Source organism: Mesobacillus zeae, assembly GCF_003570705.1.
Lineage (GTDB): Bacteria > Bacillota > Bacilli > Bacillales > Cytobacillaceae > Mesobacillus_C > Mesobacillus_C zeae.
Genome location: NZ_QWVT01000045.1, coordinates 1 through 47471 on the forward strand (window position 1 = coordinate 1; position 47471 = coordinate 47471).

Consider the following 47471-nt stretch of genomic DNA (forward strand, 5'->3'; position numbering starts at 1 on the left):
GGGATATCATTCGCTGCTGCGAACCGCTGGATTTCCGAGACCGCCTCGTTGTACGGTCCCATCGGCTTGGTAGTGATGGGCATATTATGGAGCTGGGGCATGATGTTATCTGTAAACTGCCTGCCTTTGTCTTCGAGCTGGCTCAATTCATATTCTACCGCAGAAAGATCTTCCACACCAATCGAAGAGCGAATGTTTTGCAGAATATTTATGTGGTTGCGAATAATCTCTTCCTGCTCGGTATATCGAGCATAGCTGGTCCTAATATGACTGGAGATATCGTCCGTATGTATTGTGAGCTTCCCCACTGGGCACCTCCTGGTTAAAATGTTAGTTCATACCAGCTAATTGTATGGAACCAGAGGCATATCCTTCAAGTTTAATAGGACAATTTTGGAAAAAATAAGAGAAAAGGCCTACAAAAGCCATAGGAAGCCATGCGCCGATTGGAGAAATCCACTCTTGTTTTACATAAATGGTCTAATGGGGAGAATCAAAGTCCTTTTGGGGAGAATGGAGCGTATTTGGGAAGAATGACAAGGATCTTGGGGAGAATGGAATATTTCCCGAACCTGTCAGTTCTCTTCCACTGATAATAATGTTAGTTCACACTGGCTTATTGTATTGAACCAAGCGCGAATCCTTCCTATATAGAAAAAATAAGAGAAAAGCTCTTAAAAAGCCTTCCCCATCAAACAGAGCCATTCAAAACGAATACCCCAATATCTAATCAGCTCTCGCCCTTAGTACTAGCACAACGTTGAAAGCATAGAAGCAAATTGCGTTCACAGTCGCTGCAGCCATAATGCTGAGCACCCAAAACAGTGCGCTTACCATACCTACCTGGGAAAATAATTTGACATTCAAAAGAATGGTTAATAAAGTGACCGCAGCGCCGCCCAAGAGGAAACAGGATATATTCAGGCGAAAAAGGCCTTTATCCTTCTTCCATAGTTTTGGAATGAAAAATTTCAAGTAAAAAAACATCGCTACGTCAAGTAAGGCTACCAGCGCAACAAGCCAAAGGAAGCCCACTGGCGGTGGCTTGTCTGCTCCTGCCAGGAAAATCAGAACCCAGATGGAGAAAAAAGTGGCTGTGTTTACCGTTACGATCCGATTTATCTTCTTTTTGTCCATTATTTCTGCCTCTCTGCTTCACTCGCATCATAAAAAGTTACAAACGCATCGAAACTGCGAAGATAACTGCCATGCAGATTGCGGAGCAACCCTTTAAGTGTCTTTCTTGATTCCGATTCGGAATTCATGATTTCCACAAGGATAACTTCAATCTCGATGCAGCTTTCAATGGCTGTGTTCAAAAACATTCTTGTTTCCATTGAGAACTTTTCATACGAAGAAAATTCCATGAGGATGTGCCTTGTCTCTTTTACTCCCACCAACATTCCCTCGAGCTCAAACATTTTTATTTTCGCACGCTTTGTACTCAACAGCCAATCCTGTTCGAAAGTTTGCAGGATATACTCCGTCTTTATTGCAACTCTCTCCTTTTTCGGCTGCTTATTATGATGTTGTTTGAATTTCTTCAAGTTTTTTTTATAATCCGCAATCAAATAACGGTCCCCTGAGTAGGACACAGATTTATTCATGCTAAAAATTGAATACGGGTAAAAAAAATTCACCCCGGCCAATAGGAGCAGCGCCCCAATCGCCACAATCTTAATCGTTTTCTTCAATCATACTCCCCCGCTTAAATACTCTCTTCCTTCTATTATAGCATTCTCTAATCACTCAGAATTTGCAAGAGCCGGGTTAGCATTTATCCAAATTTAATATTTTATGGTGTTACCATGAATGTATGAAATATCATATCAATTTCACCTATCATTCTCACCAGTATTTTATCCACCTGTGTTCAGCCGGCCCTGGACTGCCAGCGCAACACCGATGAAATACTTCCTGCTTGAAGACGTTTATCTCTTTCCGGAACAGCTTTCAGATTCACAGTATTCGCCGATCTCATTTATTGGTGGATGTGGATTTAGCGGCCCTAAGCCCCCTTGCCTTACTTTTTCGCACATGAAAATGCAAGGATGACGGGGATCCGCTTCCTTCGCGTAAACTCTTCCTCGCTGCTGAAGTGCTCCCTCTTCGGATTTCCTTCCCGCAAATCAGTGACGGAAAACCCTGCACTTACCAGAGCCCTGAAGTATTGTTCGATGGTTCGGTGATACTTCACCACCACTTCTTCCATCCATGGCTCTTTTCTTTCACCTTCATGAAAATAATCATCGACAATCCAGTTTCCGCGCTTTTCTCCAGTTTGCTTGCTCAGAAATGAAGATGTAGTAAGAGGATGTTGAACGCTAAAGACAAATCTGCCGTGTTCTTTTAAGGTTTTATGAACATTAAGAAATAAGGACTGTATGTCTGTAAGATAGTGAATGGCCAACCGGGATGCCACGATATCAAATTGTCCTGATGGATAAATGTATTTTTCCATAGTATTGTGGGAGATGGCACAATTTTCACCCGATAAATTCCCATTTGCAGCGGCAGCCATTTTTGCTGAACCTTCCACGCCTGTGTAAAACCCTGCACCTCTTTGCAGCAATTCTTTGCCAAACATACCATCACCGCAGCCCAGGTCTAAAATGCTTTTGCCTTGTACATCACCTAATAGTTCATCAATGATTGGCCCTTCTATTGCATTGTTAGGACTGTCCTGTCTGCCCCTCCGCTTCATAAAACGATCAAAAAAGTCTTCCTGATCGTATGCACTCGATCCTCTAAACTCCATTCTAACTACCCCTATCTAATGGCCCTTCAATATTCTAGCAGAAAAGAAAATAAATTCCTATGAAAATTTAGAATATTCTATCGTTAACAAGGACAGTAAAAAAACAGGAACGATTAGTCCCTGTTTTCATCATTCAAATGCTGATCGATTACATGCAATGTTTGTCCAATCGGTTCCTGGATAACGTATGTATTAAGCTCGTTGTCATATGGGGTATCTCCGATATTGACGATGACAAGCGGAACGCCTGGCTTTCGGGCTTGCGGGAACAGAGAAAATGGCGTGACTTTCAGGCTTGTACCAAGCACGAGGAGGCAGTCTGCCTGTGAGACGGTGTTCAAAATACTTTCGAAGCCTTCCTCGGTAAACCATTCTCCAGCACCGCCAAACAGCACGACATCCGGTTTAATGTAACGCCCTTCTTTATAGCTGGTGGAGCATTGGTCACAAACATAATACTCAGCACTCACTGCCATCCGTTTTTTCATTTCTTCTGCCGTATAGACTGCACCGCAGTGGACGCAAGAGGCCGTTTTCATTGTACCGTGAAATTCAATAACATTGTTGCTGCCGGCCTTTTCATGCAGCGCGTCGATATTTTGGGTGATGATCCGGCTGATGCGGCCTTCCTTCTCCCACTTCACAAGTATCTTGTGGCCGTCATTTGGAAGCGCGTCAGGATGATATAGATTTTTCATCGCAAATTCGTAAAACTTCTTTGGATGCTCGAAAAAATAGTCAAGCGAGAGGATATATTCCGGAGATTCAGTATAAATTCCACTCCGTGACCTGAAGTCCTTTATTCCCGATTCCGTGCTGATCCCTGCACCCGTCAGCACGACAATATTTTCAGCACTTTTCAAAATTTGTGCTGCCTTCTTGATGGCGTCATTCACGTTTCCTGCACTCCCCGCTATGATCAGTTGTTGAAATAACCCGTTTCCCTAGCTGCCGGATTTGTCCGAGCTCTCAAAATCTATATCATGGTTCTTTGCTGTCAGAACCTCTATGTTTTTCAGCACTTTCGTTGCATACGTGAAATCCCCATAGCAGTATGGGGAACGGAAATTATTCGTGTCTCCGCCACAATTGTATTTTTCCGGATTTTTCTTAACCTGGAGGGCAGAGAATTCTTTCGCCACATCTTCGCTATGTTTCCCGCCCTTCCCCGCGACATAATCAATATAACCTGTGCCCATATTGTATGCCTGGATGATCGTTGGGAAATCCACTTTTTTCTCGTTTCCATATTTGACGGTCCGTTCAAAATGCTTCACACCGATTTCGATGCTTCTCTCAGGATCCTGGATGGAATTCGGCGGTAGCCCGACAGATTCCGAAGCCTGCATAGGATCTCCACCCTTCCCCCTGGTTTCCTGCTGCATGATCGCTGCAACGACTGCCGTATACTGCCCAAGCTCGACAACATCAAGCTCTTTTTGAATAACTGGAGTATACTCCTCCACTTCGGGTGAAGGATAGGATTGGATGATTGTAATAGCCTGGTCGCGCAATCTATTTTCTGAAATCTGATCTATAACAAATGCTGCAATCACAGCAATAAATAATAATAAAACTAATTTAAAATTCCTTTTAATTCTTCTTTTCTTGTTTTTCTTCCTTTTCATAACAGCTCTCTCCCGAATTTCTTTCTGTCATACATTATAAAGAAATTTCAAAAGAAATGGGCAAGATTTTACTCTTGTAACATAAAAGAAATGAAAGGAAGTCATTTATCGCATTACTTTTTCCAGAGTATTGTAAAAGTACTGCCCTTTGGCGAGCTTTCTTTTAAAAGAAGGTCTGCTCCTAGTGATTTTGCCATCAGTTTGCTGAAAGGCAATCCAAGTCCCAGTCCCCTTACTTTCAGCTTCTTTTTTTCGCCCCGAAAAAAACGCTCGAACACATACGGCTGCTCGCTTTCAGGTATGCCTGTTCCCGTATCAGTTACATCGATTGCCTGGTCAGTGAGTGTGACTGTGATTCTTCCTTCTTCATCAAGAGAATGAAAGGCATTGTTCAAGAGATTGACCATAATCTGTTTCAGCCTGAAAGGATCAGTTTCCCGTAAAATTGCCTGCTCCGGAACGATGACCTCATAATTCAGAGTATCCTGTTGTGATACGACCCATTCGCGGACGATTTCCGGAACAAGCTCAGCCATATTGCCGCGTTCGGGATGAATGGAAACTGCCCCTGCCGCCAGCGAGTTAAAATCAAGCAGATCGCCAATCATGTTTTGGAGGCGCTTGATTTCTTTTAGCGTGATGTCGAGGAACTCTTTTTCTTCTGTTGGTGTAACAACTCCGTCGCGCACTGCCTGTACAAGGCCGCTGATACTAGTCATCGGAGTTTTCAAATCATGCGTTACTCCTGCCAAAAGCTCGGCGCGCAGCTGCTCAAGCTGCATCAGACGGCTTGCCATTTCGCGGAAAGACTCTGTCAGCTCAAAAATCTCCTGCTCCTTCGCCGTTGATTGCAGCTTAATATCGTAGTTTCCTTCTCTAATTTGCGCTGCTGCGTTTGCGACTTCCTGCACAGGCTTCACAATCCGTTTGGAGAGAAGGTAGATCACGAGCCAGCCTAGCAGCCCGAGACCTGCAAGCAAAGTGACAAGCAGCCTGTATTCCTGATTGACCTCCGTCAGTGTATCCTCATCCTGGAGTACAATGGACCATCCCGCCTGCTCACCACTAAAAAAGATAGGGGCCTTGACGGCATAAACTTTTGTTCCCGCATTGTCATTAAAAATCTGTATCTTGTCCTTACTGGTAAGAAACTCTACCGGAATACTGTCGACTATGATACGGGTTTCGGATTCTCTTTCACCACGCATCATGCCATGATGCTCAGGGACTGAAGCAAGATTCCCTTCCAAATCGGCAACAATGACCTGCGGAGGGCGATCCATTTGTAGCACCCGCGTCCGTTGGTCCATGATTTTGCCAAAAGAATTTCCAAACCCGATTTCGCCATTAGACTCGACCACCCTGTCTGCCATTTCCGCCGCAAGGTATTCCAGCAGATTCAGACGGTTCTCAAGCGTTGTCTGTTTGATCATCCATAAAGATCCGGCCCCAAGAATAATTAATCCGAGAAAAAGGGTTAAGACATACCTGGTTGTCCAGTACCTGAGCATTGGGGTCCTTTGTTTATCATTCATGTACATATAATTGATACCCCAATCCTCTCAATGTCCGGATCTCACCCTGCTCTGCCGGCCATTCTTTCAAAGCCTGCCGGATACGTTTGATGGCAAGGTCCACCGCGCGATCACTACCTTCATAGTCGATTCCCCATACGCTCTCAATCAAATCTTCCCTTGTAAAAGTACGATTCGGCCTTTCTACCAGAAAAACGAAGAGACTAAGGTCTTTAGGCGTTAGGGTGACAGCTTCACCATTGATGGTCACAGCATGAGAGTCGAGATTGATCCTGAGGCTGCCAAACTGTCTGATATTGTCTGTTTCAATATAATTGACTGAGCGGCGGAGCACTGCCTGGATTCGGGCTATCACTTCCTCGCCAATGAACGGCTTAGAAATATAATCATCTGCACCATGGTTCAATCCTTTTAACCGATATTCCACTTCTCCAAGTGCCGTCAGCATGATCACGGGACAGGAGCTTGTTTTCCTGATTTCTTTAAGGACACTCCAGCCGTCTCTTATTGGCATCATCACATCAAGGAGCACAAGGTTCGGTGATGTTTCAGCAAAGATCCGCAGCGCTTCTTCCCCGTCGTATGCCTGGACCACCCCGTAACCTTCATGCTTTATGTAAGCAGCCAGGACGCGGGAGATGGTCACTTCGTCCTCTGCAATCAAAATTGTTTTCATTTTCAATCACCCTCTTTCACTATACAAGAAAAATCCCCGTTCTGCCCCCGGGGATTTTGTACTTATTTAAAAAGTTGCCTTGGTTACCTATGCGCCCATTCCGCTTGTATCCTGAACATCAGAGCCGTTCCCCATCATATGTTGTTGCATCCCGCCTCCTATTCCTCCGCCGCGGTTATGATGTCCCTGCTGGACGCCGAATTCCGAGTCCATATACCCTTGTCCTTTCCCCATTCCCATTCCAGAACCCATCTGGCTGAATCCGCCATGGCCTCCCATTCCAGAATGCATACCTCTCATCTCGAAACCTGGCAAATCACCAAACACTTCTTCAAGCTTGTCGGCATCTTTCTTTTCGATTTCCTTAATTAGTTCCATTTGAGTTTTATCTTTTGTGGAGATTTTAAGTTCTTTTGCCAAGTTGTCGATTTTCTTCTCTTTTACTTCAGCCGCGATGGACATGATCGATCTCCCATCAACCTTGATTCCAAGCTTTTTCGCATCATTTTCAATAGCAGTGATGCTTGTCTCGCGGGCAATCTCGCGGATGTCCTTGCCGTCCGTGCTGATATGTAGCCTTTCCGCAGCCTTCTTGACTTCGGCAGCATACACTTCTTCCGCAAGTGTTGGTAAGTCCTTGCCATCAGTCTTGATTCCTAGTTCTTTAGCCTGCTTGCTGATTTCCGCCGTGCGCACGTCATCGATCAAAGACTCGAGGCTTTTACCTTCAGTTTTAACCCCTAGTTCTTTCGCTTCTTTTTGGAGCTTGGCAAGTCTAATTTCATCATGGAGGGTTGCAGCATCCTGGTCATCTATTTTGATGCCATATTCCTTTGCTTCTACCTTCATATGGGCGAATCTTAATTCATCGGCTAGCTCATCCGTACTCTTGTTGGCGGTGGAAATCCCTGCTTCCTTCGCTTCTCTCTTGATGACAGTATCTCTGATTTCCTGTTGAAGTGTGGCAGCATCTTTACCATCTGTTTTGATTCCAAGCTCTTTTGCATTGTCGATTAAGACCTGAGAGTCTTCACCATAAATCCCGCGGGAATTTGCGCACATGCCACCTGTAAAGCCGCTACGGCTGCTCATTACTGGTTCTACAATTTTAGAATTCTTGGCAAATGACGTCGTCGCATATCCCCCTAACAGTAAGCCCCCAGCAACCGTTAACCCTATCACAGCTTTTTTCATATTTCATTCCTCCAGTTTATTTTTCTTTAAGTGTGGAATTGGCCTTACACCCTTATATTAATCGGCCAATATGTCAGGAAAACGTCAGAAAAAAAGAAATGCAGAATTATTTCGGTGAATTTCTTGGAATGTATTCAAGCATCCAGGAGAAAACCGGATGGCAGTCGCTTCCTGCCATTGTGCTGCCGGAAGTTGTGGCCATGCCGGCGATAGACGGAGGATAAGGAGAACTGCGGATGTGCCGGAGAAACTTATGGTATACAGTTTGATAATCCATCTCTTCGCAAAAACCGAGCCACCCCGCTACCGCTTCATCTTTTATGACAAAATACGGATATACCAATTCAATGAGGACTAAAATATTCAAAGCTTCCTGTTTTGTCATGGCATATTCCTCCTCTTGCTATTGTTGACAAGAAGGGAGATTTGCAAAACAGTGGTCTGGGGGTTTCATTCGTAAAGGGTGGTGCGTATCCGATTTACATTAATTGTCTATTTGTCCGAATGACGCTGTTTTTTGTCCTAATAGAGTGTCTTTTTGTCCGAATCATAGGCAAACTTGTCCGAATCATCCTCATTGTTGTCCAAATCATCTCATTTCCCGAGAGAACAAGTTATTTCCCGAATAGCGAGCCAGTATATCTCTCAAAAACAACTCGGCTTTTTAATAAAAGAGCGCTAAATTCTCACTAATAAATGCAAAAAAATAATCCACCCCTCATTTTACAGGGATGGATTACTCTTATTGCTTCTCTTTCATTTGTTCGAACAGCTTTTCGACTGTTCCGACGCCGACATTGTCATACTTCGCGAGAATGACGAGTTCTTTTGGCAGCTGGCCGACGGTTTCTACCTTGTCCTCGTTAAGCTGGCGAAGCAGGCTTGGAATCCCGTTGAATTCCCCCACTGTAAGTGGAATTTTCGCCAATTCTTCTGTCACAACGATATGCTTTTCTTTGTAAAAAAGAAATAGCTCGCCGGGACGCTGAAGTGTCAGCTCTCTCCTGACTTTTTCTTCTTCAATATATATCTTCATTTCCTCAAAGAACGTCGCGTCATTTTTCTCGTTGAACCGCTTTACATGTTTATGAAGATTTTCAAAATCGGACGGCAGCTCGCTCATGATTCTCGCCTGCTGCTCAGCCCCCAGCCTGATCAGGAAGGTCTCGGACTTTGGAAAACGCTGTGGCAAGAGAAAAGCGTCCCGCAGAAAATAAGGGACTTCCAACTTCTCTTCCTTATACGTTATTGTGCGAATCGTAGTGTAGCCAGGCTGTTCCGCAACAAATATAGAAACAGGACTTTCAACCGCCACTGCAGCTTCAGCAGCTGCCGGTTCCTCGGAATTAGGATGAACCGATGCAATCAACAGCTGTTCTAGTGATTTCAGGCGAATTTCTAGCTCGGAAATATCGTAGCTTTGTTCGCTGCGCGGCGCAGGATCTTGATAGTCAGGTACATTCACAGTAACAGGCCCATACACTTCAACGTACCACTTCACGACTCCATACACCGCTTCCCAGGACAGCAACGCCTCCGAATAGCGGAACATGCGGGAATCGTGTGCAGCCTGGTTGCCAATCTGACGGACATGATGCAGCTTGTCCCGTGTCTCTGGCAGCAGTACACCATGGTTGTTAAGCAGATTGATGCGGTCAATCAAACTCGTCCGATCGTCATCAGGCAACTTCTCGGCTTTGATGACTTTTTGAAGTATATTTTCAACAAATATTCTTGCATGTGTCAGCATTGTCCGAGGACTGGAAAAAATGCTGTTCTCAAGCTCCCTGGCAACGGAAGCGAGCTCTTTGGACACAGGTTCAAGGAATTGGTAAAAATAAGGATGGCTTGTCATAGGTTTTTCATTAACTCCCTTAAAAAACGATAATACTTGAATGGTATCATAAAATTTCAACGCCTACACTATGCATTTGGGAAAATACACAGCTCTGTTAGGCGGCTAATGACAACATCAGGAAAAGTTAAATGGATTAAACGGGCAAGAATAGGTATACTTAATGTACCATACAACAATTAGGAGGAAAAATAGATGACAAACACGAATGATTCCCAGCCAGCAAAGAAAATGAGCCTTCAAGAAGCAATCCAAAAACAGCTCGAAAAGAAGAAAGCCCAAAATGCTGCAGGCAATGCTACCGGACACCAATCCAGCTCCACCAAGAAAATGAAAAGCCAACAAACGAAAAAAGTAAGCAACACACGGAGAAAGATGGGCGTATAAGCACAAACATCTCAACCGGGAAAATCCTTCATAAAAAACATTCAATGCGATCAGGCGTTGAGTGCTTTTTTGTGTTGAATAAAAACAACGTTTTGGAGAAGGATGCAGTCTGAAAAGGTATAGAAAAAAGACAGTCTCTGGGACTGTCTTTGTGGAAATCGTTATTTTTTATATCCCGTTGTTTCGATGGCCTTTTGAATCACTGCAGCTTGCTGTGACTTATCGCCAATTCCCTGGAAATGAAGATACATGATTTTTGGCTGCTCGTGAAGATGGTGATTGTGGATGGCTGAGATTTCTAATTTTCCGTTGCGCAGTTCATCGACGACACCACTGACCTCGTCATCAAGTAACGCCATTTCTCCAATTACAGCCGTCCCGCCATCCACATTTTCAAAGGCAAAATGGAAAACAAGCTCCATCGTTTCCGGGGACAGCTTTTTGCCCATATGAATGACATCAAGATCCTTCCGAGTAATCTCTACTTTACAAGTACCATTCTCTGCTTCAACTTTCGTATCAAATACCTTCTCAAGCTCTTTGCAATCAAGATTTTGTTCAGCAAGCATTGGTTTAGGCAATAACATCACGCAAAATAGCAATCCGCTGATTAGTATAATTTTTTTCATATGTCACCTCCGCAGCTTATGTTTCCCTTTCCGCTCCCCGTTATTCTGTGAACCACTCATAATGGGGTACTGCCAACATTTCCGAAATTTTATACGATAAGAAAATTCAAACATAAAAAAAGTCGATTCCTTCCATTTATAAGGAATCGACTTTCATATTTGTCTTACTAAACTCTCGCTTCTGTTACTTACTACGTTCTTTTATTTGTTGTACAATTTTCTTTTTGAAACTTTCAAATGGAACACTTTCCGATTGTTGATCCCCGTATTTTCTAACATTTACTGCATTTTCATTAACTTCATTGTCTCCTAAAACTAGCATATATGGGACTTTTTGCATCTGTGCTTCTCTTATTTTATACCCTAGCTTTTCATTGCTTTTGTCAATTTTCACCCTTACTCCTAATTGTTTCAGTTCCAATTGAATCTGTAAACAATAGTCCAAGTGAACTTGTGAGATAGGGATAATTTGTACTTGTATCGGTGCAAGCCATACAGGAAAAGCACCCGCGAAATGTTCGATTAAAATACCAAAGAAACGATCAATGGATCCAAAAATAGCGCGATGAATAACAACAGGCCTAACCTTTTCGTTATTTTCATTGATATAAATTAAATCAAATTTTTCTGGCATCTGAAAATCAAGTTGGATTGTTGCACATTGATGGCTTCGTTTTAATGCATCTTTAATATGAAAACAATTTTTGGCCCATAAAATGCCCCATCCCCTTCGTTTAAGTGGTATTTAATTTTTAAATTTTCAAGTACATTCTTTAATGCTCCTTCAGAAATTCTCCAAAGGTTGTCATCACCTAATGAATCTTCTGGACGAGTTGAAAGCTCCACCGAATAGTCAAAACCAAAAGTGCGATATACTTGGTCAATTAGATAAAATACCTGTTTAATTTCACTTTCAATTTGATCCTCTCGAACAAAGATGTGGGCATCATCCTGACAAAATGTACGAACCCGAAGCATTCCATTTAAAGCACCACTGTATTCATGACGGTGGACTTGACCAAATTCCGCCATTCGAATCGGTAAATCTCGATAAGAGTAAAGGCTATTTTTATAAATCAGCATATGACCCGGACAATTCATTGGTTTCAAAGCGAATTTTTTATGTTCGACTTCAGTGAAGTACATATTTTCGTGATAATGGTCCCAATGACCCGATTTCTCCCATAATTGTTGATTCATCATAAATGGAGTACGAACCTCATCGTAATAAGCTCTGTTTTGAAGTTCACGAGAGAAATTTTCTAATTCATTTCTAACAATTTGTCCTTTCGGTAAATAAAATGGCATTCCTGGAGCTTCCTCAGAAAACATAAATAACTCCAATTGTTTCCCCAATTTTCGGTGATCGCGTTTTGCTGCTTCTTCTAAGAAATTTAGATATTCATTTAAATCCTTTCTCTTTTTAAATGCTACTCCATACACTCTTTGTAGAACTTCATTTTGACTATCACCTCGCCAATAGGCACCTGATACACGAGTTAATTTGAATGCTTTTATGAAACCAGTGGATGAAAGATGAGGGCCACGACAAAGGTCAATAAATCTCCTTGTTGATAAAGAGTTATTTTTTCATCTTTTGGAATGTCCCTTAATATTTCTAACTTGAATGGCTCACCTTTTTCTTCAAAAAACTGTTCTGCTTCTTCATAAGAAACTTCTATTCGTTTGATTTCTAAATTCTCGTTTATGATATTTTCCATCTCTTTTTCAATGGCAAGTAAGTCCTCAGAAGTCAAACTGTGTTCTAGTTTCAAATCATAGTAGAATCCATCTTCAATGACTGGTCCTATCCCCAATTTTACATTGCCAAAGAGTCTTTTCACGGCTTGTGCCAATACATGCGCTGATGAGTGCCTTAAAACATTCAATCCTTCTTCCGAATCTAGAGTAAAAACAGAGAGTTCCACATCCAGTTCTATCTTGTAGCTTAAATCCACCAATTGTTCATCTACTTTTCCTACAACTGCATTTTTTCTTAGGCTTGAGCTAATGGATTCTGCTACGCTTTCCACTGTAATGCCTTTCGGAAATTCCTTTATTTTTCCGTCTAAAAATTGAACTTTAATTAACTTTTCATTCATAACAGTAAACACTCCTTTAAGTAATAAATTAAAAAACGCACTTCATCCCTATGGCAAGGGACGAGTGCGTTATACCCGTGGTTCCACCCAATTTCCCATAAGCTAAAAAGAATAACTTATGGCTCTGGTGCTGTAACGTAGCATAGACGATATCAGATACTTGTGTTCACTGATATAGCTCAAAGGTGGTAAATTATTTTCCTAAGTTAGGAAGTTCTCAGCTTTCCTTCCCTCTCTGGAAACCGTAAAAATAATTCATGTCCTTTTCATCGCAATAATTTTATATTTATGATTGTAAAATAAAAAAACGCACTCATCCCTTAACAAGGGACGAGTGCGTTTTACTCGTGGTTCCACCCAATTTCCCATAAGCTAAAAAATTAACTTACGGCTCTGGTGCTGTAACGTAGCATAGACGGTATTGGGTACTCAATTCCCCAATACAGCTCAAAGGTGGTAAGATACTTTCCTGCGTTAGGAAGATTTCAGCGTTCCTTCCCTCTCTGGAAACCGTAAAAAGTAACTCATGTCCTTATCATTGCTTTTTAAATTCAAACAATTAATTTGAATTATTTTACATACTACAATAAATTACATTAAATAGCAACAGTTCTGATCAATCAATACAGCCTTCTCTGCCCCTCATCATCTTTTAGCAAACGTTATTCCGGGTCACTGTAAGTCTGATAAGAAGTTACAGTTTTCTCTGCTCCACGTCTTTCAGAAAACCGCCAATAACCTCCAGATACTCCTCGCGCTCCTCAATATACGGCATGTGGGCACTTTTCTCAAATACATGAAAACCTGAGTCAGGAGTGAGGCTGCTGTAATATGCTGTTGTTTCGGGTGTAGCTTCATCAAAGCGTCCGCATGTGTAAAGAGTCGGGCAATTAATTTCCTTTAAACGGGACGTGCAATCAAACGTTTTAAGGTTCCCTTTCACCGAAAATTCGGAAGGGCCCCACATAATCTGGTATACTTCCGGGCTTCGATAGGAAGAGCCTTTATCCAACCAGTCAGTATCAAGTTCTAATCGACAAACAAATTGCTTATTGAACTCACTTATTGCCTCTTTAAACTCTTCGGAATCTGTCGTGCCATATTCTTCGCAGCGTCTAATTGTTTCTTGAACTTCTAATGGCAGTTTTTTAATATTATGCTCCTGGTCTTTAGCCCATAGCGGCGCACTTAGGCATGGGCTGGAAAAAATAACACTTTCAACTCCATCCGGCTTGGTGAGACAATAAGCGGCAGCAAGCGTCGTTCCCCATGAATGACCAAGAAGATGTACTTTATCTAGGCTTAATGCGCTTCTCACCTGAGCCAGTTCCTCAACAAACCGGTCAATTTTCCAAAGCGAAGAGTCATCTGGCCGGTCTGATCTTCCACAGCCCAATTGGTCATAAAGAATGACCGGCCGGTCCTCGGCAAGCTCCTTCAGCCCCTGGAGAGTATAGCAGGATGAACCAGGTCCGCCATGCAAAATGATTACAGGGGTCCCGTTAGCCTCTTTATTATAATATTCGTACCAGACACGCCCACCAGTTACATCAATATATCCTTCTTCGTGCATGTTGTTTCCTCCTTTCCCATAATCCATTGTTTAAAAAAGTCCCTGTCCTTTATCACTCCATCTTCATTTAAAATTCCTAAAACACTCCATCCCCTTTACCGACCTGCCAAATGGCCCTTGCTGAATTTTCCTTGTCCGAAATCCCGTTCTTCAGGATGAATTCATACAATGCCTGCTTGCCCGGTTTATAAGTTTCTGCTGCATACGCCACAAAATATGTATAGTTAAAGTATACCAGTCAAGGGATGGGCATTGTATGGAGTTACTATAGCGAAATTAAAATATTGGGCGTGTGATCTGTAACAAAGTAATCGAAACTTTAAAGGGGATCATAGCTTAGGGGTGAGAGACAGCCCTTTGCTGGGGAAACATGCTCCTTAACCTCTACAACTGCCCTTATAATGGTTCCGCACTCCCTCTGCAAAACTCCATTTCATACAGTTCCTCGAAGTACAATTCCTGGTACTTTTTGTTGAGGATTCCGGTATAGTAGGCAATTGGGTTTTTGACTGCTGCTCTTGATTTCATCTTTCGTACAAACTGCCTGAAGGCGTCGAGCGACACAGATAAAAGCGTTTCTGTCTCTTTCTCTCTGTTGTTACGGTAGGCGGAAATCTTGCTCATTCTCCAGAATTCTTCGATGGACTTTGCCTGCGGGTAAAAATACTTTACTAGTTGCACAAATGCTGTAGGCACACGGTCGCTGACAAACAGATGGTCTTCTGGTGCATTTTCATTATCAGCAACAAATGTATTTTCAGCAGCAGGTTCCTCTTCACGTTTATTATTCTTTTTAATGTTAGTTTTAGAAGGAATGATAGTTTTATTATGGCAGTTCATTTTTTCTTCTTTAGGTGGTTCATTGAGGGCAAAACGATTGAACACATAAAGGTTGCTGGATTGGGAACCGTTTTTCCGCTCTGTTTCGTAGACAGTGAAAATGCCAAAATTCTTTGCCTTGATAATCATGCGCTTGAAGGTAGAACGGGAAATGCCGAGGTCCTGGTATTCCTCGTGGATTGCCTTCAGCACAGTACCGATTTTTGCATTGCATACGCCTGGAATCTTAGCTGCAAACCGAACAAGACGCTTCAACCCAACCAATTCCCCTTTTGTAAACTGATGCTTGTACTCCGCCATCCACATTTCCATATGAGCATTAAATTCTCCAAGCGAGGCAAACTGTGAATACTTTTCAAATCCGTCAATGACACCTGATTTAATCGTCATTTTTTTGCACCACCCTTTCACCCTTTATATAAGGCTGGCGAGCCAAAACGGACAGGGTGGTCAGGGATATATTGTGGCAGAATTGTGAAGAATAATCCTTGTTACAGCAAACAAAAAACGCCAGACTCCCGACAAGCGTTTTTAAAGAAATACTTATGATTTATGACCTGTTTTCCCGATGGCTTTTTGAATAACTGCTGCATGGTCCCTCATGTCACCGATTCCCTGGAAGTGAAGATACATAAGTTTCGGCTGCACGTGAAAGTGGTGATTATGGATCGCGGATACTTCAATATTTCCCTTGCGAAATTAATTAGCAACACCATTAACCTCGTCTTCAATTAAAGCCATCTCTCCCATTACAGCTGTCTTCCCATCGACTTTTTCTAATGAAAAACGAAAGACAATCTCCATTGTCTCAGAAGACAGCTTCTTGTCCATATGCTTCAGCTAAATTGGGAAGGACCTTACCTTCACCTCTGTTTTCTTTGCATTTGTCACATTGTCATGTGCATATATTTCATTATTGGGAGCCACTTGTTTTGCCTTTTGTTAGTTTTTTTACACAAAAAAAGCGCACAGCTCTTGGCTGTTTGCGCTTTTAAATAGCAAACGAATGATTCCCGATTTTTTTGACCACTGTGCGAGAGGAAATCCAGTTGCTTGTTGCCGTATCAGGATTATAAAAATAAAGCAGCTCGTCATCGTTTCCTTGACCTTCTTCCGTCAACGCCTCCTCAACCGCCTTCACAGATTCTTGATCAGCAGGCTTGTTAATGGAGCCGTTTTGAACAGGTTCAAAGGCATTCTTCTGATAAATGACACCTTGTATCGTATCGGGAAACTGTTCATTTTCAACCCGGTTCAGCACTACATTTGCAACTTCCACTTTGCCATCATAAGGCTCCCCTTTTGCCTCAGCATGGACAAGACGGGCCAAAAGGACCCTTTCTTCTTCATCGATAAAACGGTTAGCGGTTGACTCGATTTCTTTCTGGCCGAGGCTGGTCTCCTTTAATTTCAAAGACTCATTCTTCTTTTCTGTTGCAGCCTTCAGGTGCGATGTTGTAAAAACTGTATATGAACCAATTATGAGGATAATGGAACTGATGAAAGAATATAACTTTTTCATTTGTAAAACCTCCTGTTAATTTTTTTAAGAATGAACAGGCCCTATACAACAAGGCTAACAGGTTTACAATGAAATCTCATTAGTGAATAACTGGGTTGGTTACCAGCGACGAAATATAAGAAAAAATCCCCTGACAAGGAAGAAGTGAACAGGTCACTTCTTCCTTGTCAGGGGAACGATGATTGTCCGGCTATTACAAATGATCATTTTCTTTTTATGAATGCGTTTTTGCTTTCCTCTCAAAATGGTAATGCAATCGGTACTCGCAGATTTCTCGAGTCCAACCGCAGAGAGTTTCCCTGTTCTCAGGATGAATTTCCAGGTTAAGTTTAAAGATACCGTTATTAAATGTAACCAATCCATTTGAACTGCCACTCCATTTTGTCATCGGCATCCTAGCAATTAGTTGCCCGACACCTTCCTCGGCATATTCCCACAGTTTCTTTGATGATTTATCAGAGAAATCAATTCGCTTTCGATACTCTGTTTCGGTAAGGTACTGGTGGAAAAACGGTGCCGCTTCCCTTGGGGTTATTGGTGCACTCCAATCGTTAATACCTCTGTTTAACATGGCAAGAAGCACAACCATTTTATAACTTTTTGCCATACTGGTTTTTTCTGCTTCTTCAAGCCAGTCATGATACCGCATGTATACTTCCTGTTCATAAGTAGACAGTTCATCCGCCCACTCCAGAAAACCAATATACGATTTGAATTCCTGCCGATAATGTACCGAATCCGAACCACCCTTCAAATGAAGTTCAAGGTATGTAGGTCTTTGGCCAATTTCTTGTTTCAGCTGCATATAGTCTTCATATAGCTTATCCCGACGAGGCTGTCTTTTCCTGGCCATCTCTTTCAAAAGATCGATGACCTTTATATCCAGGTTCAATTCACAGGTTTGCGGAACTGTCGGTTCAACGATTTGGCCATTTCTCGACCGATTATTCGCGCTATCAAACAGACTCAGTTTAATATCTGCATTGCGGTAATTTCCTATCAAATCGATGATTATGCAATACTCTTTTCCTGGGTACAAACGAAGGCCACGGCCTATCTGTTGTGTGAATACAGTCAGCGATTCTGTCGGACGGACGAATAGAAGAGTATCGACAGGAGGAATATCTACACCTTCATTGAACAGATCCACTGTAAAAATGACATCAAGTTTCCCTTTTTCAAGCATGGCAATTGCATTGCCTCTGACCACGCCTTTTTGCCTTGAATGAAGGCTGACAGTATTAAAACCTTTACTGTTAAAATAATTTGATAGAAAATCCGCCTGTCTTACTGAGGAACAGAAACCAATTGTTCTCGTTTGCTTTTTCTCTTTCCAGGCGTTCAGAATATTCTCCGCCATTCCTTCTCGCAGCTGCACTTGGAGTAGCTGCTCTTCATCATACCTCGTACCTAGCCAACTGATTTGGCTGTAATCCGTGTCATCATATACGCCATAATATTTGAATGGAGAGAGCCAGCGGTTTTCTATTGCCTTAAGGAAGTCAAGACGGAAGGCGACGTTTCCGTCGCAAATAGCGTAAACATCCTTATTGTCATTTCGATCAGGAGTAGCGGTAATCCCAAGCAGAAATTTAGGCGAAAAATATTCCAGCACGCGTTGATATGTATTGGCTGCTGCATGATGGAACTCGTCTATTACAATCAGGTCAAATTCATCAGGAGAAAATCTTTCAATATGGGTATTGATACTGAGAGTGTAAATCGAAGCGAAAATAACATCTGCTTCTCCCTCTTTGATACGGCCGTTATAGATACCAAAATTTCTATCAGGCATAATTCTTTGAAAAGACGCTTTTGCCTGATAAAGGATTTCTTCACGATGCGCGATAAAAAGTACATTATTAAAGTTTTGCGCAAAAAATCCTGCAAGATAAGTCTTGCCGAGACCCGTTGCCATGACAACGAGTGCTTTGCTGTACTCTTCTTCCAGTGTCTTGTTCAGTTCTTCCAATGCATCTATTTGAGCAAACCGTGGTATGATTTTTCCATACTCAGCCTGTTCATCATGAACAAGATCGACCTGTGCCGGAATTTCTTCCTCAGCCGGCAGCATCATCTCAATCTCCTCTGCTTCGGTCCATTCTTTTGCCAAATTAGGATTGGATTCATGAACTTGGTCGTAGACCGTACGATATGCTTTAAGTGTTTCACTGTTCAGCTCAATTGTTTGATCAGCAAGAAAAAGCTTAAGAAACTCCGACAATGCCTTATTGAACAATTCTTTCTCGTCACTCACTGCAATATTCCATTCAACACCAGTATTTAGCGCGGATCTAGATAGATTGGACGAGCCTATAAACAGGCACTCTTCGTTCTCTCCAGAAAAAAGATAGGCCTTTGGGTGAAAAGAAACCCCGTTGCTTCGCCAAAGCCTGATTTGAATGCGATTGTCAATCTTCAGAAGCTCTTGGAGTGCGTCAGGCTGGGTGACATACAAATAATCACCGGTACAAACCTTAATATCCGCACCCCTGTCAGCTGCCTTCTTCAGTCCCTCTTTTAGAAAATCCACCCCTGACTTCATAACAAATGAAGTCAAAATGCAAATCGTCGCCGCCGACTCCATGCGTTGCAAAAGCTGGCGACCCAATCCGCTTGTAACCAAATCAATCTTACTCATCTTCAACCTCAATCAAAAATATCTTTTCCTTAAAGCCCCCACGCTTTGCAGCCTTCATCTTCCGAACTTCTTCTACTTCATCAATCGATGACCCATGATACTCAGCAAGTGCATGCACAATCTCCAAAAGATCCGCAAGCTCCTCCACAGCGTCTTCCTTCGTCTCAGTCTCAACATATTCATTTAACTCTTCAAACGCTTTCTTCCTAAGCTCCACAATGTATTCCTCATTGTTTAATACACTCGTAGAAAAACGTTTCCCAGTTTTTTCAATCACTTCAGGGATTTTGTCACGAACTAGTTTGTTGTATGTTGGCATATTTATCTTCATCTCCGTTAAAATACATTGTAAGTTTGTTTTGTTATTTCAATGATATACTAGGTGTTTTTATAAAAATTTCTTTTTTTTCTATTGCAGTCTTTATGTGTAGCTTGGAGGTTTAAAAATGTATCGCGCCCTCCGACTGACAAAGGTTTGATGTGATCTATTTCAATATCGTCACCATTGAATAATAGACCATTACATAATGGGCAAAGATTTTCCTGTTTTTTTATTAATTTATTTCTTTCTTCATGTGTAAGTATAAGTTTTCGATTTTGAATTTCGTATTTACTCCATATTCCATCTAATTTAATATAAAAATTATCTGTTCCGTTTTGGGCTCCTTCTCTTCCTCCAGTGTTAATGTCATCTTGGATATCTCTAATATAATTAAAAATATCAGATATTCTTAGTTTGAGTTCAACTCTATTTTGTTTTACCATTTCATAATTTATTTTATGAAGTATAAACCATAGCACATAAAAATTCTGTAAAGTTCGCCTAGCTTTATTACCTTTTGGATGGTAAAGATTATCTAGTTCTATTTTTAAGAAACTTGTTATATCATCAGTATCCTTATCAATTAGGAGAGTTTTAACTTTTCTTATAAAAGTTTCAACTCCTTTAATACTTTTGATGAAATCCTCTTTTAAATGGTTATCTAAGGAAACGGAATTTAGTAATTTTGTTATATCTCCTTTATCCTTTATTCTAGAATTAATTTTATTTCCAATCCTATAAATATCCAAATAGTCAGTGATAATAGTGTCTTTTTTTCTATTTTTGTACTCTAAGTAAGCTAAGGTTGTGTATAGCTCCTCATTATTCATTCTATTATTATTGAATCTAACATGGAACCATTGACTATGCTTCATAGTATTCTCTTTAATAATACTTATCACATCTTTATCTACATATGAATTCCACATCTCAAATGTATTTTCTCTAATTGGATACGGTTTATTATTTAACCTAATAAATAAGTCAATAGGATCGAAATTCGGGTTTATTCTCTCGTCAATATTAACAACAGAAAGGTTAAAATCATAAATTTTTTCTCTTAGTTCTTCCGGTAAATCATCAAATTTCTTCCCGTTTAAATTACCGAGTATTGTAAGTTTATTTAACAGAAACTTATCTTTTTCTGATTTAATTTTTTCACCTTCCTCATTATTAAATGGTTCGCCTATAAAACCGAGTATTGAGAGTAATCTTTGTTGTCCATCAACAACCTCTGAAATTCCATCATTTCTTTTATATACAAATATAGGGGGGAGCTTAACACCAAGTAGTATACTTTCTATAATAGCAGAGGACTTCATCTTATTAATAGCCTCCCCCCTTTGATAGGAAGGTCTTAATAAAAACCTTCCTCGCATCATTTGTCTACATATATCTTCGATAGTAGTTGTCGATGCATCTGGTTTATTTAACCTTAGTGATTCAAATTGATGGATCTTGTTAGTGTTGTTTATATCCACGTTTAACTCTTCTAATTTTGCTTTGAATCTTCCCTTATTATTTAGATATAAATCAAAGTTGATACCAAACTCATCTTCAAATAATCCCGCTGTAAAATTATATCTCCCAATAAATTCCTTATAAAAATGACTCTGCTCAATTCTATATTTATCAATATTAGAAGAGATTTTACTTATCAATTTGGCCCTAATTTTTGAGTCATCAAAAAAATCAAGATTTTTATTCTCCACTTCAAGGATAGAAATCATCCAATAAAGGCACTCATAAACCAGACGATTAGTAGGCTTTTTTTCTTCATCAAATTGAAACCTAAACTCATTAAGAACCTCAATTTTTGATACAAAATCAGCATAAAATATATCCAGATCATTGATATTATTTGATATATTTTCAAATATTTTACTGATTATTTCTTTTCTTCCTTTTAATCTAGCATAATAGTTTATAGGAATATGATGTATAACTAATAGAAACCTTATTTTTTCCATTACTTTTTCTATTGTAATAGCTTTATCCATTAGTTCAATTTCTCTCTCTTGAAAAAACAACTCCAATAAACTTTTATAGAAACTCCTATTTTTTTTTAAACTTTTCTTAAAATATGCATTTGTTTCATTATGGGTATATCTAGCATTTTCAATTTCCGCACTCTTTAAAGGCGTTATCCCTGAATTGTATCTTCTAAATATTTCTTTTTTTATTAAATCTTCTTTCCGCTCATCCAACCTAGGTTCATTCACAATACCAAATTCAATAATTCTTAGCTTTGTGTCCCAGAAAATATCCTGAATTTCTATTGGAAAATCGTTAAAACTCTTCTTTTTAAAATCTTTAAGAACTGTTAGACCACTATTTGTTAATGCAAAAAAACCTTCTATAAACCGTTTTATAGTTTCAAATCTCTATCTCCCATCAATTACTTCGATTTGTTTACCCGTGTTAAAAAAAACAAGTGGAGGTATTTCTGTGCCTAACAATATACTTTCTATAAAGTAAGAAGCTTTATCAGCATCCCAAACATAATTTCTTTGATAGTAAGGATCATACACTGTATTTTTTTTCTTCTTGCATTTGCAAATAAAGTTTCAATGGACATGACTTTAGATTCAATTGTTAGGTGGGATTTGAATATTTCTTGAATTTCAACATCCTTCAGAAAAATATCATTCATTTTTTCTTCTCCTATCATTCGGGTATATTTTACTGATTTCTACAAAACACCCATTTCTCCTGCCTAATTTTGTTATATATTGAAATTAATTATTTTGAAAAACAAATCTTTTTTTATGCTTTACAATATATTCTTATTCGCCCCAGCTACCAACCCTGCCGGCATTTCCTCTTTTAGTTTCCAAATAAAGCTCATTGGCTTCGCACCGTTATTGCTGATGTATTCTGCTGTTCCTAGAAATATAAAGGGGGCTGTGTGGCCGTTTTGTTGCCTGTATTCTCGTACGAACAGGGCGATTTTATGATGATTCTTTTTATGGTGTATATACCTTTGGGCAGTTGGGCTGATTTCTGATACTCTGCTTTGTGTTTGCCAGTGAAAAAGTTTTTCGTTGATTGCATAGTCTTCATAGAGCGTTGAAGGTGAAAAGTCTTTTTCTGATTTATTTAATGTGATAAAGAAGATATCTAGATCCTTCTCCGGGAAGTATTTCACTCCTTCTCGAAAGGCTGGTGTTTGATCCTCGTTATAATACCCCATTGCTGCTAAGACTTGTGTCGTTGAGTAGCTGCAGTGAACTTTTAACGGACAAGGGAAGGAGAAGTCATTTCTTATTTCCATTGTTTCGATAGATTGATATTGAAAGCGAAGGATATCTAGCATTTCATTTTTAAACTGTGGGTTGTTAAAGATTTTTTGTATTCCACTTTCAATGGACTCAAGTCCTTCTTTTTCTGGGTACTGCTGATAAAAAGAGTAATAAAGTATATGAAGCATCAATTTTTCTTCTTCGTTCTTTATGATTCCTTCCTCGATATAGCGAATCAAAAACATCAGCAAAGTGCTTGAATTAAGAAAAAATAAGTTTTGAAGCCGTTTGGTAACGAAATCTTCAAGTTCCCAGTGCAAGGCTTCCCTTAAACCTGCTTCAACCTCCATTCGAGTAAAGCTTCGATTGCGGTTTTTTCCGTAAAAGTCGTACAGGGAGAGGTCATAATGGTGCAGAAAGTTTCTCAATGTCAGATCCAGGCCAGTATCTTGGCTAAAGTACTTCATCTTGGCAACAAGATTGCTTCGTGTATAGCTGCTTGTTTTAATATTCCGTAAAATATATTCTTTAGCCTGTTTTTCTAATTGAATAAAGCTTCCCTTCGGAAGGTTGAAGAAGCCATTTTCCATATAGTATTGGACCGAATGTTTTGTTTTTCCAATCAGTGCCCGGAATTTATCTTCAAAATTATAATTCTTATGTGCTTGTCCAACAAAGTCTAAAACAGTGAGGCAGTCTTTATCTTCTGCAAGGCGCAAACCTCTCCCTAATTGTTGAAGGAAGACAGTTAAGCTTTCTGTTGGTCTTAAAAAAAGAATCGTATTTACTTCTGGAATATCAATACCTTCATTATATAAATCCACAACGAAAATGAACTTTAATTCACCATTGACAAGCTTTCCCTGCGCCTCTCTTCTTACCTTGGTATCAACATTTCCATAAAGAGCAACGGATGGAATGCTGGCTTCGTTGAAGTAATCAGCCATATATTTTGCATGATCGATAGACACACAGAAACCGAGTCCTTTTACCTCCTCTATATCCGTTACATACTTATACAGACTGTTAATGATTTGAGTACTCCGTCTCGTATTGGCAGTATAGACGTTTGCTAACTCACGAACTTCATAACCTTTCCTTCCCCACTTTAATTTTGATAAATCAACAGTGTCACTCACACAAAAGTATTGGAAAGGACTGAGCAACTTGCGATTAATTGCTTCAGTTAAACGCATTTCAGCAGAAATTGTATCTTCAAAAAAGGTCAAAACATCTTTACCATCCATTCGTTCAGGTGTCGCTGTTAAACCAAGAAGAATTTTGGGATCATAATGGCTTAACAGCTTTTGATAAGAGTCTGCTGCCGCATGATGGAATTCGTCTACAATGATGAAATCGTAATAATCCGCTGTTGTAAATTTATATAATTCCCTGCTGTTATAGCTCTGTATGCTGACGAATAAATGATCGAGTGATTCTGGCTGATTTGTCCCTACAAGGAGGTCACCAAAGTTCGGGTCCTTTAAAATAACTCGAAATGTATCTAAGCTTTGCTTTAAAATTTCCTCTCTATGTGCCACAAATAGCAGCTTGGCTGAATTTTTATTATCTTTTTTAAATCGCTTGTAATCAAAGGCGGAAATGACAGTCTTCCCAACACCTGTTGCCGCAACAAGCAGGTTTTTCTTTCTACCAAAAACTTCTCTTTCTACCTGAAGTTTTTCAAGAATTTCTTTTTGATAATGAAAGGGCTGAATATCAAAATGAACAGATAAAGCATTTTGATTCTGCTCTTTTTTGTTAGACAAAGCGATCTTTAACTGTTCCCGATCGGAACGTTCGTTGTGATCAAAGCCTTTAAATTCACTATCGTTCCAATAGCTTTCAAATGTGGCCTCAAATTTACGAATTATATCAAACGAATCCTTTTCAGTCACTTTCATATTCCACTCAAGCCCTGCGGTTAAGGCGGGATTAGAAAGATTCGATGAACCAATATAAGCCGTACTAAAGCCTGTGTCTCTTTTAAATAAATAGGCTTTTGCATGAAGACGTGTCCGCTCTACGTCATAGGAAACTTTGATTTCCGTATTCGGCAGCTTGCTCAATTCTTCAATTGCCTTATAATCGGTTGCCTCCATATAAGAGGTAGTAATCACTCTAAGTTTGTTTCCAGGCGCTGCTGTAAAGCTCTTTAACTCCTCAATAAGGCAGCGCAAGCCACTCCATTTAATAAACGAGACAAGCATATCCACAGAATTCGCTGTTAAGATTTCCTTCTTTAACTCACCAAGCATATTGGGCTCATAATTTGAACCAGTAAACAAAGAGCTTTGTGAAAGAGGAGTGATTGGTCGGATCACTTCCCCTTTACGAAAACTTTTTACCGAATTCATTTTTGAATAAATAGAGGTTAGAATTTCTCCTTCCTCTTCAATCTTTAATTTCTCAAATTCTTCCTCATCCAACCGCTCTCCTAGAACAGTAATAATTTCGTTACATGTCTGAATCTGGTCAAGCAATGCCTGCTTACCGTCGCTCTGATTATCGCGAACGAACTTTAAAGCTCTTCTTGTTACAGTGTTTATGTATGATGAAAGTAGTTTCCTAGCCTCTTCAATATCTAGTTGTTCCTTGCCAATCTCATAATGCTCTATATCCAGCGTTTCTAACTCTGATTTTATATGCTGGTTAATAATCTCCTCGTAGATGCCTTCTTTCATATCCGGCTTCTCCCACTCATTTATTATTTTTAAGACTGGTGCCTTTTTTATTCACTTTATACAGAACGCGCCTGTAATTGTTCGGACATATATTCTAGCCATTCTTGTTTCATAGATTGCAAATGTGGATTGGCATGATAATAGTATGGGTAATTAGCGTATGGCTTTCCCATATACTCTATATCGTTCATTTGTAACGTGAATAACGCTTTCTTTGCCAAATCAGAAATGCACGAATTCGTTCCCCATGCTACAATCACAGGGCCTCGATTTTGAAGGAATAAGTTTTGAAGTTCCTTGGCCCGTTCGTCAGAAAATATACTGTGATGGGGAAAAGAATGGCGACAGCTTTTCATCAACTCGCTAAACTTACTTAGATTTCCTTCGCACAGATCTGAAAGGTTAAAAATCGCTGTTTTATTCCATTTTTGTTCTGCCATCACTCTCATCAGTTGCCGTTGAGTAGGGTCAGACTTTGCTTTCACTAAAGGCACACTATCACTTAAAGTTTGAATAACCGGAACATTATATGAGGAATCAAGTGGCTGACAGCTTCCGGGATTCACCATGATAAAAAGAGCATCATAATGTTCTTGATAAGTGGATTCCTTAGCCTGTATTACAGCTAGTCGCCTACACAAATAGCTTTTCCCCTTATTTGTATACTGATAAAAAGCTCCTTCCACTTCATATAGATCCCTTATATGCCCTTCCATACGATCTCTCCCTTTCAGAATTAAAGTATATCTTTATTTTAAGAGAGAATTTAGTATGTTACCATATATTTCATCTAAAAGGATTCAAAAACCAGCTAAATAAAAACTTATATAAATTAAAATTTTGAATCGCTCGTATCCGAATTAACCCTTCGATACCCCGCAAACCAACTGATTGCGATATCATCAAGCGGGCCTGACAATTACTTAAACTTCTGGATTAACACCCAATCAAAAAACCTTAAACGACTAATATCGTTTAAGGTCTGTTAAGAAGTTGGTTACACATTATGAAGGCTATTGGGTGATCCCCACTCCATTCAATCCATCCTCAGTTGCCTTCACTTCTGTACTATTCTCTCCGAATAGGTCGACGGCAGACTGAATCAGTGCGGCTCGCGCCTGGCTGAAGTTTGAGTCTGGTGTTAGGTAAACGGTTAGGGCACGGTAGTAGATTTTTCCTAGCTTTTCTTTTCCGATTTGCGTGCCTGTGAGATAGGCTGCATGGTTGATGATGGATGAGTTGATATGAACGCCGCCATTGTCCAGGTATAACGGAAGCTTGTAGAATTCATTCATATGCTTTGGATATAATCCCCTGCCGTCTCCATAGCGTACATAGGAAGCTCCGACTGGATATTTATTTGGATTGCTGAGGCTTCGTAGTGATTCTCTGCCGGAAGCCAGTGCATCAGGTGCCATGATGTCTTCTCCCATTTCCCAGTCATCACCATCGACCAGTGCTCCGAAAATATCGGAAAAGGCTTCATTTAATGCTCCTGATTCAAAACGGTATTTCAATCCTGCAGAATGAGTGGTAACGCCGTGCGTCATTTCATGTGCTGCAACGTCCAAGCCTGCGGATAGAGGGATGAAGAACTCCCCGTCACCGTCTCCATATGTCATTTGATAGCCATTCCAAAATGCGTTATTGTAATCTTCCCCATAATGGACGGTTGAGACAATTGGCATTCCATTGCCATCAATTGAGTTTCGTCCGTGCTGATCTTTATAGTAGTGGTAAACCTTTTCAGAATTATAATGGGCATCCACACCCGCCCGCTCATAGTCACTCTTCCAGGAAGCATTTTTGGCAGCAAATAATTCTCCAGGAAGCTGTACAGTGGATGACCGCCACTGGTTTTTAAAATCGTATGTTGAAATGCCTTCAAGGTTCTCATGGGAATTATCCTGGAGATAGAACGTAGATCCTTCATTTGATCCAGCAACGTTTTTGTGAGAGATATGAAGTGTTCTATGATCTCCCTTCACCCCAATTCCCGATCCGGTAGCTGGTTTGAATTGATCGGTATGCATAAGGCCGTTGTATTGATCAATCACTTCCCCAGTCTTTGCATCAACGAATACAAACCAGTTTCCAGGGTTTTCACCAAGGAAGTTCAAATTGACTTTATACGTTAAATAATGCTGGTTTTCAAATGGAAGTATGACGAGCTCTGTTTTGGGAGCGTAATCCATCTGTTCTGGTGCAGAAACGGCTTTCTTGGCCGTTTCGAGTGCACTTTCAGCTGATAGTTGCGGTGAAGTGCTCATATTACTTTCGGCAATTTCATTATTATAACTGCCGTTAACAGTTTCAACAGCACCGTCTTTGTTATAGTGAACAACCATTTCAGCATCTTCAACAGGCACACCATTTTTTGTTTGCTGCAGTCTGACATGGGTCATACCGAGATCGTCTTTATCCTGCCCTTTCACTTTGAGACTCTTGCCGGCATTCTTTATGTTTAGCTGGCTTTCATTTTGTTCGATGAACTTGACCGCATCAGCTGTGTCTTTCGTAGTAATGTGTTTGATTTTTTCAAAAACGGGACGGTTTTGCTGCTTCCAGCCTTGCGCATGATTTTCAGACACGTGATTCACCCTATCTTCCTGACTGACAGCGCCAACAGTTCCAGCGGCAAATGTACTGGTAAACAAAGCAGTGGATAATACCATGGGAATAACAAATTTCTTATTCATCCTAACCCTCCTATTTTGTTTTCGGGAGCCCCAGTGTCAGTATGGAACAGTATGTACGAAAAAACTTTCGGGACCCTTATGTAATATATTAACAGGAATAAATGGAAAGGGTAAGGATATTTTATAATATTTAGAAAAATGAGACTTTAGGATGAATAGAACAATTTTTTAGTTCTTTTTATACTCTATTTAAATTTTACAACCAGACAGATACCCTTTCTTGCTACCTATTCCTAATGAAATTTCTTCTGTGTGATCCAATAATATGAAATAACCATTGTCACCAAAATCCAAATCATGATGATCACTAAATTTCCATAAAAACTATTCTCGGCTGAACCGGTGATCAAAAATTCCATTGCATACTTGCTCATTCCTGCTGGGTTCAGCATATCGAGCACTGGATGCAACCCGACGATCATCCGGTTAAAGAGCAGAAACACTATGGAAATTAAAGCAATGATGCCCTGACTGTTGAAAATTGTACTAATCATGGTAGTGAATGTGACCATGAATAACACCCAGACAGAATAAATGAATAAGGATGCCAGTACACAGGAAAATTGCACGCTAGAGAATAGATAGCTTGTATACAAATAAGAAACAAAAAAACCACAAGATACACTTAGGAGGATGATGAAATAGTTTGATATTACTTTGCCCCAAATGTAAGCTCCTACCGAAACTGGCCTTGTTAATATAAAGGCAAGCATCCCGCTCGCTTTGTCGCTTTGAATGACCCCCATCACTGAAACAGCTATAATCATCAGACCCAGCTGGTCAAATTGGGACCCGAGGGTAGCCGCCATTATATGGCCTCCCTCCTGTTGAGTCATTGAAGGATCGATTGTGATGCCCTGGCCTCCCCCTAAAGCTTTTAAAATAGCTGGGAGGTAATACATGACTACAGGCTGGGTCGCACCTAAGAACATGAATACAAGAGGAAGCCAAATTATTTTATAGTCTCGTTTCATTTGAACAAATTCTTTGTTTATTAGAACCATTAAGGAATTCATACGCCCACCACCAAATTCAAAAAGATTTCCTCAAGAGTTTCTCTTCCGCCCGCTTCAAATCGTACAATATCAACATCATGATTCAATGCGGTTTTTAATAACATATTTTTTTGCTGCTGGGGATTTTCCAGTGTAAATTCCACTTTGCTCCCCTTCACTTCGATTTTTTTCACATAGGGTAATTCTCCGGCTAATTGAATCCATTGCAGATCTTTTGGAGCAATCTCCATTGAGACTGAAACCCTGGTATTTCTTCTCAACAACTCTGTTATCGTTGTGTCTTCGATTTTTTTGCCATTTTTCATAATGACAAACCTTTCACATATTTCTTCTGCATCACTTAAAATATGGGTGGACAGCAGTATGGTTGTTTCTTTTTTTATTTCTTGAATCAAATTTAGTACTTCCCTGCGGCCAATTGGGTCTAATGCGGAAACAGGTTCATCCATGACAATGAAAGCTGGTGCATGAAGAATCGCCTGTGCGATCCCTAACCGTTGCCTCATACCTCCCGAAAACGTTTGGACTTTTGCATTTTCCTCTCCGGTAAGACCGACTTTTCCTAAGACAACTGGAACCTTTGCCAGTAGCTTTTGCTTCGACATTCCTGAAAGCTGCCCCATGAATAGAAGCGTTTCATTCGCCGTCATCCACGGGAAAAAGTTTGGATACTGTGGCAAATAACCAATCTCTCGCTTCATATTTGAGATTCTCTGCCCATCAAGAAGTACCTCGCCTTCATCCGCGTGAAGTACATCAGCGATGGTCTTTATTAACGTAGACTTGCCCGCACCATTCGGCCCAATCAACCCTACACATTGGCCTGTTTCAAGCTCCATTGAAAACTCGCTGACCGCAGTCTTTTGTTTAAACCGCTTCGTTACATTCCTTATCTCCAATTTCATGACGGAAGATCATCCTTTCGTCCAGCTGCAAAATATAAAATCGGCCCAATTGTATTACAAAACAAAATAATCAATGTCCACATTAAAATGTTCTTTCTCGTTTCGCGATGTTGGTACAAATCGATCAACGCAATTAAAATAAGCACCAATCCAACCACTGCAAACGGCAAAATAATTGGCAGCACTTCCATAAAATCAATATTTTTCAGTTCGTCCCATCCGTAATGAAGTTTCATCCTCATGTCCCCTTTAGTTCTTTTGTTATCATTATCAATAATGATAACAAAAGAACGAGGTGTTTGCACCTTTTTTTAAAAATAATTATCGTACTGCCACTTTTGTTCTCTATATTGATAATGTTATCATTATCAATATGAAGAGCCTTTTTAATCAAAAGGATGTTAAAGGAGATAAAATGACGAACAAAGCGGAAATTTTAATGCACCCTGTAAGAATGAAGATAGCACAGGCTTTGATGAGAAATAATGAGGAGGGTCTAACACCTTTAGGAATGCTTGATATCATTCAGGATGTTCCACAGGCGACTTTATACAGACACATCCAGGTGATGTTTGACGCTGGTGTTCTTAGGATTGTAAAAGAAAAGAAAATTCGGTCCGTTTCCGAAAAGTATTATGCGCTTAATGAGGATGCTGCTCGCCTGGATTCAGAAGAATGGAAAAAAACCTCCAAGGAAAAAAAGCTTAATTATATTTCTTTTTATCAGCTTTCCTTGTTGACCCAATATCAAAATTACCTTTCCACATTAGAAAAAAAGAATAGTACCGAGGATCAGGCAACCTTTTCCTTACTAGAATTAAAAATCGCAGATCAAGATTTCGACTCCTTCCATCGGGAATTGAATGATCTAATGCATAAATACTACAAACTAAAAAAAGAGGATGAAAATCTTCCAACCCGTACGATTGCGGTAACAATCATTCCAGAATCCTGAGTGTATACGCCCATCCTGAAAGGGAAAGTGAACCCGGCATTCATTAAAACCGGGTTCACTTTTGTAAAGCCCCACAAATCTTATACAGATACTGTATACAGTGAATATATCCTGTGCTAACATAGTCACAAATATATTTTGGCCTGACAAAATGTATCCGCTGCCAAATTACTGAACTTTCTCAAGTAATGAAGGTAATGATCGACTCCGTAGTTATATCTTTTATTGTACATTTTCGCTACTACAAGATTATATTCCGGAATCACTAATAAGGTTGGCCCCGTAACACCAAGGATTTGATATGAACCTTTTGGCACTCTCTCCCCAATTTCGCTTCTTGCTCTTGGTGTGTCCTGGACATACCAAAACAAACCATTTCCCGGCAAGTCCTTATCCCTATACTGGGGGCTCTGCATGGAAGTGGCGATTTGAATCACATCTTTCGGAACAATCTGCTTCCCATTCATCACTCCGTTATTCAAATGGAGCAGACCCCATTTTGCAAACTCTCTTGCGGAAGTATGTAGATTCGAAGCTTTGCCGTCTGAACTTCCCAAACAAAACGCAGCAGGTTCATCAGGATGGTCGACTACATGCACTAGTTTTTCATTAGGACTGGCCTGCCACCCTGTCTCACATAATCCTAACTGCCCGAATACCCGCTCTTGAAGAAATTCGGGAAAGCTTTTACCGTAGAGTCTATTTAATAACCCAGCCATCATGATCACATTGATCCCTCTGTACGCCCAGTTTTCCCCTGGATTAAACTCTCTATAAGCCGTTCCGTCAGGTCTCTCATTTAATCCATGGCAATGTGTTACCAAGTGCCTGATTGTCGTGCCTGCGAGAAGCTCTTTATCGTACTCATCAAAATAGTCAGTGGCTGAGTCATCAAGACTTCTGATTTTCCCTTCATAAAGTGCAAACGCTATGGCCAGTCCCAAGTAGCTCTTCCGTGCAGAAGCAATATTAAATTGGGAGGATTCCGTAACAGGACGGGAAATAGCTGAATTGGAATGATGCCCGCTATAATGCTCCACTACAACCTCCCCGTCCTTTATGATTACCAAGGCAGACGCGCTGCTGTGATTACGTTCCCTAATATACTCCACATATGAAATCAGATTTTGATAACGATTCTCCACTCTCTCCACATCCCTTTGTAATATAAAACACTTCATTAAGATAAATTCTATATACTGGGATCATTATCCTTGTTTGAAATAGGCCTGTTCGCTAAATGTGTTGAGTCATTGGGCATTTAATATATGAAGTGTGGTTGTTTAAATTCTTAGTCAATGCTACCAGTCTCGTAGGTTTGCTAACCATCATGAGTTTTTATATATCGATTTATTTTTAACCCATAAAACTGTTATTTCAAAAAAACCTTGAAAGGCATTAAGCCACTCAAGGTTTTAGAATTTTCCCCAGACCTTTCAATCACTTCAATAGCTCTTTATAGAGTCCTCTATTACCAAATATCAATTATAAATGGCTGTCTTTTTCTTCTATGAATTCTAGAAAGTGATCTTGAAGTTCCCCTTCTGTATCAATAGAATCAAGCAGTAATTTAGGCTCTAACGAACAGTCTTTTAAAGTTGAACTTCCATCAATTACACCTAACATGTTGGAAATGGTATCAATCATGGTTTGTTCAATTATCCTCATTAAAATATCCTTATTTTCTTCTGTTAGGCTATTGTAGAGACCAATAGCTGCTTTGCAGTACTCATCGGTTTTTGGGCCAACTTTTGTTGTTTCGTATAGATGTCTGTCTAATTCATGATTCTCTTTGATTATTGACTCATATAGTGATTTAACGAAGTTCTCAATCATTTTATTTCCTCATTTTCTGAAACATTTTTTTATTTAGTTCAATGAGTTCTTTTAATGCAGAATTCATACATACACATTGGTTATCTGTATTAATTAATGTCGAAATTCATTTTTTTTCCTTCTTGAAGTTCAATTGTTGCGACCATCACTACTTTTCTTTCTTACTATTTTTTCTAATTTCTATCATTATCGGATTCTTGCTTTTCGGAATCCATCGAATACACTTATTACAGCGAATATAAAATAGATGATCAATGATCCCAATACCGCATTGTCCACAAATTCGTCTCCTGTAACAGTGAATAGATTGGACATGTAGGCAATAAACTCTGGTTGGAATAAATTCTGATTATTGATGATTAAAACAAATACCACTAATGCAAGGAGTTCATTCACAGTGTTGAAAATTGCTGTTTTTTTCGTCCATTGGCCCTTAATGAATTTATATAAAGCTAAAGCGACATCCATCCCAATCACCAATAGAACTACTGGCCAATAGGAGTCGAGGACTTCCTGGTTAAAAGAAGGAGTTACAAATACAAGTCCTTCTTCACCGCTCTCATATACTCCTGCAAGACGATTCGCGTAAAAATAAACCGTTGACCAAATCGCCGTCCATAGCAAACTACCAAACACTTCTGCCCTTGAAATAGATCTCTTCTTCGGAATATTAGGGATGTTTTTCAAATCTTCGGGTGACCACTTTTTAAAATATGGTGTTAGTGGCTGCATGTCTTTCCCCTTGTCTGTTCTTTCTAAAATTGCGAAGAATAAAGTGACCCAGAAAAACGTTTGAAACGATATTTCTAAAATACTTCCAACACCTTCAATCATGATTGCGATAAACGTAGTGAGCACTGTTCCCCCTTCGTTGTAACGAAAGATATGCTCTGCAGCTAAAGAAATCACCGCAATCGCAGCCCCAATGGGCAGAATCATTTTTAATAAGGAAAGATATGCCTCGAAGTACCGTGGCCCTATCAGGTGCATCGGCTTATCCTGATAACCGCTTGCGAGCATTGCTGGATTCCCCATTTTCTCCAGGACAGATTTAACATCCTCTTCTCTATATTCAGCAGGCAGCATATCCTCAATGGTCGACCTCAATTCAAGTCCAATGTCTTCGCGAGTCTTTTCTGGAAGCCTGCGCGTCACTTCGTGAATATAGACCTCAATCAAGTCCATCTTTTTCCTCCCCTTCCAACAACTTATATAATTCCTTAGAATTTTTCAGCCATTCTTCTTTTAACTGCTCAAAAACTTCTTTGCCGTATTCACTAAGAACATAATATTTCCGTGGCCTGGTCTCGGACGTATCCCAGCTGCTCGTTACCAATTCCTGCTTTTCAAGTCGGCGAAGCAGTGGATATAATGTGCTTTGCTCAATGAAAATCCCCGACTTTTCCAATGACTGGACAAGTGAATATCCATATTGCGGAGTCCGCAACTGGCTTAACACAGCTAACGTCAATGTCCCCCTTCTTAGCTCGGTACTTAATGAATTCAATAAGTTGCTCACCCATCCACCTCTTTTCCTCTGTCTCATACTATATGTCATACACTATTATACTATACGTCATACAGCATTGTGCATTAAATATTATTATTAAATGACTCAATTTTATATTTTTCAATTTTTTACATTTACGTTAATTCCCAAAAAAATTCTTTTGACAATATCAAAGAATAGATGTAAATTTTAGTTATTATATATTCAAATAATCAAATATAAAAATATTCAAAAAAGAAGGTTGAGTCATGCAACAAAGATTTTCTATGTCCAGTAAGTTTAAAGGTTACAATCTCCAGGCTTTTCAAAAGGATTTATTAGCAGGAATTGTTGTCGGAGTTATAGCCATTCCTCTTGGGATGGCTTTTGCGATTGCTTCTGGGGTGAAACCGGAATTTGGGATTTACACGACTATCATCGCCGGAATCATCATTTCCCTTTTTGGTGGATCGAGATACCAAATTGGGGGACCTACCGGAGCTTTTATCCCCATTTTGTTTGGTATCATTGCGACTTATGGTTTTCAAAATTTGCTGATTGCAGGATTTTTAGCTGGAATTATGCTTTTCTTAATGGGCCTATTTAAATTAGGCTCACTCATTAAATTCATTCCAAAGCCTGTAACGATTGGATTTACATCAGGTATTGCCGTGATTATTTTCGCGGGACAAATTGCGGATTTTTTAGGGTTGGAAGGTGTCGAGAAGAAAGAAGCATTCATTGATAATATTATCGAAATTGCTCAGCATCTGAACAGTATGAATATGTATAGCATTTTAACTGCTGCCATCTGTTTTATCACTGTGATCCTTACACCGAAATTGTTTCCGAAAGTACCTGGCCCATTAATCGGGTTAGTCCTGTCGACAGTGGTTGCTTCCATATTTTATTCAGATCATGTTGCCACAATTGGAACAGCATATGGATCGATTCCAAATACATTGCCGCACTTTTCACTTCCTAATCTAACTGTTGAAAACATCGTACTCATGATCAAACCAGCAATGGTGATTGCCTTTCTTGGTGCAATTGAATCCTTATTGTCTGCTGTTGTAGCTGATGGCATGACAAACAGTAAACACGATAGCAATAAAGAGCTGATTGGCCAAGGTCTTGCTAATATGATTACACCGATGTTTGGAGGAATACCGGCTACTGGTGCGATTGCAAGGACTGCAACCAATATCAAGAATGGTGCGGTCTCGCCAATATCGGGAGTCATTCATGGGATTGTCGTTTTATTGATCCTTCTTCTATTTGCTCCTTATGCATCCAGTATCCCATTAGCCAGTATGGCACCGATTTTGATGGTAGTCGCCTGGAATATGAGTGAAAGACATGTGTTCATGCATGTGTTAAAAACAAAAACGGGTGATTCGCTCGTTTTATTGCTTACCTTCTTCTTGACTGTCTTTGTTAATTTAACAACAGCTGTTGAATTTGGACTTGTTTTAGCTATTATATTATTTACAAAGAGAATGAGTGAAATTATGGTGACAGCTAAAGCTCTTCCTAATTTGGAAAAAAATCAAAAAGTTGAAGTCGGCATGGTAACCGCCGGCCACGATTGTCCGCAAATATCTATTTATAACATTGAAGGGCCATTGTTTTTCGGCGCTGCGATGACCTTTGAACAGTCGATTTTGAGTACAATCAATTACAAACCAAATGTACTGCTTTTAAGAATGGGCAAAGTCCCTTTTATGGATACCACTGGCGAGGCGAGATTAGCCGGAATTATTGCTGATTTCAGCAAACATGGTATTGTATTGATAACAGGATTAAACAGCCAGCCAAAAGAGGTTTTGAAAAGAACTGGTTTATACCGCTCGATTGGCGATGATCACCTTTTTGAACATACGGGCGATGCTATTACTTATGCATTGCAGCATCTGGACAAACAAAAGTGTTTGGGCTGCAAACATTTTGCGTTTAGCGAATGTGCTCAGTTATGCGGAGAACCCAAAATAGAGGCTGACAGCCGAACGTTTCTTTCTACTACTTGATTAAAGGAGCTACACGATGATGGATTTGGATATGCAGCAGTTTAAAGCTGAATTTTTTAAAGCATTGGCCCACCCGCTGAGGATTAAAATCCTTGAAATATTAGCAGAGGGACAGAAAAGTGTGAATGAAATTCAAAGCCTGGCTGGAAGTGAAGGTTCAGCTGTTTCTCAGCAGCTTATGATCTTAAGAAATAAGAATATTGTTGCGGGGATCAAAGAAGGAAACCGTGTCATTTATTCATTAAAAGATCCAATGATTATTCAACTGCTCCAGGTTGCCCGGCAAATCTTCAATAACCATCTTGTAAGCACTATATCCATGCTTGATAAATTGAACGTGGATGAAGGAATGGAAGAGAAAAAAAGCGAAATAGATAACGAGAAAATCAATTGATTATCTTCAGGGAATGGTCGTGTCGTTTTCTTGCCGCTAACTCTTCTTTAGAAAAGTTCTGCTTTTAATCGGGGTTTCACTTTACAACTTAGTCCATTCTCATGTATATATGATTCATTTTACAGAAAACAAGATTAAATCCTACTAAATCAAAGTGAATAGGATGTCAAATGGCTGTTGAGGAATTTCCGCAACAGCAGTTATCAGAAAGAGAGTTGGAATCATGCCTCTTCACATTCGTGAAGTAACAAAAGATAATTGGCGTTCTGTCGTGGCTTTATCCGTTTCTGACCTTCAGCATCGATTTATTGAAAGCAATGCTTTTTCGTTGGCAGAATCACAGTTTGAGAAAAATGGTACGTCCGTCGGTTTATATGATGACGAATCCCTTGTTGGGTATGCGATGCATGGCTGGCATAGCCAAATTAACCAAAGCGCCTGGTTAGACCGTTTTATGATTGATTACCGGTTTCAGGGAAGCGGGTATGCAAAAAGATTTCTACCTATGCTAATACAAGAAATACAACAGCAATATTCTTGTAGGAAAATATATTTAAGTCTTCACCCTGAAAATGTACAGGCTCAAAAATTATATGAATCCTTTGGTTTTCGCCTGAATGGGGAGATAGATGATTCTGGTCCTGTCGTCGGGGTTGTAATGGAATTAGATTTGTAGAATGATCCACTCCTTTCGAGATCAAATTAAAGGGAATATTGAAGAAATCCTTGAATGAGCTTGCTTATCCAAGGATTTTTGATTTTTAATCTCCGCCACCATTAACGGCCTCTTTCAGTTTTTCCATTATCCTTGCAATCACTGCGATTGATTCTTCCGTATCGAACCCTTCAATATCCAAAGAGTGATTTGCATTAGGAACAACCTCTATCGTTAATTGAGTTTGTTTTAATCTTTCCAGTTGGTTTGAATGATAATAATGATCTTTATCCCCGATCACCAACAGCCCTTGATGGTTACTTTTTAATAATGATTCTAAAAACTGTTCCAACTTTAACAAAGGAGTGAACAAGATTACTTTCGCCTCTCGAAAAACTTCCCTCTTCATTAATTCATTTACAATAGGTATGGTTCCAAGTGACTTTCCAATAAAAATAGTTTCATTGTACTGGCCGTTTTCCTGCACTTCATTTAATACAGGATGAATCGCGTTCATTATATTCCTCGTAATATCATCCAGTGACTTTTTAAGTAAATCCTGTTCAAAACTGTAGTGAACTTGTACAATATCCACATTCAGCTGAAGCATGGCCATTGTTGAATAATAAAACAGCGGTCTATCGTATGTATAACTAGCTCCGGAAAACATAAAGCAAATAGTATCAGCACCTGTCTCGATATGAGTATACTTAACCTCTGTTATGTTATCTCTCATCCTTACAATACAGTTACGAATCTTCACCATTCCACCCCTGTTTATCAAGTTCCGATTTAATCTACATACTTACAATTCCGATAATGAATTTGAATTCGTTCCGGCTTTTCTTCATCCTTTTAAAACCCTGCTTACTGTCAAAAATCAGTACAGTTCTTCTTATCCATATCCGTATGTATATTGAATGGAAATGAATAGGCCGAACAATTCCTTTTTCCTCTACTTCCTGCCCATTAGACAATTCTATCTCAGTCCTGATGATCCATTTGTTGCCTATGCCGAATTCGATAAACTTCAAATAGGACACTCCTTAGCTAGGCCGCTTGTTTTTGAGCAGTGAGTAAACAAATGTGTCATGCGCTTTCCCATCCTGATACATATAGTCCCTCAAGATACCTTCCTTTTGAAAGCCGATTTTCGTCAGCAACTTATTTGATGCCTCGTTTTCCAGAAAGACAACAGCGCCTATTCGCGTCAATTCCATTTCCTCAAAGCCATACGACAACACCTCGGATGCAGCTTCGGAAATATATCCCTTTCTCCAATGATTCGGATGGATTTCATAACCTATTTCAGCCCGTTTATTTTTAGGTACCCAAGTATTAAACCCGATTGTTCCGATTAACCCTTTCGATCCTTTCCTTTCAATCCCCCAGCGTATACCCCTTTTCTCATTGTAGTTTTTAGAAAAGAAATCAATGATATCCTCCGCTTGTTCTATTCTCACTAAAGTTTCTTGCCCAAAGTAACGGGTAAGATCACGGTTTGAAAAATTAGCGAAAATCGCTTGTGAATCCTCTTTGTGTATCTCTCTTAATATCAGCCTCTCTGTCTCTAATACCGGAAACATTTCTTCTCCCCCTTTGTCTAAGTTTAATATTCTTCAAAAATTGGAAAACCCCTTTCTTTCACATCAGTTTTAGCTGGGAACTGATAATATTTTTTGTGACATTTTTTCCAAAAGATGTATAGTGAGAATAAAGACGTTCAATTTAATGTAAAAAAATAAGAGTCTTACTACATCTTATATGTAGCAAGACTCACTAAAAAGTTTAATCGTAAATCATTCTGATTATTCCTGCCTTCAAAAAAGATAATAAATTTGTTTAATGATACAACTTTTATATAAGGCTTCTTACTCTATATGCATGACTATTCCGTCTTTATATTCAAATAAATAATCACCCTCTTTTTCTAATAGAACAGGTAAATACTGATTTACCATTTCAGCAATCCCTAAATTATTGGGATCCATTATCCAATCAATATGTTTCCAATCAAGAATACCCTCCCTAGTTTTTTTTATGGATTCATTACCTATCGTGGCATCTACCTCAAATAAGTACACATATAATCCATCTTTTTTTCTATCACTTGTCGCCCATGTAATGACACCTTTTGAGTAATACTGATTTACTTTGAAACCTGTTTCCTCAAATACTTCACGGATTGCACCCGCATCAGCAGTTTCACCAATTTCATTTTTACCCCCAACACCATTCCACACTCCCATGATCGGTGGCTTTTCACGATTCAACATTAAGATTCTATCATTACTTTTTATAAAACAAACGTTATATTTAAACACTTAATCATCCCCATACTTATATTAATTCTATATCCATTTAAGTATATAATACTGTCTAAGATTTTAATATCACGAGTACCAGATGTTCTTATAATAGCCCTGTCTGATAGTGATAGTAGAAATTATCATGGAAATGATTTCTAGATTTTAAACAATTTTATTTGTTTTTAAATTCCTTTATTATTTTTCAAACAACTTTATTATCTCGTTACAGAAAAGGCTATGTTAAACAATATTGTTGATTTAATGAAAAAAATAGCACCGCTAATATATTGCAGCGCTTATTTATTAATATTTGTATTTCGTTCTTGTTTTACTTGTTTCCTATAATAAAAACTTAAAATAGTTGCAATCAAAGGCCCACATAGAACACGATGGATTTTATAAGGCTATCGAAGGAAAATACAATAAATAAAATTGAGAACACAAAGAATAATCCACTAAGAATTAAAAATGCTGTAGTTCTCTTTTTCACTAAAATTCAATTTTACTAAACCGCAAAAAAGCAGGGTGGATCATCCACCCTGCCTCCTTTTTCACATTAAACCTCTATTTTGACCGAAACATCGGCTTTTACAGGAAATTTGGTTTTCTTTGACCATTGTAAAAGCACAACGACTGCCAGAATTACGAGTCCAATTATGTCGGTGACTATTCCTGGGATAATTAGGGTTAGTGCACCTATAAAGCACAGCACTGTGATTGGTACGTTCATATCCGTGATGAAGTATCGTTCGAGTGCCGCGCTCAGCGCCAAAATGCCGAGTACGGCCGTAGTTGCAACGTGAATGACTTCAAGCGGGCCGGACACATCTTGCATTAAGAGTGCTGGAGAGAAAACAAAGATATACGGGATAATGAATCCGGACAGCGCTAGCCTGACCGCTTCGAAGCCCGTTTTGTTCGGATTGGCTCCTGCAATACCGGCTCCTGCAAAAGCAGCGAGTGCGACAGGCGGCGTGACATTCGCCAGAATACCAAAATAGAATACGAACATATGCGTTAAAAATGGATCGATGCCAAGCTTCAGAAGCGCAGGCCCAGCCATTGTCGCTGTGATAATGTAAGTGGGAATGGACGGTAATCCCATACCCATAATGATACAAGCTACCATCGTCAAGAACAATGTAAGAACGACTTCTCCCTGGCCAAGCACAAGAATCGACTGTGTCAGCTTTGGCCCCAGTCCTGTTAATGTACTGACACCCACGATGATCCCAACAATCGCACAAGACATTGCAACACCAAGGGCCGAACGGATACCTTCTTCCATCGCCATGATGATTTCTTTTGGTCCCATTCGTGTCTCTTTTTTGAACCAGCTGACGACTACTGCAAGCACAATCGCATAAAAAGCTGCGTATAGAGGTGTTTTCCCGGCAACCAATAGGCCAATCAAGACAACGATTGGAATCAATAGATGTCCGCCTTTTTTCAGCGTCTCCCTGACATTCGGTAATTCCTCTTTTTTCATCCCTTCCAATCCAAGCTTTTTCGCGCGGAAATGAACGATGAAAATGATGCCGAGATAATACAGCAATGCTGGTAAAATCGCAGCGAGGGCGATTTGGTTATATGGCATTCCTAAAGTTTCGGCCATGATGAAAGCTGTCGCCCCCATTACTGGCGGCAAAATTTGGCCCCCGACCGACGCTGTTGCTTCGACTGCCCCGCCGAACTCAGGCTTATAGCCAACCCGCTTCATCAGCGGAATCGTGAAGGCACCAGTTGTCACGACATTGGCAAGCGCGCTGCCATTAATCGAACCAAGCAATCCGCTTGAAATGACGGACACTTTTGCTGGCCCGCCGGAAGTATGCCCAGCTAGCCCCATTGAAATATCAGTAAAAAACTTGCCCATTCCTGATGCATTCAAAAATGCCCCAAACAAGATAAATAGTATGATATATGATGCTGAAACCGAAATCGCGATACCGAATATCCCTTCTGTCGACAAGAACATATAGGTGACAATATCTTCAACATCCTTCCCCGAGTGGCGAAGGATTTCAGGTGCGTACTGGCCAAAAAAAGCATAACCAAGAAAAACCAGCGCAAGAATTGTCAATGCATTCCCGGCGACACGCCGCCCGCCTTCAATGACAACGACAATCATGACAATCCCGAAGAAAAGGTCCATCTTGTTTGGCATATATACACTCATACGCTCGGCAATTCCCTGGAAATCAAGGAACATATAAGCGCCAGTCGATAGAGCAGCAGTAAACCAGAACATATCGGCAACCGTTACTTTATCTTTCTTCCTTCTAAAGAAAGCGGGATACAGAATAAAAACGAGCGCTGCAATGACCGATGTGTGAAGCGAACGATGACGCAGTGCATCAAGCGGTCCGAAATAAGCTGTATAGAGATGATAGCCGGCAAGGCCTACACTCAAGATTAAGATTGCGTACCGCCAAAAACCATGATCTATTTTTTTTGTCCTGGATTCAGCGTCGTACTTCTCCAGGATTTTTGTTTCGTCTATGTCCTTTATTACGTTTTCCCCCATCCTTTTTCCACCCCTTTTACCTATTGTAGTATTCCTTTTTCTTCATAATATTTTTTCGCTCCAGGATGCAGCGGCAGCGGCAGATTCTCGGCCGACTTTTTCACGTCAATCTGACCAGCAGCACTGTGTGCATTCTGCAGATCATCCAGATTATCAAACAATGTTTTCGTCAGTTCATATACCGCTTCATCCGGCAAGTCTTCATTTGTCACAAGAACATTGCTCACTTTGACAGTCGGAACCTCCTTGCCAGCTCCTTTGTATGTATTCGCTGGAATGCTCCCTTTCTCAATAGCCGGAAATTTCTTTTTCATTTTCAATGTCAATTCTTCCGGAACCGGAATAATGACTACATCATCAACGGCTGCAAGCTCCATAATTCCAGAATTCGGATAGCCTGATGAAAGAAAGGCCACGTCGGTCGTCCCATTTTTGATTCCTTCAATCCCCTCTGAAAATGACAAAAAGTCTGCGTTGACATCGTCATACGTCAGCCCTGCCCCTTTCAGGATTCGCTTCGCCATGATTTCTGTCCCGCTCCCAAGTGCTCCCACAGCCAGGTCTTTGCCCTTAAGGTCCTCAAGAGTTTTAATGCCTGAAGATTTTGTCGTTACGATTTGCATATAGTTTGGATAAAGAGAGGCAATTGCCCTGATATTTTTTAATGCACCGTATTTGGCAAAGTTCCCTTGTCCGTTATAAGCGTCAGCCACCGTATCGGCCATCGCAAAACCAATTTCCGCTTTACCGCGTGATACTTTCGCTGTATTTTCAGCCGATGCACCAGTTGTTTGTGCACTTGCAAGAGCACCAACTTCTTCACCATAAATCTTAGCCATCGCATTTCCGAGCTGAAAATACACCCCCGATGTACCACCAGTTAAAATTGTCAGCGGCTTGCCGGCATAATACGTCTCTTTCTTCTGATCCGGCCTTTTGTGATCGCTTTCATTTACTTTCGCATTATTACTGCATCCGGCGAGGAAAACCATCATGATTAAAGTTATTACACCCCACTTCAAACGAAACAATAACACCACACCCCTTTTTCTATATTTACACTATACTAATGCAAATATTGTGCCAATAGTAATATTTTTTTATTTTCAGTCAAATTACCAAGGTCCATAAGAAAAAGCGGCAAAAAATGCCGCTTTAAGAGGGAAAAATATTCCCCTCCGGCATTTTTTTCCGCTATCATTTTTCTTCTTCACGGTATTGGTTCAGCTTGTTGCGTAAGTTACGTTCGCTTATTTCAAGCAGCAGTGCCGTTTGCCTCCGGTTACCGTCGCAAAATTCAGTTACTGCCTGAATCAGCTTTTTCTCGGCCTGCCGAAGTGACGATGGAATCGGAATCACGAGGGAATCTTCCAAAATCTCTTCGTCCAGGCTAGCAGTTACTGAACCGGTCTCCGAAGCAATAAAAGGAAGCTCAGCAACAGTGATGACTCCATTTTTCGCCATCGCAACAGCATACTCAAGAATGTTGCCAAGTTGCCGGATGTTACCGGGATAAGTAAATTGCCGAAGTGCTCTCATAGCGTCAGGCGCGATTTGAGGGACAGGACGGCTCATTTCAGCAGCATACCTATTGAGGAAATGCGGAACGAGCAGAAGCAAATCTTCTTTCTTTTCCCTAAGCGGCGGCAGTTCCAGCGGGATTACATTGAGGCGGAAATACAAATCCTCACGGAACTCTGCTTTTTCGATCATGCCTTGCAAATTTTTATTTGTGGCAGAGATGATCCTCACATCCACTTTGACAGGGGAATTCGCTCCTATTGGTGTCACTTCTTTCTCCTGAAGAAATCGGAGAAGCTTCGCTTGCAAATGTACTGGCATCTCACCAATCTCATCAAGAAAGAGCGTACCTCCATGTGCCGCTTCCACTTTTCCCGTCCTGCTTGACACTGCACCGGTAAATGCACCTTTCACATAGCCAAAAAGCTCACTTTCAAGTAGCGGCTCCGGGATGGCTGCACAGTTTACTGCAATAAACGGACCCTTGCTTCGCTTCCCGTTCCGGTGGATAGCCCTTGCCACCAGCTCTTTCCCTGTGCCGCTTTCTCCAGTGATCAAGACGCTAGAATCGATGTCTTTCACTGTGTTGATGACGGAGAATACTTTTTGCATCAACGAACTCTCGCCAATAAGCTGGTCATATCCCTTGATTTTTTCAATTTGCTGGCTGAGTTCACGGACCTGGTTATACAAATTTTGATGCTCAACTGCCTTATGTATGAGGAGCACTAGCTCGCTAATCTCGGGTGGCTTAGTAATATAGTGGAAGGCTCCCCGCTTAATCGCTTCGACAGAGGACTGAATTGTACCGTATGCAGTCATCATGATAACCGAAATATATGGGCACATCTCGATAATTTTCGGAATCACATCCAGCCCGTCATCCTTTCCGAGCTGCCAATCTAGAAGCACGACATGTACTTCCTGCTGCTGTAGTATTCTATATGCTTCATCGACGAGGGTGCACGCCTCTACCCTGAATTCATCTTCGAGCGCAAACTTTAACGATGAGCCGATAGCCGGCTCGTCATCCAAAACCAAAACGAACGGCTTCATGTGTTCTCCCCTTTCCCTGCCGCCGGGAACTTCACGGTAAACTCGGCTCCCGTTTCAAGCGGCCTAGCTTCAACTGTGCCATTATTTTCTTCGGCCCATTGGTAACAAAGCGACAGACCAATGCCGACTCCCTTCGACTTTGTCGTGTAGAATGGCTCAAACAGATGGTCAAGCGCACCATTTTCAATTCCACAGCCTGAATCGCTTACTGTAATATAGCAAAGTTGTCCTTCACTTCCGGCCGTTACTGTCATTGCCTTTTCCTCACTGTTCTCCATGGCATCAAGCCCATTGATCATGAAATTTAAAAGAATTTGGCCAATCTGGCTTTTGTCAGCAAATCCCAAAGTATCCTCATCAACCACTACCTTTAGCTCGACACCGTTTTTCCTCAGTGTGGGCTCCATGATGGATACAATTGATTGGACGCACTCCTTAAGCTGAAAATATTCTTTTTTCGCTTCATTATGGCGAGAATACCCAAGCAGGCTTTCAACAATTCGATTCATTCTCCTTACGGCTTCCGGAACATGGCGAAGAAGCTCTTCCTGGTAGGCCGGATCCTCATACTTCCGAGGAAGGATATCAATGAACATTTTCACAGTTGTCAGCGGATTACGTATTTCATGGGCAACACCTGCGACAAGCTGGCCAAGTGCTCCCATTTTTTCACGAAGGGCCAGCTTCCTCTCAAGCATTCGTTCTTCGGATCGGTCCGCAAGTGTGATTAAATAGCCTTCGGGCTCAGCATTTTCCCCTTCGAATGGAATAACACGAAACAAAATTGAGCGCCGTTTCCCTTCTTCTTCAAACTCGATTTCTTTTGAAAAATATTCTTCTTTCCCATTGTTTTCCGGTAGGGATTGCCATTCCTTGAACACAAGCCTCATAATTGGCAATGACCATATATCATCTGATTTAGGTTTTTCGATATACTGGAGTTTCAGGATCGCCCGAGCACGCCTGTTCATGCTTGTTAGGCAGTGTTGATTGTCAAAAGTAATGATGCCTGAATAAATGTGGTGGAAAATATTCTCCTTGAACTGGTCTGCCTGGGTAAGCTCCTGCTGTTTCTGCTGCAACATGCTATTCGCCTTTTTCAGTTGCTGTGTCTGTTTTTTCACTTCTTTCTGCAGCTTCTGGTTCCATAATGAAATAGCTGACAATGCTGTAAGAATCAGGACACTGAATACAATGAGAGCCAGCAGCCATTTTCGCAGCTCTTCAAGACGCTCATCTTTGACATCATAGAACCATTCTTCGTGAAGTGCAGAATAATCCCCATTCTTTTTCAATTCTGCAATGGATTTGTTTACAGCACTGGCTAGTTTGTGATGATTAGGATGCAGGACAAACACTAGCTCTGATGATGTCCCAGTCAAACCATCAATCATTTCAAATTGAGACTTCATCCCCATTTCATTGAGATAGTGGGAAGCAGTCCATTTATTTGTGAGAAGGACATCAGCCCTATTGTCTTTCAAAAGGGTAAAAGCATCACGTGTATTAAGCGCAAGAGAAATTTCGGCACCGCGCACATTGTTCATCATGGATAATGCCGCTTCATCTTCCTGCATGATAACTGTCCTGTCACGCAAATCGGTCAACGTCCTCATTTGTCCTGCATCTACTTTCGGAACTACCACCGTGTCGGTCATCATGAAATACGGATCACTATATAAATATTGCGAACGTATGGATTGTGAATATTTCATACCAAGGATGCCGTCGAGTTCACCATTCTTCAACAAACTGACTGCCTTGTATGTATTCATCGGAATAAATTTGAATTCAATATTTTCTCTCTTGGCAATTTCTTTGAATAGTTCAACGCTAAATCCCGTAAGATTCCCGTTATTATCTACATAAGAAAATGGAGGCATGTACTGTTCTCCGGCAATTTTGTACACTTTTCTCTCTAGTTTCTCAGGGCCAGTATGAATTTCCGCACGATATCCAACCGGCTGTAAAAACAATATTACAAGGAAGAAACACGATAATGACCAAAGCTTTTTATTCATAAATCCGGCCTTTCTCTCCAGGATACTCCGTATTATTTTATCATAATTCTTTTAACATTCGGTAAAGGAGAGCCTTTGGATTTCGCAAAGGGTATGCTTCGTCTTGTGTTTATACTGGTGTTTCGGTTAGGTGCGAAAATAGAAGGGGTTTGGTTGATATATCGCTGTGGTTGGTTGATATCCACCCCAGGCTGATCGATTTTTACTCGCAGTTGGTTGATATCTACCCCAGGATGATCGATTTCCACTTGTAGTTGATCGATTTCAACTCGCATTGGTCGATATCCGACCGAAGTTGGTCGATTTCCTCTTATAGTTCAATTCGTAGTTGATCGATTTCTTCCCCAGGATGATCGATTTCCACTTGTAGTTGGTCGATTTCAATCCCAGGCTGATCGATTTCAATTCGCAGTTGATTGATATCTATCCCAGGATGATTGATTTCCACTTGTAGTTGATCGATTTCAATCCCA

General features: G+C 40.3%; 47 protein-coding genes, 1 pseudogene and 2 other annotated features. Of the genes and pseudogenes, 5 read left to right on the forward strand and 43 right to left on the reverse strand.

What is annotated here, in order from left to right:
* From D1970_RS20380 to D1970_RS20430, 11 genes are all read right to left on the reverse strand, one after another.
* On the reverse strand, window positions 1–308 hold a 308-nt coding region (locus D1970_RS20380; RefSeq protein WP_142921042.1), incomplete at its 3' end, for a hypothetical protein.
* A 418-nt stretch (window positions 309–726) separates the two neighbouring features.
* Window positions 727–1137 (reverse strand): hypothetical protein, encoded by a 411-nt coding sequence (locus tag D1970_RS20385; RefSeq protein WP_119114690.1) that lies wholly within the window; start codon window positions 1135–1137, stop codon window positions 727–729.
* Entirely contained in the window at window positions 1137–1694 is a 558-nt protein-coding gene (locus D1970_RS20390; RefSeq protein WP_119114691.1) for a hypothetical protein, read from the reverse strand. Before D1970_RS20390 ends, D1970_RS20385 begins: the two co-directional genes overlap by 1 nt.
* A gap of 329 nt (window positions 1695–2023) precedes the next feature.
* Window positions 2024–2758 carry a class I SAM-dependent methyltransferase gene (locus tag D1970_RS20395; protein ID WP_119114692.1) on the reverse strand — a complete coding sequence of 245 codons (735 nt, stop codon included), beginning with the start codon at window positions 2756–2758 and terminating at the stop codon, window positions 2024–2026.
* 113 nt (window positions 2759–2871) lie between these two features.
* Window positions 2872–3654, reverse strand: a complete 783-nt coding sequence (locus D1970_RS20400; RefSeq protein ID WP_209796870.1) for an NAD-dependent protein deacylase — start codon at window positions 3652–3654, stop codon at window positions 2872–2874.
* Between the two features lie 48 nt (window positions 3655–3702).
* Complete coding sequence (locus D1970_RS20405; RefSeq protein ID WP_119114693.1) at window positions 3703–4386, reverse strand: lysozyme family protein; 684 nt, start codon at window positions 4384–4386, stop codon at window positions 3703–3705.
* A gap of 113 nt (window positions 4387–4499) precedes the next feature.
* Window positions 4500–5819 (reverse strand): HAMP domain-containing sensor histidine kinase, encoded by a 1320-nt coding sequence (locus tag D1970_RS20410; protein ID WP_246370058.1) that lies wholly within the window; start codon window positions 5817–5819, stop codon window positions 4500–4502.
* Window positions 5820–5913: 94 nt separating this feature from the next.
* On the reverse strand, window positions 5914–6597 hold the full coding sequence (locus D1970_RS20415) for a response regulator transcription factor (RefSeq protein ID WP_119114695.1): 684 nt from the start codon (window positions 6595–6597) through the stop codon (window positions 5914–5916).
* 87 nt (window positions 6598–6684) lie between these two features.
* Window positions 6685–7791: a hypothetical protein gene (locus tag D1970_RS20420; RefSeq protein WP_119114696.1), complete on the reverse strand. Its 1107-nt coding sequence runs from the start codon at window positions 7789–7791 to the stop codon at window positions 6685–6687.
* A gap of 106 nt (window positions 7792–7897) precedes the next feature.
* Window positions 7898–8176 carry a replicative helicase loader/inhibitor gene (locus D1970_RS20425; protein WP_119114697.1) on the reverse strand — a complete coding sequence of 93 codons (279 nt, stop codon included), beginning with the start codon at window positions 8174–8176 and terminating at the stop codon, window positions 7898–7900.
* 357 nt (window positions 8177–8533) lie between these two features.
* The gene (locus D1970_RS20430; RefSeq protein ID WP_119114698.1) at window positions 8534–9646 is read right to left on the reverse strand and encodes a DUF4145 domain-containing protein; all 1113 of its coding nucleotides are present in this window, start codon (window positions 9644–9646) and stop codon (window positions 8534–8536) included.
* Between the two features lie 195 nt (window positions 9647–9841).
* Here D1970_RS20430 and D1970_RS20435 point away from each other — a divergent pair, with 195 nt between their 5' ends.
* Window positions 9842–10033, forward strand: a complete 192-nt coding sequence (locus tag D1970_RS20435; RefSeq protein ID WP_119114699.1) for a hypothetical protein — start codon at window positions 9842–9844, stop codon at window positions 10031–10033.
* Window positions 10034–10194: 161 nt separating this feature from the next.
* Here the strand turns inward: D1970_RS20435 and D1970_RS20440 are convergent, their stop codons facing one another.
* The 20 genes and pseudogenes from D1970_RS20440 to D1970_RS20515 all read right to left on the reverse strand — a co-directional run bounded on the left by D1970_RS20440 (window position 10195) and on the right by D1970_RS20515 (window position 30444).
* A complete protein-coding gene (locus tag D1970_RS20440; RefSeq protein WP_119114700.1) occupies window positions 10195–10662 on the reverse strand; it encodes a DUF1259 domain-containing protein in 468 nt (155 codons plus the stop codon).
* Window positions 10663–10846: 184 nt separating this feature from the next.
* The gene (locus D1970_RS23505; protein WP_336105605.1) at window positions 10847–11107 is read right to left on the reverse strand and encodes a His/Gly/Thr/Pro-type tRNA ligase C-terminal domain-containing protein; all 261 of its coding nucleotides are present in this window, start codon (window positions 11105–11107) and stop codon (window positions 10847–10849) included.
* Window positions 11108–11233: 126 nt separating this feature from the next.
* A pseudogene (gene thrS, locus D1970_RS23510) lies at window positions 11234–12222 on the reverse strand (threonine--tRNA ligase); the annotation flags it as partial.
* Window positions 12177–12764: a TGS domain-containing protein gene (locus tag D1970_RS23515; RefSeq protein WP_336105603.1), complete on the reverse strand. Its 588-nt coding sequence runs from the start codon at window positions 12762–12764 to the stop codon at window positions 12177–12179. The gene D1970_RS23515 and the pseudogene thrS, both read right to left, overlap by 46 nt.
* Window positions 12765–12817: 53 nt before the next feature.
* Window positions 12818–13043, reverse strand: a binding site (T-box leader).
* A 44-nt stretch (window positions 13044–13087) separates the two neighbouring features.
* Window positions 13088–13312, reverse strand: a binding site (T-box leader).
* A 146-nt stretch (window positions 13313–13458) separates the two neighbouring features.
* On the reverse strand, window positions 13459–14337 hold the full coding sequence (locus D1970_RS20450) for a proline iminopeptidase-family hydrolase (protein ID WP_119114701.1): 879 nt from the start codon (window positions 14335–14337) through the stop codon (window positions 13459–13461).
* A gap of 396 nt (window positions 14338–14733) precedes the next feature.
* Window positions 14734–15567, reverse strand: coding sequence for a hypothetical protein (locus tag D1970_RS20455; RefSeq protein ID WP_119114702.1), 834 nt, complete (start codon window positions 15565–15567; stop codon window positions 14734–14736).
* A gap of 153 nt (window positions 15568–15720) precedes the next feature.
* Complete coding sequence (locus D1970_RS23520) at window positions 15721–15861, reverse strand: DUF1259 domain-containing protein (protein ID WP_119114703.1); 141 nt, start codon at window positions 15859–15861, stop codon at window positions 15721–15723.
* Between the two features lie 15 nt (window positions 15862–15876).
* Window positions 15877–16008 (reverse strand): DUF1259 domain-containing protein, encoded by a 132-nt coding sequence (locus tag D1970_RS22640; RefSeq protein WP_219915616.1) that lies wholly within the window; start codon window positions 16006–16008, stop codon window positions 15877–15879.
* A gap of 160 nt (window positions 16009–16168) precedes the next feature.
* Complete coding sequence (locus tag D1970_RS20465) at window positions 16169–16699, reverse strand: cell wall hydrolase (RefSeq protein ID WP_119114704.1); 531 nt, start codon at window positions 16697–16699, stop codon at window positions 16169–16171.
* A gap of 214 nt (window positions 16700–16913) precedes the next feature.
* Window positions 16914–19340: a DEAD/DEAH box helicase family protein gene (locus tag D1970_RS20470; RefSeq protein ID WP_119114705.1), complete on the reverse strand. Its 2427-nt coding sequence runs from the start codon at window positions 19338–19340 to the stop codon at window positions 16914–16916.
* The gene (locus D1970_RS20475) at window positions 19333–19659 is read right to left on the reverse strand and encodes a nucleoside triphosphate pyrophosphohydrolase (RefSeq protein WP_119114706.1); all 327 of its coding nucleotides are present in this window, start codon (window positions 19657–19659) and stop codon (window positions 19333–19335) included. Before D1970_RS20475 ends, D1970_RS20470 begins: the two co-directional genes overlap by 8 nt.
* A gap of 59 nt (window positions 19660–19718) precedes the next feature.
* Complete coding sequence (locus D1970_RS20480; protein ID WP_119114707.1) at window positions 19719–21869, reverse strand: HNH endonuclease family protein; 2151 nt, start codon at window positions 21867–21869, stop codon at window positions 19719–19721.
* Between the two features lie 177 nt (window positions 21870–22046).
* Window positions 22047–22193 (reverse strand): DUF262 domain-containing protein, encoded by a 147-nt coding sequence (locus D1970_RS23525; RefSeq protein ID WP_181213261.1) that lies wholly within the window; start codon window positions 22191–22193, stop codon window positions 22047–22049.
* A complete protein-coding gene (locus D1970_RS22550) occupies window positions 22130–22315 on the reverse strand; it encodes a hypothetical protein (RefSeq protein ID WP_181213273.1) in 186 nt (61 codons plus the stop codon). Before D1970_RS22550 ends, D1970_RS23525 begins: the two co-directional genes overlap by 64 nt.
* 120 nt (window positions 22316–22435) lie before the next feature.
* Window positions 22436–25588, reverse strand: a complete 3153-nt coding sequence (locus D1970_RS20490) for a DEAD/DEAH box helicase (protein ID WP_119114709.1) — start codon at window positions 25586–25588, stop codon at window positions 22436–22438.
* Between the two features lie 56 nt (window positions 25589–25644).
* Entirely contained in the window at window positions 25645–26304 is a 660-nt protein-coding gene (locus D1970_RS20495; protein WP_119114710.1) for a hypothetical protein, read from the reverse strand.
* A 297-nt stretch (window positions 26305–26601) separates the two neighbouring features.
* Window positions 26602–28287, reverse strand: a complete 1686-nt coding sequence (locus D1970_RS20500) for a M4 family metallopeptidase (protein ID WP_119114711.1) — start codon at window positions 28285–28287, stop codon at window positions 26602–26604.
* Window positions 28288–28520: 233 nt separating this feature from the next.
* Window positions 28521–29303 carry an ABC transporter permease subunit gene (locus D1970_RS20505; RefSeq protein WP_119114712.1) on the reverse strand — a complete coding sequence of 261 codons (783 nt, stop codon included), beginning with the start codon at window positions 29301–29303 and terminating at the stop codon, window positions 28521–28523.
* On the reverse strand, window positions 29300–30208 hold the full coding sequence (locus D1970_RS20510; protein ID WP_119114713.1) for an ABC transporter ATP-binding protein: 909 nt from the start codon (window positions 30206–30208) through the stop codon (window positions 29300–29302). The genes D1970_RS20505 and D1970_RS20510 overlap by 4 nt, the downstream gene beginning before the upstream one ends.
* Window positions 30205–30444, reverse strand: a complete 240-nt coding sequence (locus D1970_RS20515; protein WP_119114714.1) for a PLD nuclease N-terminal domain-containing protein — start codon at window positions 30442–30444, stop codon at window positions 30205–30207. Before D1970_RS20515 ends, D1970_RS20510 begins: the two co-directional genes overlap by 4 nt.
* 179 nt (window positions 30445–30623) lie before the next feature.
* Here D1970_RS20515 and D1970_RS20520 point away from each other — a divergent pair, with 179 nt between their 5' ends.
* Window positions 30624–31163 (forward strand): helix-turn-helix domain-containing protein, encoded by a 540-nt coding sequence (locus tag D1970_RS20520; RefSeq protein WP_119114731.1) that lies wholly within the window; start codon window positions 30624–30626, stop codon window positions 31161–31163.
* Between the two features lie 125 nt (window positions 31164–31288).
* On the opposite strand, the gene D1970_RS20525 is transcribed toward D1970_RS20520, so the two are convergent.
* The 4 genes from D1970_RS20525 to D1970_RS20540 all read right to left on the reverse strand — a co-directional run bounded on the left by D1970_RS20525 (window position 31289) and on the right by D1970_RS20540 (window position 34518).
* Window positions 31289–32344, reverse strand: a complete 1056-nt coding sequence (locus D1970_RS20525; protein WP_119114715.1) for a serine hydrolase domain-containing protein — start codon at window positions 32342–32344, stop codon at window positions 31289–31291.
* A 304-nt stretch (window positions 32345–32648) separates the two neighbouring features.
* Window positions 32649–32999, reverse strand: a complete 351-nt coding sequence (locus D1970_RS20530) for a transposase (protein WP_119114716.1) — start codon at window positions 32997–32999, stop codon at window positions 32649–32651.
* Between the two features lie 186 nt (window positions 33000–33185).
* The gene (locus tag D1970_RS20535; protein ID WP_119114717.1) at window positions 33186–34184 is read right to left on the reverse strand and encodes an HAAS signaling domain-containing protein; all 999 of its coding nucleotides are present in this window, start codon (window positions 34182–34184) and stop codon (window positions 33186–33188) included.
* Window positions 34171–34518 carry a PadR family transcriptional regulator gene (locus D1970_RS20540; RefSeq protein WP_119114718.1) on the reverse strand — a complete coding sequence of 116 codons (348 nt, stop codon included), beginning with the start codon at window positions 34516–34518 and terminating at the stop codon, window positions 34171–34173. Before D1970_RS20540 ends, D1970_RS20535 begins: the two co-directional genes overlap by 14 nt.
* A 239-nt stretch (window positions 34519–34757) precedes the next feature.
* On the opposite strand from D1970_RS20540, the gene D1970_RS20545 reads away from it, so the two are divergent.
* The 3 genes from D1970_RS20545 (at window position 34758) to D1970_RS20555 (ending at window position 37585) form a co-directional block, all read left to right on the forward strand.
* Complete coding sequence (locus D1970_RS20545; protein WP_119114719.1) at window positions 34758–36515, forward strand: SulP family inorganic anion transporter; 1758 nt, start codon at window positions 34758–34760, stop codon at window positions 36513–36515.
* 19 nt (window positions 36516–36534) lie between these two features.
* Complete coding sequence (locus tag D1970_RS20550; protein WP_119114732.1) at window positions 36535–36909, forward strand: ArsR/SmtB family transcription factor; 375 nt, start codon at window positions 36535–36537, stop codon at window positions 36907–36909.
* 223 nt (window positions 36910–37132) lie between these two features.
* On the forward strand, window positions 37133–37585 hold the full coding sequence (locus D1970_RS20555; protein ID WP_119114720.1) for a GNAT family N-acetyltransferase: 453 nt from the start codon (window positions 37133–37135) through the stop codon (window positions 37583–37585).
* Between the two features lie 85 nt (window positions 37586–37670).
* On the opposite strand, the gene D1970_RS20560 is transcribed toward D1970_RS20555, so the two are convergent.
* From D1970_RS20560 to D1970_RS20595, 8 genes are all read right to left on the reverse strand, one after another.
* Complete coding sequence (locus tag D1970_RS20560) at window positions 37671–38330, reverse strand: alpha/beta hydrolase (RefSeq protein WP_119114721.1); 660 nt, start codon at window positions 38328–38330, stop codon at window positions 37671–37673.
* A gap of 31 nt (window positions 38331–38361) precedes the next feature.
* On the reverse strand, window positions 38362–38598 hold the full coding sequence (locus D1970_RS20565) for a DUF3977 family protein (protein ID WP_119114722.1): 237 nt from the start codon (window positions 38596–38598) through the stop codon (window positions 38362–38364).
* Between the two features lie 12 nt (window positions 38599–38610).
* Complete coding sequence (locus tag D1970_RS20570) at window positions 38611–39150, reverse strand: GNAT family N-acetyltransferase (RefSeq protein ID WP_119114723.1); 540 nt, start codon at window positions 39148–39150, stop codon at window positions 38611–38613.
* A gap of 285 nt (window positions 39151–39435) precedes the next feature.
* Window positions 39436–39888, reverse strand: a complete 453-nt coding sequence (locus D1970_RS20575; RefSeq protein WP_119114724.1) for an NUDIX hydrolase — start codon at window positions 39886–39888, stop codon at window positions 39436–39438.
* A gap of 541 nt (window positions 39889–40429) precedes the next feature.
* Window positions 40430–42400, reverse strand: a complete 1971-nt coding sequence (locus D1970_RS20580) for a TRAP transporter permease (protein ID WP_119114725.1) — start codon at window positions 42398–42400, stop codon at window positions 40430–40432.
* A 20-nt stretch (window positions 42401–42420) separates the two neighbouring features.
* Window positions 42421–43431 carry a TAXI family TRAP transporter solute-binding subunit gene (locus D1970_RS20585; protein ID WP_119114726.1) on the reverse strand — a complete coding sequence of 337 codons (1011 nt, stop codon included), beginning with the start codon at window positions 43429–43431 and terminating at the stop codon, window positions 42421–42423.
* Between the two features lie 166 nt (window positions 43432–43597).
* A complete protein-coding gene (locus D1970_RS20590; protein ID WP_119114727.1) occupies window positions 43598–44977 on the reverse strand; it encodes a sigma-54-dependent transcriptional regulator in 1380 nt (459 codons plus the stop codon).
* Window positions 44974–46998 carry a transporter substrate-binding domain-containing protein gene (locus D1970_RS20595; RefSeq protein ID WP_119114728.1) on the reverse strand — a complete coding sequence of 675 codons (2025 nt, stop codon included), beginning with the start codon at window positions 46996–46998 and terminating at the stop codon, window positions 44974–44976. Before D1970_RS20595 ends, D1970_RS20590 begins: the two co-directional genes overlap by 4 nt.
* Window positions 46999–47471: the final 473 nt, after the last annotated feature.

What these genes read in the sequence shown, in the direction of transcription:
- D1970_RS20385 (WP_119114690.1), bottom strand. Translation starts at nt 1,137, where the DNA reads ATGGACAAAAAGAAGATAAATCGGATCGTAACGGTAAACACAGCCACT.
- D1970_RS20395 (WP_119114692.1), bottom strand. Translation starts at nt 2,758, where the DNA reads ATGGAGTTTAGAGGATCGAGTGCATACGATCAGGAAGACTTTTTTGAT.
- D1970_RS20405 (WP_119114693.1), bottom strand. Translation starts at nt 4,386, where the DNA reads ATGAAAAGGAAGAAAAACAAGAAAAGAAGAATTAAAAGGAATTTTAAA.
- D1970_RS20410 (WP_246370058.1), bottom strand. Translation starts at nt 5,819, where the DNA reads ATGATCAAACAGACAACGCTTGAGAACCGTCTGAATCTGCTGGAATAC.
- D1970_RS20415 (WP_119114695.1), bottom strand. Translation starts at nt 6,597, where the DNA reads ATGAAAACAATTTTGATTGCAGAGGACGAAGTGACCATCTCCCGCGTC.
- D1970_RS20420 (WP_119114696.1), bottom strand. Translation starts at nt 7,791, where the DNA reads ATGAAAAAAGCTGTGATAGGGTTAACGGTTGCTGGGGGCTTACTGTTA.
- D1970_RS20425 (WP_119114697.1), bottom strand. Translation starts at nt 8,176, where the DNA reads ATGACAAAACAGGAAGCTTTGAATATTTTAGTCCTCATTGAATTGGTA.
- D1970_RS20430 (WP_119114698.1), bottom strand. Translation starts at nt 9,646, where the DNA reads ATGACAAGCCATCCTTATTTTTACCAATTCCTTGAACCTGTGTCCAAA.
- D1970_RS20435 (WP_119114699.1), top strand. Translation starts at nt 9,842, where the DNA reads ATGACAAACACGAATGATTCCCAGCCAGCAAAGAAAATGAGCCTTCAA.
- D1970_RS20440 (WP_119114700.1), bottom strand. Translation starts at nt 10,662, where the DNA reads ATGAAAAAAATTATACTAATCAGCGGATTGCTATTTTGCGTGATGTTA.
- D1970_RS23515 (WP_336105603.1), bottom strand. Translation starts at nt 12,764, where the DNA reads ATGAATGAAAAGTTAATTAAAGTTCAATTTTTAGACGGAAAAATAAAG.
- D1970_RS20450 (WP_119114701.1), bottom strand. Translation starts at nt 14,337, where the DNA reads ATGCACGAAGAAGGATATATTGATGTAACTGGTGGGCGTGTCTGGTAC.
- D1970_RS20455 (WP_119114702.1), bottom strand. Translation starts at nt 15,567, where the DNA reads ATGACGATTAAATCAGGTGTCATTGACGGATTTGAAAAGTATTCACAG.
- D1970_RS22640 (WP_219915616.1), bottom strand. Translation starts at nt 16,008, where the DNA reads ATGGACAAGAAGCTGTCTTCTGAGACAATGGAGATTGTCTTTCGTTTT.
- D1970_RS20465 (WP_119114704.1), bottom strand. Translation starts at nt 16,699, where the DNA reads ATGAAAAAGTTATATTCTTTCATCAGTTCCATTATCCTCATAATTGGT.
- D1970_RS20470 (WP_119114705.1), bottom strand. Translation starts at nt 19,340, where the DNA reads ATGAGTAAGATTGATTTGGTTACAAGCGGATTGGGTCGCCAGCTTTTG.
- D1970_RS20475 (WP_119114706.1), bottom strand. Translation starts at nt 19,659, where the DNA reads ATGCCAACATACAACAAACTAGTTCGTGACAAAATCCCTGAAGTGATT.
- D1970_RS22550 (WP_181213273.1), bottom strand. Translation starts at nt 22,315, where the DNA reads ATGAATGATATTTTTCTGAAGGATGTTGAAATTCAAGAAATATTCAAA.
- D1970_RS20490 (WP_119114709.1), bottom strand. Translation starts at nt 25,588, where the DNA reads ATGAAAGAAGGCATCTACGAGGAGATTATTAACCAGCATATAAAATCA.
- D1970_RS20495 (WP_119114710.1), bottom strand. Translation starts at nt 26,304, where the DNA reads ATGGAAGGGCATATAAGGGATCTATATGAAGTGGAAGGAGCTTTTTAT.
- D1970_RS20500 (WP_119114711.1), bottom strand. Translation starts at nt 28,287, where the DNA reads ATGAATAAGAAATTTGTTATTCCCATGGTATTATCCACTGCTTTGTTT.
- D1970_RS20505 (WP_119114712.1), bottom strand. Translation starts at nt 29,303, where the DNA reads ATGAATTCCTTAATGGTTCTAATAAACAAAGAATTTGTTCAAATGAAA.
- D1970_RS20510 (WP_119114713.1), bottom strand. Translation starts at nt 30,208, where the DNA reads ATGAAATTGGAGATAAGGAATGTAACGAAGCGGTTTAAACAAAAGACT.
- D1970_RS20515 (WP_119114714.1), bottom strand. Translation starts at nt 30,444, where the DNA reads ATGAAACTTCATTACGGATGGGACGAACTGAAAAATATTGATTTTATG.
- D1970_RS20520 (WP_119114731.1), top strand. Translation starts at nt 30,624, where the DNA reads ATGACGAACAAAGCGGAAATTTTAATGCACCCTGTAAGAATGAAGATA.
- D1970_RS20525 (WP_119114715.1), bottom strand. Translation starts at nt 32,344, where the DNA reads ATGAAGTGTTTTATATTACAAAGGGATGTGGAGAGAGTGGAGAATCGT.
- D1970_RS20530 (WP_119114716.1), bottom strand. Translation starts at nt 32,999, where the DNA reads ATGATTGAGAACTTCGTTAAATCACTATATGAGTCAATAATCAAAGAG.
- D1970_RS20535 (WP_119114717.1), bottom strand. Translation starts at nt 34,184, where the DNA reads ATGGACTTGATTGAGGTCTATATTCACGAAGTGACGCGCAGGCTTCCA.
- D1970_RS20545 (WP_119114719.1), top strand. Translation starts at nt 34,758, where the DNA reads ATGCAACAAAGATTTTCTATGTCCAGTAAGTTTAAAGGTTACAATCTC.
- D1970_RS20550 (WP_119114732.1), top strand. Translation starts at nt 36,535, where the DNA reads ATGGATTTGGATATGCAGCAGTTTAAAGCTGAATTTTTTAAAGCATTG.
- D1970_RS20555 (WP_119114720.1), top strand. Translation starts at nt 37,133, where the DNA reads ATGCCTCTTCACATTCGTGAAGTAACAAAAGATAATTGGCGTTCTGTC.
- D1970_RS20560 (WP_119114721.1), bottom strand. Translation starts at nt 38,330, where the DNA reads ATGGTGAAGATTCGTAACTGTATTGTAAGGATGAGAGATAACATAACA.
- D1970_RS20570 (WP_119114723.1), bottom strand. Translation starts at nt 39,150, where the DNA reads ATGTTTCCGGTATTAGAGACAGAGAGGCTGATATTAAGAGAGATACAC.
- D1970_RS20580 (WP_119114725.1), bottom strand. Translation starts at nt 42,400, where the DNA reads ATGGGGGAAAACGTAATAAAGGACATAGACGAAACAAAAATCCTGGAG.
- D1970_RS20590 (WP_119114727.1), bottom strand. Translation starts at nt 44,977, where the DNA reads ATGAAGCCGTTCGTTTTGGTTTTGGATGACGAGCCGGCTATCGGCTCA.
- D1970_RS20595 (WP_119114728.1), bottom strand. Translation starts at nt 46,998, where the DNA reads ATGAATAAAAAGCTTTGGTCATTATCGTGTTTCTTCCTTGTAATATTG.